Raw genomic sequence first — 57671 nt, forward strand, 5'->3', positions numbered from 1 at the left:
TTATAGAAGATTATACAGATAAACAGGAAACTTTAAATAAGTTATTAAATAAATATAGGGAAAAATACAATATAGAATAATTAGAAAATAAAAAGGATATTAATTCGAGAAAGTTATAAAAAATATAAAGTGACATTTTCGTTTGTCAATTTCTGTTTCTTTAAATATAAAGTTGAAATTAGAGATTACAATAAATCAGTGTTTTGTGTTGTGCAAATAGGTTAAAAGGATTCACGGGCTGTCTTTTCTTTGATTCATTGGTAATGTTTTAACGGAGTCGTTTATAACCCCGTAACTCATCTATGTAAAGCGGGTAGAAAAATAGGGTGGACAGTTTGCATTAGCTTGGGTGCATAAACAGGCTTTTTATATTTGTCGTAGTAACTTTATTATGCAACCTGAAAAAACAGCTTATATCAAAGATTGTGCGGTATGCAACAAATGAGTAAGTAAAAAAGAATATTGCTGCAAAAAGAAATAGATAGCTGTCAGCGATCCAGCCTGCCTTGCCGGCCCATCAGCATATGATGGGCTTTTTGTTTATCTGCTTTTTACTTGACAGTTCAAAAAACTTTAACCAAATCCGCTTTGTACCTATATACTGTAATAGAAATATTTCAGCACTTCGGTGGCGGGAGCTGTTGCAAGTTGCCATACATAGTAGAAATAAACAATATAGCCATGAACTATCAGTCACCCAATGGCGAGATACCTGCCATCACAAATGTGAGCCTTCAGGTGGAAAAGGGTGAGTTCATTTGTATCGTAGGACCCAGCGGCTGCGGGAAATCCACTCTGCTCTCAATAATCGCAGGGCTTGTAAAGCCATCCTCCGGCAGCATTCTCATACACGGGAAGGAAACCACTTCTTCCAGCCGCCAGGTTGGCTATATGCTTCAAAAGGACTACCTTTTTGAGTGGAGGACAATTGAACAGAATGTAATGCTTGGGCTGGAAATAAGCAGGGCTGGAACCGATGAAAATATCAAATACATGAACGGTTTGTTGAAAACCTATGGACTGCTGGATTTTAAAAGCAAGTACCCCTCCCAGCTTTCAGGCGGTATGAGGCAGAGAGCCGCCCTTATCAGGACTCTTGCCCTCAGGCCGGAAATCCTCCTTCTGGATGAAGCCTTCTCCGCACTGGATTATCAGACAAGGCTTGCAGTTGCAGAAGATATCTATTCCATAATAAAAAAAGAGAACAAGACCGCAGTACTTGTAACCCATGATATAGCAGAAAGCATAAGCATGGCCGACAGGGTCGTGGTTTTAACCGGCAGGCCCGCAACTATTAAGAGTATCCACCATATAAAGCTTACCTGTCCGGAAAGAACACCTTTTTTAAGCCGTGAAGCTCCCGAATTCAGGTATTATTTCAATAAAATATGGAAGGAGCTGGATGTCCATGTCTAAAGCGGTTGATATAAAGCCCTCCAAAGAAAGGCTGGAGTACTTGAGAGGCCGCAGGAGAAAAAAGCTTCTGATAAGCCTTGCACAGGTAATGATACTGATTATCTTTGTGGCCCAATGGGAAATCACAGCCAGGCTTGGGATTATCGACCCCTTTATAACCAGCCAGCCCACCAGAATCATAAATACAATTATACGACTATATAATGAAGGCCAGCTTTTCCACCATGTGGGAGTCACCTGCCTTGAAACGGTAACAGGCTTTGTATCGGGTACTATACTGGGAACCTTTATAGCGGTAATACTCTGGTGGTCGGAATTTTTGACAAAGGTGCTTGAGCCCTACCTGGTTGTCTTAAACAGCCTTCCCAAAATAGCGCTTGGACCCATCTTTATTGTGTGGTTCGGGGCAGGAATAACTTCCATTATCGTCATCGCTCTTGCCATATCACTGGTGGTTTCAATTCTGGAGGTTCTGCACGGCTTCGCCTCTACCGACCAGGAGCAGATTAAGCTGGTAAAAACCCTCGGAGCAGGCAAGCTTCAAATATTCACAAAGGTTGTACTGCCGGCAAATCTTCCGGTGATAATGAATTCCCTGAAAATCAATGTGGGACTATCCTGGGTGGGGGTTATTGTTGGAGAATTTCTGGTTTCCAGAGCGGGACTGGGCTATCTGATAGTATACGGCGGGCAGGTTTTTCAGCTTGATCTGGTAATGTCCAGCGTGATAATACTCTGTATGGCGGCAGGCATTATGTATAAGGCTGTGGTACTGGTTCAGCAGCTTTTTTTAAAGAGCCGCATTTAAGCTTCCCGGCAATTGCAAGGGATAAATTCTCGCTGCCGGCAACTGTTTCGGCGGTGTAAAAAATAAAGCATTGTGTAAAAGCGTGCAGACGCACGCAGATAGGAGGTGGCTGTGAAAAGGATATGCCTCGTACTAGCAGTTCTATTGTGCGTAGCTGTGGCTATTTGCGCATGTGGAACCGACTCGCGGAAGACAAAAGTGATTTTAAGCGAAGTAACACACTCGGTATTTTACGCACCCCAGTATGTGGCCATGGAAAAAGGCTTTTTCAAGGAGGAGGGGCTTCTAGTGGAGCTGCAGAACGGTCAGGGTGCAGACAAGGTAATGACCGCAGTTTTGTCCGGCCAGTGCCATATAGGTCTGGCAGGCCCGGAGGCAAGTATATACGTCTATAACGAAGGCAAGGAGGACTATTCCGTCGTCTTTGCACAATTAACCAAGCGGGACGGCTCTTTTCTGGTGGGCAGAAAACCTGAAGCCGGCTTCAAATGGAGCAATCTCAAGGGAAAGAACATAATAGGAGGCCGCAAGGGCGGAGTACCCGAAATGACTGTTGAATACGTGCTCAACAAAAACGGGCTGGTGCCCGGCAGGGATGTAGAGGTAGACACCAGCATCCAGTTTGCTTTGATGGCAGGAGCCTTTACAGGGGGCAAGGGTGACTATGTCACACTGTTTGAACCTACAGCCTCACTTTTGGAAAAAGAGGGAAAGGGCTATATTCTGGCCTCGGTAGGTCAGGAAAGCGGTGAGATTCCTTATACCGCCTATTTTGCAAAGAAAAGCTACATAGAGAAAAACAAGGACATCATCCGGAAGTTTACAAGAGCTGTCTACAAGGGCCAGCAATGGGTGGATACACATTCTCCGAAGGAGATCGCTGAAGCCGTAAAAGCTTCTTTTCCGGACACCGATGCGGAGGTTCTGACAACCGTTGCCCAAAGATATCAGGCCATTGATGCCTGGTGCAAGGACCCGGTGATGAAGGAAGCCTCCTTCCAGCTTCTCCAGACCGTTATGGATAAGGCCGGGCAGTTGAAGCAAAAGGCCCCCTACTCCAAGGTGGTGGACAATACCTATTCTGCCGAAGCAATGAAATGATTGCTGCTTATAAGTATTCCGGCGGGCGCATTCCAGAAGGAGCAGCCGGAATACTTATATTTTTGTCCTCCTGTCCGGCTGCCTGCATTAAAAACAGCTTATTTCCGGCTAATCACCGTATAGCTTGTCTGAAAGATACCTTTCTCCCGTATCCGGAAGCACTGCAACTATTGTTTTGCCCCTGCTGTCGGGTCTTTTTGCTATTTCCGTGGCCGCATGAACCGCCGCCCCGGAGGAAATGCCAACCACCAGTCCCTCCAACCTTGCCAGTCTCCTGCAGGTTTTGACAGCCTCCTCATTGGTCACCTTGAAAATTTCGTCCACCACATCTGCATTAAATACCCCGGGAACAAAGCCTGCTCCAATCCCCTGAATTTTGTGGGGGCCCTTTTTACCGCCCGACAGAACAGGTGAAGAATAAGGTTCTACTGCAACAACCTTCAGTTGGGGCCTCTTTTCCTTCAAGGCCTCTCCGGCACCGGTAACAGTTCCTCCCGTGCCAACTCCTCCAACTAATATGTCAACTTCTCCGCTGGTGTCCTTCCATATTTCCTCTGCAGTTGTTCTTCTGTGAATCTCAGGGTTTGCAGGATTATCGAACTGCTGGGGCATAAAGGCACCGGGTATTTCCGCAGCCAGCCTGCGGGCCTTTTCTATTGCACCCGGCATCCCATCCGCACCGGGTGTCAGAACAATTTCAGCACCCAGAGCCTTGAGCAGACTCCTCCGTTCCAGGCTGAAATTTTCCGGAAGTGTGATAATCAACCTGTAGCCTTTGGCTGCCGCCACAAATGCCAGCCCGATTCCTGTATTGCCGCTGGTGGGCTCGATTATCACCGTATCCTTACTTATAATGCCTTGCTCCTCGGCAGCCCGTATCATTGAATATGCAGTTCTGTCCTTCACACTGCCCAGGGGATTATAATACTCAAGTTTTCCAAGAATTCTGGCATGGATGGAATTTTCCAGGTTATATCTGCTCAGTTCCAGTAAGGGAGTATTTCCAATAAGCTCAATCAGGCTCTTATATAGCATATGCCTACCTGCCTCCTGCACTATTTTATTTATAATTCAAGAACTAATATAATTCATATAAGTTTAGTATGTTATATTTTAATATTATATCCTTTTCCTGCCCGGAAGTCAATTATTTTTAAAATACCTTAAGGCCGGTTCAGACTGCCTTTTCAAACGGGAAAGCAAAAGGCTCCTGACCCCGGGGGAGAGCTTTCACCCGGGCAGAAGCCTTTTTTTATAAGCCTTTTATTATTATCTTAGAATAATGGGACAACAGAACCCTTATATTTCTCTTCAATGAACTTCTTCACCTTTTCACTCTTGAGAGCTTCTATCAGGGCCTTGATATCCTCTCTGCCCTCATCGCCCCTGCGCACGGCTATTATATTGGCATAGGTCTTTGCCGAATCGGAATCAAGTTCTTCCTTTGCCAGGGCATCAGTATTGACATTAAAGCCGGCTTCTAACACATAGTTTCCATTTATTACTGCCAGGTCAACATCCGGAAGAGCCCTGGTAAGCTGTGCCGACTCAAGCTCCTTTATCTGTAGCTTTTTGGGATTTTCTGCAATATCCTTGACTGTGGCGTTAAAGCCTGCCTTGGGATCAAGCTTTATCAGACCGGCGGTTTCCAGCAGGATGAGTGCTCTGGCTTCATTTGTGGTATCATTGGGAACAGCAACTGTTGCACCGTCCTTTAAGCCGTCAAGGGATTTTACCTTGCCCGGATAAACTCCCAGGGGCTCATAGTGTATCTGTGCCACGGAAACTAAATCCGTTTTGTTTTTTACATTGAAATCGTCAAGATAAGGCTTATGCTGGAAGTAATTTGCAGCAAGGTTCTTATCCTGCAAGGACAGGTTTGGCTGTACATAATCCGTAAATTCCTTTATTTCAAGCTCTATACCCTTCTCCTTAAGTATGCCCTGCACCTCTTTGAGTATTTCTGCGTGCGGTGAAGGACTAGCTCCCACAACCAGCTTCTCTGATTTTGAACCGCAGCCTGTCAGAGCTCCTGCCACAACAAAGGTTAATGTAAGTACTAATGCTAATAATCTTCTTTTCATTGACTCGTCCCCCTAATTATATATTTTTATTTTTATATTTATGGCTATGGCTGACTGGAGTAAAAGCGGCAAAGCCACTTGTTCCGATGCTTCAGGCTTGCCACAGCTTTATTTCCTCTTATCCTGCCTTCGGGCTATTTTCATACCTGCCTCCTGTACAACCTGGACAACTACCACCAGCAGGGCCACTGTTACAACCATGATATCCTTCTGATACCTGTAATATCCATATCGGATGGCTGTATCGCCCAGTCCCCCGCCTCCGACTATGCCGGCCATGGCGCTGTAACCCAGAATTGTGGTTGTGGCTATGGCAGCTCCCACTATCAGAGAGGGTACAGCCTCAGGTATCATTACCTTGCATATTATCTGAAAAGGACTGCAGCCCATAGAGATTGCAGCTTCGATAACGCCCTTATCCACTTCCTTTATGGAGGATTCCACCAGCCTGGCTATAAACGGTGCGGCTCCAATTACCAGAGGCACCACCGTAGCAGTTGAGCCGATGGTTGTTCCGATTACAAAGCGGGTAAAGGGTATGACTGCTATCAGCAGAATGAGAAATGGAACGGAGCGGACAACATTTACTACCAGATTCAGCAGCTTATTCAATTTCGGAAGAGGCAATATGCCGTTCTTTTCACTTATTACCAGCAAAACTCCCAGAGGAAGTCCCAGGACATAAGCCAGGGAGGTTGACAGCACAGTCATGTAAAGTGTCTCAAGGAGGCTTTTTGCTATCATTGCCACGGTTGAACCATCCCACATATTATCTCACCTCCTCAACTGACAGATTCTGAGTTTTCAGGTAACGTATTATCCTGTCGGATACCTCATCATCCTGGGGAAGCTGCAGGACCAACTGTCCAAAAGCCTTCCCGTCAATATCCTTCATATCTGCAAACATAATATTGACCTGGGCCCTGCATTCAAGAATCATCCTTGATATGACGGGGTCAAAGGAGGAACTGCCTTCAAAAACTATTCTGCACAGGCGTTTCCCCAGATACTGCCCTATCCTCTTTCCATCTGGAAATACCAGTCTCTGAGCGGCTGCAGTCTTTGGGTGTGAGAATACTTCGGCAACCGTACCCGTTTCAGCTATGCCGCTTTCATCTATAATCGCCACATGCGTACAAATCTGCTCTATGACGCTCATTTCATGTGTAATTATTACTATGGTGATTCCCAATCTCTTATTTATGTCCCTTAAAAGTTCAAGTATTGACTTTGTTGTGGCAGGATCAAGGGCTGAAGTTGCTTCGTCGCACAAAAGCACCTTGGGATTTGTAGCCAGAGCCCTTGCAATTGCTACTCTCTGCTTCTGTCCTCCCGAAAGCTGCGCAGGGTATGCCGCAGCCTTATCCGACAGACCCACTGTTTCCAGCAGCTCTCTGGCCCTCTGCCTGGCCTCCCTCTTCTTCATACCTGAAATTTCAAGAGGAAAAGTTATGTTCTCCTCAGCAGTTCTCTGCATAAGCAGGTTAAACTGCTGAAAAATCATTCCCATTGACCGCCTTACATCCCTCAACTGGCTTTCATTCAATCTGGAAAGATCTTTACCGTCAACTATTATAGTTCCGCCGGTAGGCCTCTCAATATAGTTTATACAGCGCACCAGGGTGCTTTTACCGGCGCCGCTCATCCCAATAATACCGAATACCGCCCCCTCCTCAATGGAAAGGTCTATATTCTCCAATGCCCGTACTTCCTTGTCCTTGAGAGAAAATATTTTGGTCAGTGCCTTGATCTCAATTATCTGCTTCCTTGTATGCATACAACCTCCAGTACTCCCTTGTACATCAATAAACTCACAGGTATGCGCCATACCCTATTGACGTACCGGATCAGCCAACATAATAAATTAGTTACCATAATAAACACAAGTATTCATATAATTCATATATGTCTTCTGTCGGTTTTTTATAGTATAGATTACCAAAAACCATTTGTCAATATATTTTTTATAAATCATATATGAATACTATGGATTGTCTCGTTACCCCAAATAAAAGTATATTTGGCAGGTGGCACTTTGTCAATGTAAACAGCGGTTTACCAGCATTTGTCTGGAATTTCTGAAAATAACCCTAAAATAAAGTATTCTCGCCTGTTCAAATAAGTTGACACGCTCAATTATATGTGTTTTAATAAAACATATATAATTACTATGACATATTATTTGTATTATTGCACATAATTGGCAGCATACAATCGGTGATGCGTGAAAACGCAGTGGAGGAATATATGAGAATATCTTCAAAAGGCAGATACGGCCTGGCAGCAATGATTAGTGTTGCCCAACTTGGCAGTACCGGCGATTTTGTTACGGTTATAAGCATTGCAGAAAAGCTGGGAATATCCAAAATATATCTTGAACAGGTTTTTTCCCTTTTAAAAAGATCCAAGCTGGTTACTTCCATCAAGGGCTCCCAGGGAGGCTACCAGCTTTCCAAGTCTGCTGATAAAATTACCATATTGGAAATTTTGCAGGCTGTGGAAATAAGCCTGTTTGAAAAAACAGAGCGCTCAGTTTCAGATTCGGCAATGGAAATAGAAAACGTACTTAAAAATCTGGTTTGGGGCGGTCTTGACAATGCTGTCATATCCTCTTTGCAAAAAGTAACCCTGGGGGACCTTGTCTCAGAGGCTGACAAGGTAAAAAACAGCGAGGATTTCATGTTTTATATATAGTGTGACATCTGAATTCATACATGCTGCGGTTAAATATCCAGGGCGGCGTTGTAATTGTCCATGCTGGATATACGTTTTGAAGTCCGCCAAAAGCCCGGCTTATGCCGGGCTTTTTCAGCAGTATTTTCTATGCTTCAAGTGCCTGCTCCAAATCCGCAATAAGATCCTCCACATTTTCAATTCCCACAGAAAGCCTCAAAAGCCTGTCATTGACACCCAGCCTGTTGCGGATTTCCTCAGGCACCGCGGCATGTGTCTGCAGCATGGGGTATGTTATCAGGCTTTCCACTCCTCCCAGACTTTCTGCAAACAGTATGACCTTTATTCTGCCCAGTACTTTTTCCACCAGCTCTGCCGAAGCCACCTCGAAGGAAATCATTGCCCCGAAGCCGGTTGCCTGCTTAAGAGAAATATTGTAGCCTGCATGTTCAGGCAAACCTGCATAATAAACCTTTTTTACATTTTTGTGCCCCTTAAGCCATCCGGCCAGTTCCAAAGCATTTTTTTGCTGCTTGTCCAGCCTTACACTCAAGGTCTTTATGCCTCTGAGCAGCAGCCAGCTATCGAAGGGGGAAAGTACGGCTCCCTCGGATTTTTGAATGAGCTTGAGCCTTTCAGCCTGCTCCTGGTCTTTTAAAACCACAAAACCTGCCAGGGTATCGTTGTGCCCTCCCAGATACTTTGTTCCGCTGTGCACCACAATGTCTGCTCCCAATTCCAGCGGTCTCTGGCAATACGGAGTGAGGAAGGTATTGTCAACAATAAATACTGAATTTCTGGCTTTTGCAATCCCGGCAATCCGACCGATATCCGCAACCTTCATAATGGGATTGGTGGGCGTCTCAATAAAAACAGCGGCGGTATTGGCTCTGTATTCCCTTTCAATTGCCTCTGCATCGCTGGTATCAACATAGCTGAATTCCAGGCCGTAATTTTTGTATACCTCTTCAAATATCCTGTAGGTACCTCCGTACAGGTCGTCGGAAACAATTATGTGCTGTCCGGGTGAAAACATTTTCAGCACCGAGGATATTGCAGCCATACCGCTGGAAAATGCAAAACCGTATTTGCCGTTCTCAAGAATGGCCATGGTATTTTCCAGTTCTTCCCTGGTGGGGTTTTGAAGGCGGGAATAGTCATAGCCTGTGGACTGGTTCAACCCCGGGTGCCTGAAGGTCGCGCTCTGATATATGGGAAAGCTTATAGCCCCTGTGTTTGAGTCATAGCCCTTGCAGCCATGAACCACTTTGGTTTCAATATGAGTTTTTCCGCTGTAGCTGTCATGTGTTTCCATATTAACCTCCCAAGCTATGAAATAGCTTCCTGCGTTTCTTATCAGGCCTTGTCCGCCTGGCTGAGTCCTTCGTTCATGCTTCCTGCTCTATAGCCCTTCAAGTCCAGAGCCGTGTACATAAAGCCGATTTTTTTGAATTCCGTATATATCTTTTCTCTGATTTCAGGTTCAATTATTTTCTCAAAGCTCTCCCGGGTTACCTCGATTCTTGCTATATCCTTATGAAATCTCACTCTGACCTGCCTGAAGCCCAAATCCAGCAGAAACTGCTCTGCCAGGTCTATCATGCGAAGCCTTTCCCTGGTTATCTTTTCACCATAGGGAAATCTTGAAGAAAGACAGGCAAAAGCCTGCTTGTCCCAGGTTTTAAGTCCCATCTCCCTTGAGAGCGCGCGTATTTCTTCCTTTGTAAGTCCGGCTTCCCTTAAGGGGCTGACTACGCCATGCTCCCTTACAGCCTGCATACCCGGTCTGAAGTCTCCCAGGTCATCTACATTTGACCCTTCAAAAATGCACTCCATTCCCTCTTCGTCGGCTACAGCCTTTATTTTTTCATAAAGCTCATTTTTACAAAGGTAGCACCTGTTTACAGGATTATCCGAAAAGCCTTCCACCTCAAGTTCCTCCGAGGTAATAACCCTGTGCTTTATACCGTTGTTTTCCGCAAACTCAATTGCCTCTTTCAATTCCCTCTCAGGATAGGTGGAGGAATGTGCGGTAACTGCCACCACTCCGGTTCCCAGCACCTCTGCCGACACCTTCAGCAGAAAGGTGGAATCCACACCTCCTGAAAAGGCCACTACTGCGCTTTTCTGATTTTTAATGATGGTTTTGAGATTATCCAGTTTATCGTATATGCCCATGTATTATTCCTTCTCTCTGTTAAAATCTCTAGTACAGCATTCGGTAAATCCTGGCACATAATTCGGGTATATTTTTTCGAACTACATCGTTGTCAAAAAGAATAACATAGTTATTCTTGATTGAAATAAAGCAATTATTCCGCACTCCTCCGCCTTGTATTTCCAAAAAATCTCCTCCAAATTTATGCGCCCTATTTATCGAATGTTGTACTAGTGGTCTGTAACATCTAAAACGTATATTGCCGGCGTGGAAAATTTTTGCAGGGTAAGGCGGAGGACGAAGGCAATACTGTATGTATTGGCAAGAACGGCAACGAAAACCCGCGCAGGAATTTAACCGTCGGCAATATGTGACTTCCAGGTGTTACAGATTCCTAGTATTCCTATATAAATTATTAAGATAATACTATATCTTATTTAACCTGTCAATTGCATAAGCAACCAAAGAATAAAAATAAACTCCTGTATTGACGGACCCGGCTGACCAGGTCCCTGCTGCTATCCCTTCCATTTTGCCAAGGCATCTGCAAGTGCGGAATTGATATTTTCCTCCGACTCCTGCTGCTTCATGTACTTAGCCACTTCTTTCTTGTCCACCTGCTCACCCCTGCGCTTTTTAAAGGCTTCAAGCTTTTCTCTGTACCCGCAGGCACAGTAGAAGGACTTGTTGTCGCCCTCACCCCTGATTTCCATCTTTTTATGACATTCAGGGCATCTGGCGTTGGATATCAGAGTTACATTTTTTCTGAAGCCGCATTCCCTGTCGGGGCATACCAGCATTTTGCCCTTTTTGCCATTGACCTCCAGCAGGAACTTACCGCATTCGGCACATTTCTCCCTTGTGACATTGTCGTGCCTGAACTGTTCGGAGTTTGCGATAACCGCCCCAACCAGCCGTGCGGCATAGCCTTTCATATCACCCACAAAGGAGCCCGGACTTACCTTGCCCTTGCTTATGAGTGACAACTGCTGTTCCCATTTTGCTGTGAGCTCAGGAGACTTTAAATCCTCAGGCACAAGACCTATGAGCTGAACCCCCTTTGAGGTGGGGTGGATTTCCTTGCCCCTGCGCTCAATGTAAAAGGTATTGAACAGCTTTTCGATTATATCGGCCCTTGTAGCAGGAGTTCCCAGCCCGCTGGTGCTTTCCAGCGTCTCCTTCAGGGCTTTGTTCTCAACAAATTTTCCCGGGTGCTCCATAGCGGACAAAAGCGTTGCTTCTGTATACCTGGAAGGCGGCTTGGTTTTGCCGCTTACGGCCTTGGGTGCAAGTACCTTTGCCTTCTGCCCTCTGACTACCTCGGGCAGCGCCTGGTCCTCGTCCTCCTCCTCACCGTCTTCCAGATGCCCAAAGCCCTCATAGACAGCTTTCCACCCCCATGCCCTGACTATCCTGCCTCTGGCGGTAAAATTTTCTCCGCCTATATCCAGCCTTACAATTGTCTGCTCATACTCAAAGGGGCTGCTGAGAACTGCTATAAAGCGCTTTACAATCAAATCGTATATGTTTCTCTCCTCAATATTAAGAGCAGAAAGGTTTACATACTGCTCGGTGGGTATGATTGCGTGGTGGTCTGACACCTTGCTGTTGTCCACAAAACGCTTTGTAACGCTGAGCCTGTTTCTCAGAATACCCTGTACCGGCTTTGCATACTGTCCTACGGCTATGCTTTTCAACCGCTCGTTAAGCGTTGGGACAATGTCCTCGGTAATATATCTGGAATCTGTTCTGGGGTAGGTAACCAGCTTGTATGTCTCATACAGTCTCTGCATTATATTCAGTGTCTGTTTTGCAGAATAGGAGTATTTCCGGTTTGCGTCCCTTTGAAGTTCCGTAAGGTCGTAGGCCAGCGGCGGAAGCTCCTTTTTCAGATCCCTTGCCACCTCCCGTACTTCGCCGGTCTTCCCCGTTATGTTTCCGACTATGCTGTCCGCCTGCTCCTTGCTGAAGGTGCGGGTCTGGTTTGTATCCCGGTCCTGCCACTGGACCGAAAAGCCGTTAAACTGCGCCGTTATGGTCCAGTACTCCCTGGGAACAAATTTCCGTATTTCCTCCTCACGGGCTACAATCATTGCCAGTGTGGGAGTCTGTACTCTTCCGGCAGACAACTGGGCATTGTATTTGCAGGTAAGCGCCCTGGTTACGTTCAGGCCTATCAGCCAGTCTGCCTCCGATCTGCTCTGTGCGGAATAGAACAGGTTGTCATATTCTCTGGCGGGTTTTAAATTTGCAAAGCCTTCCTTTATGGCCTTATCTGTCTGGGAGGATATCCAGAGTCTCTTTATGGGTTTTTTAAAGCCCGCCTTCAGGATTATCCATCTGGCCACAAGCTCTCCCTCCCTGCCTGAGTCTGTAGCAATGACCAGTTCGCCCACATCCTCCCTGCGGAGAAGCGCTTTAACCGCTGCGAACTGCTTGGCGGTCTGCTTTATGACCACCAGCTCCATCTTGTCCGGGAGCATGGGCAAATCCTCAAGATTCCATGATTTATACTTATTTCCATAAGCCTCGGGATCTGCAAGTGTTACCAGGTGTCCCAGAGCCCAGGTTACAATATATTTCGAACCTGAAATAAAACCGTTTCCGTTCTGGCCGCAGCCCAGGACCTTTGCAAGGTCTCTTGCCACAGATGGCTTTTCCGCCAGTACCAAAGTTTTTGACATAATTCAGTCAGTCCCCCTTCTATGCTGTTATTTATTAGCTCTATCTTTCAGCTATTTTACGCAATCAGGAAAATATTAATTTACCACACTACAATAATATATTACTGAATATTCCAGCTTTTCGCAAACCCAAATAACGCTATCCATTGTACCTCATAAACCTGAATGATATAAGCCTAAAATAAAAAATTATATTTGACACAAATATAGACAAAAAATTTATTTACTTTATGTTAAAATAAACCAGGTTTTAGACAATGTAATTTGAAAATACTCATAAATCTAAATGCAAAAAACTTTTGAGAAGGAGCTAAAAATGAAAAAATTAGTAGAATCACATTAGTGGATGGGTTGATAATTATATATACATACGGATTGCTGATGGATGGACTAATCTACCAACAAGATTTGTGTATGGTGATTGTCATGGTTCTTGGGCGTATACGACAGTAGTCCCAAGCTAGTAGAGGTGTTTATATGAAAAAGTCAAAGTTTTATATCGCACTACCTGCCTTAATTATCACAATAATTGCACTTTGCTTAATTTATTTCGTTAACGAGAACAGCAACAAAACGTTTACAAACTTTTACGGCAACGATATGCATAAAATAGACAAAATTGATATTATAAATGGAAGCAATGGAAACATTGTGACTATTACCGATAAAAAAATGATTAGCGACATACGTAATTATTTCTCAAGTCTAGAGTTTGAAAAAGCACCTGATGACAAAAAAGATGGATGGACATATTCTTTTGCAGTTTATGAAGGTTATAAGAATTCCTTTAATATAACTTTTATGGGTGAAAACGATTGTGGAATTAATGGTAAAAAATACAAAATAACAAAATCTAATGGAGACACGGTTGAATCATTATATGTCACAGCTAAAAATTTTAAAAAATAATACTGTCATAGTATTTTAAAAATTATTAATTTTTTTAGGAGGAAGTAGAGCCAATATTGTATATGTTGACTCTACTTCTCTTCTATTTCCTCCGAAACGGCCAAGGGCAAATCACCGGTTTTTCCTGTAAAGGTAGACAAACCAATATGCCATACCTGTAAATACCACACCGCCCACAATGTTTCCCAGTGTTACAGGAAGCAGATTGTTGGCAAAAAAGCTTCCCCAGGTCAGGTGATCAATCTTTTCCGCTGTGGCACCCAGGGTAATGGCCTGTTCAACCCATTGGGGATTTGATTTTGCCAGTATCCCCGCGGGAATATAGTACATATTTGCCACACAGTGCTCAAAGCCCGAGGTTATAAACAGCCAGATGGGGAAAAATATGGCCAGCAGCCTTCCCGTCATGTCCTTTGCACCATAGGCCATCCACACGGCCAGGGATACCAGCCAGTTGCAGAGTATTCCCAGGATGAACGCCTTTGTGAAGCCCAGGGATATTTTATATGCGGCAGTCTTTATGGTGAAGCCTCCCAGCAGGCCGCTGGAGAAATCAAGCTGTCCCGACAGGAAAATAAGCCACGCAATGAATATTGCCCCCGCAAAATTGCCTGCATAAACTATTATCCAGTTTTTCAGCATTCCCGGCAACGTTATTCTTTTCTGGGCAAGTGCCGCCACCATCAATGTATTTCCTGTAAAAAGCTCACTTCCCGCCACAATGACCAGCATAAGGCCGGTGGTAAAAATTGCCCCTGCCAGGGCTTTTCCCACACCCGCCCAGGGAATGTTGTAGATTGCGGCATTAGAGCCTTCTGACGCAAATGCGATGAAGGCTCCCGCAAGTATGCCAAGTACAAAGAGTCTCGACACCCTGGTATTTGCTTTCTTATATCCGTTTTGCACCGTCTGTTCTGCTATCTGCTCCGGTGCCAGAAGATTTTGAGTTGCATATGTATTATCCGGCATAATATTCCTCTGTCAAATTATTTCGTGGTAATAATGCAGCCTTGCTTTCATAACTTTTAAGCTTTGCCCTATTATTATACCAAACAATATAGAATGTAAACTCAAAATATTTATTTTGTCAACATATTTTTTACATAAGGTATGAGTTTGACTCCCACCAAAGCTGCAATGTAGCTTTTTATTATATCCCCGGGAACTGTGAGGAGAAAGCCGCCGTAAATGACTTTGGACAGCGGTGCTTCCGCTCCCAGGTACAGATTTTTTATCAGATACAGGTAGGGAACTCCAACTGCATAGATTATAAGAATCCCGATAAGGTTGATAAGGAACAGCCTGGTTATGGTAATTTTCGTCAGTCTCTCAGCTAATTTTCCTACTGCAAATGCACATATGATCAAGCCGGCCAGATAGCCAAAGGTAGGGTTCAAAACATAGCCCGGACCGCCGCCGCTGGTAAAGACAGGCAGCCCCACAAGCCCCACGGCAATATAGGTCAACTGGGAAAGGAAACCGGCTCTGGCTCCGAGCACAAGCCCTGCCAGCAGGCAGAAGAAGACCTGCAGTGTAATGGGAACGTATGGCAAGGGTATCTTGATAAATGCCCCAACCGCAGTCAAAGCTGCAAAGAGTCCGGCCAGGATAAGGTGTATCGGATTAATTTTTTTCATGGGTTACTCCTCCAATATGTAATAATATTGGTATTGTAAACTAAATCTCAGGCTATTGTCAACCTCATTTATGATTTTGGTTGACAATATGGGGCAGCATCACTACTGAACCCGTACTCCAAAGCGCTCTTTGTAATGCCCCAGCTCCCTTAAAGGGTCCAATTCCTCATCGGTTTTCATATATTCCTCCAGCTCACGGCTCATGTCGGCGGCGCAAATCAAGTCCTTCAAGGCAAGCTCGTATTCGTTGAGATTGACATAGAAGCACGCTCTGTTGTACCGAAGAAATGAGGCTTCCGGTGCAAATTTTATTCCCTTTGATATGACCTCCACTGCTTTTTGGTAATCCTTGTCCTCAGTATAAATCAGGGAAAGGTTCAGATAAGTATACGGATATCTGGGGTTTCTTTCCATGGATTGCCGGTAATAATCTATGGCCTTATTCCTGTAGCCCAGCCTGTTCATAATGACTCCCGCATTAAATAATGCCTTGAAATGCTCGGGCTCCAGTTCAAGACCTTTTCTTATTGCAGCCAAAGCCTTGTCGTATTGTCCTATCTCCTCATAAACCGCCGCCAGATTGTTAAAGGCCCAAAAGTGCATTGGGTCCAGTTCCGCAGCCTGTTCATAGTACTTTGCGGCTTCCGGCTTTTTACCGCTTTCATCATATGCATTTGCCATGAAGAAATAGGCCTTTGAATAATAAGGGTCCAATTCCACGGACTTTTTATAATACTCGATGGCCTTTTCAAATTCCCTGCTATCGTCATAAATAATGGCCAGTCCGTAATACGCCCTAGCCTCATTAGGATTGATCTCCAACACTCTTTTATAGGATTGCACCGCTTTCCGGGTTTCCCCCAGAATGTCCAGATTGACTGCCAGATCAAGCAGTATTTCAACAAAATTATAGTTCAGGCCTTTTTTCAGATAAATATTCAGGGCCCTGTTATATAGAGTCAATGACAGCCTTGGAAACATATTTACAAAAGTTCCCGCCAAAAAATAAAACGACCTGAAAATACCAAAATACAAATTCATCACTGTCCCGCGCATTAGTTAGTCTATATTCTCCAGTATTATTCTATGTTCCACCAGTTCCATGAGTTTTATCCTTGCTCTCAGAGTTTTTCTTTCACTGTAGATATTTTCCAGAGTTATTCCGTCTTCACCGGGGATAACCTTGTCTACAGAATCCAAAATCAATACTTCACTGCCTGCTTCATCCAGAAGGTATACATTTGCTTCACACATATTATCCCCCACGTCCCTTTCCCGTCCGTCAGCCATTGAGAGCCTTCACAGCTTTAGTTGCGTCCTCCCAAAGCCTTCCCACTATTTCCACCGCATCATCGATATAATGAGGAAGCGGCTCTTCCTTCGTGCCGGCCACCATAATATTGCACCGGTTAAGCGGTATCAGTACCTTTACGGCATCGCTGTCCGAAACTGCCCGCGCCATTGCGGGAGTCAGTTCTCCCAGCATGGAATTCGAGCTTATTATGCCTATTGATCCAATAATCACATCTACCCTTGGAGCATTATATACAATAGCATTTTCTCCGGAAGCTCCTTCATTTGCTCCGGCCTTAAGCATCAGCGACGCAGCCAGGGCATTGGTGCCCAGTGCTATAATGCCCACATCATTTCCAAAGGCGGTTCTGAGTTTCTCCACAATGAGCTTGCCGATTCCCCCGCCCTGCCCGTCAACAACTGCTATTCTCATCTTTTCTCCATTTCTTATACTTCCTGATATATTTTAAATTATTTATCATCAAGGTTTTTTTCTTTTGCCGACCTGCACACAGGGCAATTCTGAAGAGCCAGGGGAATTTCAAGACCGCATTCCTCCATCAGCCTTTCATCGCTCAATATTTGCCTTGTGTCACCGTCTGCCGCTACAGCACCCTTTTTTAAAACAATTGTCCTGGCACACATATCCATTATCATATCAAGGTCATGGCTGGTAATTATCTTAGTGTGGCTGAAGCCGTTGAGAATATTCATTATTTTTCTTCTGGCCCTGGGATCAAGAGATGCCGTAGGCTCATCCATAATCAGAATATCAGGCTTCATGGATATGACTGCCGCTATGGCCGCCAGCCTTTTTTCCCCGCCTGACAGCTTATAGGGGGGCCTGTCCTTCAAATGGGAAATCCCCACCTGTTCCAAAGCCTCCATAACCCTGATGCCTACCTCTTCTTCCTCCAGCTTGTAATTCCTCGGACCAAATGCCACATCGTCATACACCGTAGTCATGAACAACTGGTCGTCCGGTTCCTGGAATACCAGTCCCACACTTCTTCTGATATGGGGCAAAGTCTTTTTATTGACCGGCATGTCTCCTATCCTGACTGTGCCCTGCTGAGGAAACTGTATTCCTGTCAGCACAGACAAAAGCGTTGATTTGCCTGCCCCGTTGGCACCGACAATACCCACAGACTCTCCATGCCCCAGAAGAAAAGTTACTTTGTCCAGGGCCTGATGTCCGTCTGCATATGAAAAACTCACGTCCTTAAGTTCAACCTTGTGATGGCTCATTGTCTTTCCTTTCAACAATAATAATCCAAATCAAGCTGCATTGGAATACCATATACGATGATAATACCGTCTAAAGCTATTTAACACTAAACTAATTCTAATAAATCATCAGGCACTTATCAATATTAATAAAAAATATATTTAGTCCGGCTTAGCAGCAGGCCACAGCTTCCTGTCTTCTCAATATCCCTTCGCAGCCCGTTTCCCGCCGCTTGCCGGGCCATCCCTCCATGCCGCCCTGCATATAAAAAAATCCATGGCAGCCTTATAGTTATTGTGCTATACTATCCCAGGTGAAACATCAAAATTTATAATCTCAAAGTACATGCAGAGGAATATAACTTATGAGCACTCCCATTTTAAATAATGAATGTGTACCCAAACCTGAAATTGCTTCAAATTACAGTGTGGCCATACGGGATTACCGGCTGTCAAAATACAATTCCATAGACATCCTGCGGCTGCTGTGTGCCATAATGGTAGTGGCAATACATACTACACCCTTTACCGAATTTGAAGGCCAGGCGGGCTATTATGCCGCATATGTGTTTCCAAGGCTGGGAGTGCCCTTCTTTTTTGCCGTTTCGGGGTATTTTTACATAAGAAGCCTGCTGCAGGGCAAAAAAATATTTGTTAAATATCTCAAGCGTCTGGCAGCAATTTATGTACTCTGGAGTTTTATTTACTTTCTCGTGGATTTTATCCAGGCAGTCAGATATGACTATTCTCTGGTTCAATTTGCAAAAGGGAGCCTGTTTGATTTCTTTATTACAGGCTCCCATTACCAGCTTTGGTTTTTTCCCACCCTGGTATTTTGTGTTATCACAGTCACAATGTTAAAAAATCATATGAAGCTGCTGTGTGCCATATCAATATTACTCTATCTTGCAGGCTGCCTGGCAGGGGCCTACTACGGGCTGGGCTCCAGCCTTCCGCCGGTAAAAGCCGTTTACGACAGCCCCCATCTGGAACTAATCCGGCGAAATCTATTTATGGGACTTCCCTTTTTCCTTCTGGGCTATTTGCTGTACATTATTTATCCAAAGCTTGAAAAATTAAAGGGCAAAGTATTCATCTTTGCCCTTGGAGCTTCATCAGTGCTTTATATTTCAGAAATTGTTGTAGTGAGAAACCTGAAACTTAATGCCAATATTATAACTTCAGTATTTTTGTATCCGCTTTTGGCGGCAGTCCTGACAGTATGCCTGAGATATCCTCTGCCCAATAGCGGCAGGGCCGCCCGTTTCTGCAAGACCAGCGCCAATTTCATATATTATTCACATCCGCTGTACATGTTCATAGCCGCAAGGCTATTGTCAAGGCTGTTTAACCTCTCGCTTCCGCCTACTCCCGAGTTCCTGCTCACCTGTTCCATAACTCTGTTGAGCTCGTATATCATATTCAGACTGGACAACAGGTATTTAAACAAGCTGGTTCAATAGACCTGAGAGTAAAAGAGGTATGTTGAACCGCCGGGCAGCCGCCATGAACAAAAGCCAGAGGGCAGGGTAAATTATGTCAAGGGTATTTACACCGCTTCCCTCCCCGGAATTATACCTTCCCGTATAGCCCTTAAGTATCATTGACTGGTATATGGTCTGGGCACGGTTATAAGTCCGTATAAGAAGCTGTCCCACCATTGAACCCCAGACTTTTATCCTGACGCCGGACTGCTTTGGAGCCCGCATGTGATAGGCTTTCAAAAGCCTGCCTGCCTCATCCGTCAGCACAAAAATATACCGGTAGGTCAATAGGAATAAAAGCACAAAAACCGTTGGAATTCTGAGCAGGGTTAAAGCCCTTGCTATATTTTCTATACCTGTGGTGGCTACGAGGAGAAACCCTGCGGTTATCATCAGGGTGCTTCTGAGCAGCAGTGAGAAGAAGGTCAGCCAGCCCCCGGAAATTTCGACACCGCCTATTTCCACAATACTTTTGTCAAATACGGGATTCAATATACCGGTTATTATTATGAAAGGCTCCAACAAAACTACTCTTTTAAATATGTTTTTTACAGGTATGTCACATATAATTATAACAACCACGGGGTAGAGTATAAACGGCAGCAGACCGGCAACCTCATACCTGTCAAAGGATGCAAGCACAAAAATATAAACCAGCGTCAAAAGCAGCTTCGCCAGGGGATGAACAGCATTAATGAGGTTTTTTTGCTTGGAAAGCTCGTCTATATGTTTTACTTCCATAACCGAGCTGATTATATCTGCCATTTAAACTCTCCGATTAAAATTATTCCTGTAAAGCCGGTGTGCAAGTTCGTACAGAACTAATTTCCCGGCCTTGTCTTTTGCCTTTTAAACACTCTCACTGCAAAGCCGATGAGCACAATAACCCCCAGGGTTACTGCCGAGCCGGCTATTCCCGAAACCACAGTTCCGGCAGCCTCCCCTCCATTTTCTCCGTCTGACTTGAAACCATAGTCCGGAAGCAGGGCAATCTTTTCCTGAGCCTTTTCAAGAGCGGCATGGATACCGGAATTTCCGGTGAGCTCCTGACCTGTGACCTTGCCTATGGACCATTCCAATCCATCGGGATTGGCTGAGGCAAACAGTGAGACTATACCTCCCAGAGCCAGAGCTGCCGCCACAAAAACTGCAATAACGGTTCCATTTCCTTTTTTACTGACGTTTCCGGCATCTTCGGCTATGATTTCCGGCCTTACCTTCCACACAAATGAAACAACGGCTGCAGTGACGATTCCCTCAACAAGTCCTATGGCCAGATGTATTCCCAGCATAATCCATACAAATTGTGAAAAAGGAAGTTCGGTTTTCCCTGACAACTGGGTCTGCAGAACCACACTGAAAGCACCCAGTTGCAAACCCACTGCGCTGGCAACAATGCTTCCTATGACAATTCTCGTTCTGGACAGTTTGTTTTTGGTTATTAATTTATATATTAGCGGATATGCAATAAAACATGCATAAAAGCCCATATTAATCAGATTACAGCCATAGGCCAGATATCCGCCGTCAGCGAAAAACAATGCCTGTATCAGCAGTATGGCCGCCATTGACAAAAAGCCTCCCGAGGGTCCTAGAAGTACTGCCAGCAGCAGGCCTCCTCCAAGATGACCGCTGGAGCCGGTGCCGGGTATGGTGAAATTTATCATTTGGGCGGCAAAAACAAATGCTGCCATTACCCCCATTAACGGAAGCTTCTTTTCATCCATCTCCCTCACCTTTTTTATTGAAAAAGCTGCAGTTCCAACTGCCGCAGCCAGCATTACCCCTCCAACCTGCGGAGATATAAGCACGTCTCCCATGTGCATAACAATAACTCTCCTTTACATAATAATAGACCCAAAAGGGTTAATTCATAGCCCTTCATGGGTCTAATTAATTTTATGTGAATATCAGATAAAACAAATAAATTAAAGTTTGTTAAAACCTCGGAGACCTTCCTGATCCCATTTTCACTGTTATTTTATAATACATTTTTCCACGTGTCAATAACAGCTATTCAGGCTTTTGTGTCATGACATAAGCTCGCTCTTTTCAAAGATACCCTTGCTGAGGAAGGCAAGCAGTGCACTTGATAAAAGATTTACGCCAAACAGGCTTAAGGCAAGCAGAAGCAAATCCGGAGTGCCGTACAGCACCATGATTACAAGCAGCACAATAAGAGCAGGTATACATGTGGCTATTACAAAAAGCATCCGCATAAAGGTGACAGCCACCGCATTTGCTCCTATTCCTATAATCCTGTAGGTAAAAACCTCTGCAAATATGAACAGGATGGAAAAACTTGCATATATGATTACATATGATAATATCAAAGACGGATGGATTTTAAACGCCAGAGCTCCTATGGTTATGGTAATGCCTCCGCTGATGATGTTCTTCAGCAGGCCGGGCAGCACGGAAAAAATCACCTTCTGGAAGGAGCTTGCCGGTATCAGATACACATAGGGCTTTTTAAAATCCCTGTGCCAGGCATCCCCCATGGACATGGACAAGGCGCCGAAGCTCAGCATTACAAATACAAAGCTGAATTCAAGCCCAAATACCTTTCCAACGACAACATAGATAACACCCAAAAATATTTCCCTCATATTTGCAGTAATACTTACTTTCTTATTCTCCAGCATCTGCCTGGAAAATATGGCGGCAGCACCTTCATAATACCTTACCGAGGACGCCTTGTTCTTCAATTTTGCAACTGAACGGGCATCTGCGCTGCCGTTGGCCTTCACATCCTCAAGCATTTTCTGGAGATTGACCGAATCCTCAAGTGCCTTTTCATAGAAATCCGCCTTCACATTGTACAAGGCAATACTAAAAGCAACATTTGCAAACACCAGCAGGGAGGTTGCCGGAAGGAAGCCTGAAAGCAGGTTTCCAGACAGCAGTGAACTGATTGCCCATTTGGTCCAGCCGAAAAGAGGCACATAGTTATACCACCAATGTGTAAAAAACATCTCTCCGGCACTTTTCACACTGAGTCCGTTAGCCAGCATCATGATAACAAAAGCCAGAACCAGCAAACCGGCAAAGGCAAAAAATACATACTTGGCCTTTTTCTTGAAGCCGGTTTTCTCAGTATCCACAATATATATGTAATAATATGAAAGATAAATACAACCAAACAACAGACTAATAATCAATAAAATAATCAGAAATCTGGAAAATGTCAGGGCAGGGCCTAAAAGATACGGCAGGTAGAAGCTCATGAAAAACCCGGTCAGCGCCGCTCCCGGAGCCGTGGAAATCAAAATATAGGCCAGTACCGTTCTTCTCTCAAAAGGTCCGGTAAACAAATAGGTGGCATCCGCCATTGTCAGGATTCCCGTATCCCTTGACAGAAAGGTATTATAGAGCAGAAGCCCTATCATCAGCACTATTCCCGCCAGTATCATTTCCACATTTGTACCTTGCATCAGAGGTCTCTGGGTTCTGAAAGCCATAAAGATGGTCAGGCCTATGCCGCCCACACCAAGTATGGTAATTACAGAGGACAATACGCTGGAGAAGGCCCGTTTCAATTTGTGGGAATATGCTTTGCCCAGTAAAAACATTATTGCCTGCATTCTTCAGCATCTCCTTCCGTCAGTTCAAAGAACATGGCTTTGAGATCCCTGCCTTCAAGCTGTTCCCTGGTAATGTCACATATGATTTTTCCCTTGTCCATTATATAGGCCCGGTCCCATACCTCGTTGATGGTATCAATTATGTGGGTACTTACCAGAACACTTTTCCCCTGGGACTTGAGCTCTTCGAATATTTTCAGCACTTCGTTTATGGCCTTGGGGTCCAGGCCCACTAAAGGCTCGTCAAACAGAGCCGCCTGGGGATCTATGAGAAGTGCCACTGCTATGCTGAGTTTCTGAGTCATACCTTTTGACATTTCCCGGACATATTTGTCCTTCCTGTCGTATATTTCCAAACGTTCGAATATGTCCTTTATTTTCTGCTTCCAGGTGTCTTCCAGCTTGTAGGCCTTTGCAATGAATTGCGCATGCTCCCATGGGGTAAGGAAATCATACAGTGCAGGTGTTTCCGGAATATAACCGAATATTTTTTTAGCCTCCACTGTTTTATTCCGATGTCCGCAGATGGTGATCTCACCGTCAAAATTCAGCAGGCCGGCTATGCTTTTAATGGTGGTGGATTTTCCGGCGCCGTTGGGCCCCAGCAGTATGGTAATCTCACCCGGCTTGGCAGTTAATGAGATATCATCTACCGCCTTAAATTTTTTATAGGATTTAGTCAGCTTGTTAATCGTTATCATATTTTCCTCCGTACTACATTATTATCATATATTATACTATAAAAGGGCAGTATTTGTTGTACTAGTGGTCTGTAACATCTAAAACGTATATTGCCGGCGTGGGAAATTTTTGCAGGGTAAGGCGGAGGACGAAGGCAATACTGTATGTATTGGCAAGAACGACAACGAAATTCTGCGGGAATTTAACCGGCGGCAATATGTGACTTTTAGGTGTTACAGACCACTAGCTGTTCAGTACCCTGAATATTTCCTCATCGGTGCAGCCGGCATTCCTCATAGGCTCCACTATGTCCTTCCTGAAATCCGGTATATATGCCTTAAGGCAGGCAAACTCACCCGCAAGGGTATACCGGCCCATAGCTGCGGGTATCAATACAGTCTCTCCCTGTCTGATATCCTCTTTGACAGTCCCCGTCCTTATGGTTCCCTGCCCCTGGAGACATATGAGAATGTAAAATTTGCTTCCGTCGGCTTCTTCCGTTATACTTCCGTCAATATCATATCTCTCGCAGGCAAAATACCTGTTGGCCAGAAATATGGTCTTGGTGCAGTCCTTGTTCAGTTGCAGCTTAACACCCGGCGCTTTTGCTTCTTTGCCGCAGATGTTAAAATCCGTTACGCCAAGTGCCTTTTCAATATGCAGGGGACGGCTCTCTCCCTTGCTGTCCACCCTGTTGTAGTCAAAGACCCTGTATGTTATATCAGAGGTCTGCTGTATTTCAGCTATTACTATACCTGGGCCTATTGCGTGAATAAGACCGGCAGGTATGTTTATCACGTCGCCCGGACTGACAGCAATCTCCAGCAGACATTGCTCAAGCCTGTTATTTTCAGCGGCCTGGGCCAATACCTCCCTGGTGACGCCGGGTTTAAGGCCTGCAACTATCCTGGCACCGGGTTGCGCATCCAATATGTACCACATTTCGTTTTTGCCCAGGCCGCCCTCATATACCGCAGCGTACCTGTCGTCCGGGTGCACCTGTACAGAAAGCCTGTCATTTGCATCTATAAATTTCACAAGAAGTGGTATTTCTCCGCAATCGGGCGGAAACTTACTCCCAAGAATATTGCCGGGGTCCTCTTTGATAATCTCAGGCAGGGTTTTTCCCGCCTGTTCTCCATTGGCCGCCACACTTACGCCATTTCTGTGACAGGAAAGCTCCCAGCTTTCTGCAAGTATTCCTTCAGGAAGTTCTCTGGAGAACTTTTCAAAATAGCGGCCGCCCCATATGTAGTCTTTATAAACAGGCTTGAATTTAATCGGATAATACATCGTATAAAAACCTCCAGACTTGATTTCCAGGCTTCCTGGCACTTCAAGCACAAGACAGCCTATATGCAAGAATGCCAGAAGAGTATTCCCTCCCCGGCATCCCTGCTGTGTTAAAGCATTCAATTATAATAATATTCTATTTTTCAGAACGAGACAATATGCATATTCAAAATACCTGTCCGCACAGCCCGGTCTTTTTGAGACTTTCGCCCCTCTATGCACCTGTTTTTTCAGCCTTTGACATTTCAAACAGCTTGCTTATTTTCAGCCTGTCTCCATAGTGCAGTACGGCAAAGGAGTACAATTTGATCGACAAGGTGCCGATAAGCAATATGGTGCCTATAAGAATCAATAGCGATAAACCGATTTCCCAGGTGGGCACATCTGTGGACATAAGTCTTGAAGGCACTGAAAATGGAGAACAGAAGGGTATCAGCGATGCAACTCTTGCAAGAGTGCTGTCAGGTATTGCAAAGGTTCCGTAGGAGAAATAGAAGGCTATGATTGCCAGGAAAGACATTGGCATCATTGCCGACTGGACATCCTCGGCCTTGCTCACCGTTGCTCCCACAACTGCGTTCATCAAGGCATACAGGGTATAGCCCAGTATGAAGTATATAATAATCAGAACCACCGCCATGGGTGTGAAGCCTGAAAACTCAATAGGCATGCCTTCTATGGTAAATTTGTCCGGGAAAACCAGCTTGTAGGTAACAGCTCCCACCGTAATGAGAATAGCCAGTTGCAGAAGTCCAAGCAAGCCCATTCCCGCCGTTTTCCCCAGTATTATCCTGGACGGCTTTACAGAGGTAACGAGAATTTCCATGACACGGGAGGTCTTTTCAGAGGCCACCGACATTGACACACCATAGCCGTAAAAATACACTGCAAAGAAAAGTATCAGCACGATAACTATACTTGAAATGTAGCCTCCCAGCTTGCTTTTGCCCAAGGCGTTGACATTCATGTCCAGTTCGCCCAGTGCCTTTTCAATGGTATCTCCGGGTACATTTGCAGTCTTCAGAAGATTTTCCGCATAAATATTTTTGAACACCTTGTTTATTGTATCGGGATTTGGACCTTCCATGTACTGCTGCGTAAAATAGTCCAGCTTCAGTATATTGTTGTCCTCCCGGACAACTACCAAATAGTCCTTGCCCTCCTTGCGGATGGCTTCCTTCACATTTTCAGCACTGCCTTCCTCCAAGGGCTTGACCTGATACAGCGGGAACTGCTTTTGAAGCACCTCCAGCTTGTCAGAGTACTGGCTGCTTTTATCCAGAATGTAAAGCACACCTTTTGTTTTTTTGGTTTGGGTCTGAGAACCGCCCCCGGAAGTACTGACCGCAGCATCATTGTTCCTGCTGCTGGTTATAATCGCGGGAACCACCATTGCCCCTACTATGATAATCAGTATAACCACGGTAGATATTATAAAGGATTTCTTTCTTAAATTTTCTGAAAAGGTATGTTTAAAAACCTCTAAAAAATCTCTCATTTCGCTTCCCCCATCTTTTCAATGAATATTTCATGCAGTGAAGGCTCTCTTATTTCAAACTTGTCAAGGGAAAGCCTCCTGCTCAATATCTTTTCCAGCAGTTTGTACGCCTGCTCTTCACTTTTTATTTTAAATTCAAAGCCTGTGGCACTTTGATTGTAGGTTGCCATATCCTCTTCTGCCGCAAGTTCTGCAATATTTCCGTCACAATTTATGATAAGATTGTTTCTTCCATACCCGCGCTTGATTTCCTTCAGATTTCCCTTCAGCACCGTCACACCGTTTTTCAGCAGGACTATGTCCTTGCAGAATTCTTCAACCGTGGCCATCTGATGGCTTGACATGATTATTATCTTGTTTCTTTTGATAAGCTCATAAATTACCCCTTTGAAAAGATCTGTGTTGACCGGGTCAAGGCCGCTGAAGGGCTCGTCCATGAAAATCAGCTCAGGGTCATGTATTATGGAGGCAATAAATTGGATTTTTTGCTGGTTGCCCTTTGAAAGCTTCTCTGCAGGCATGTTTATATACTGTGTGGCCTCCAGCCTTTCCAACCAGTTTTCAATGTCCTTTTTGGCCTTCTGTGAACTGACTCCCCTGAGCTTTGCGAAGTACAGGAGCTGCTCGGATACCTTGACCTTGGGATAAAGGCCTCTCTCCTCCGGAAGATACCCGAAACTTTTTATCTGCCCGGTTACCGGTTTGTTGTCCCACTTGATAGTACCGCTGTCCTTTTTTACAATATTCAGTATCATCCTGATGGTGGTGGTCTTTCCCGCACCGTTTGTGCCCAGCAAACCAAAAACTCCAGGTTCTCTGGCCTCAAAACTGATATTGTCCACTACCTGCTTTTCTCCAAATTTTTTGGAGACATTTTCAACTATTAAACTCAAATATCTCACCTCTTAATAATTTTTTATATTTTTTTATATATTTTATATGTTTTTATATACTTATGGTGCCTGCTGTCAGTTCTGCCGACTTCTTGATTCCCAAACATTTCCACATTGCCCTGTCAGTTCTTTTTTCCCGTAAACTTCCTGATTTGCAGTGTCAGGCTGGTAATAATGAAGGAAAATAAAGCAATAGCTGCCGCCCCCAGGATGCATGTGGTGGCTATGGAGCTTCCGTTGGGATCTTTGTAAGTACTGTAAATCAGATTTCCCAGGGAAGCCAGTTCAATTCCAAGGAGTATCAGGCATATGGAGAGCAGGGATTTGTTTCGCGCAATAAGTGCTTCAAAATCCGTATACAGTTCCGGTCTGTCCTCCTCATATTGTTTTCTCAGTATGTACCAGCCCATGCCTACCTGATAAAGCTTCCAGCCGTCGTCACTGATTATGGTCAGATAATCAGGGGTAAGTTTATTCTGATAATCTATACAATACCTGGCTTTACCGGGCTGGCACTTCTCAAAGTAGAAAAAAACACCTTTGAACCTTGTTTCCACCAGTTTGAGGCCTGCCGCCTCCATTTGTTCAAGCCAGTTTTCAATTTTTTCATACTCCCAGGCCCACCACCATCTAAATATCCTGATCATAGTCAACGTCCTCCAATATAATATGCCCATTCCGGTGCAGCTCATCTATTCTCTCAAGCTCCTGCCCCAGCAGCCACAGTCCGTCTTCTGTAAGTTTGTACAGCTTACGTCTGTCTTCCTCCCCGGCAGTCTCAATCAGGCTGTCCTTTTCAAATCTGGTCAAAGTTCCATATATGGTGCCTGCACCAAGATTTATACGCTCATGTGTAATTTCTTTGACATAGAGAATAATACCATAGCCGTGTCTGGGCTTCATAAGTGAAAGCAATATATAATATGCCGATTCTGTCATAGGCATATAAGACTTTTTTAGTTTTTCCCGCATATTTATCTCCTCTGACAGGCCAATTGTTTTTAACCCCTGGTATCACCGGTGTTCGCACGGTTAATATATCGTGCCGTGATATATCATGAATGAATTATATCACGGCGCGATATATCATGTCAAGATATATCTGCTAATAATTTAACCTGTAGTGCAAGTTAAGAAAGTCTTTAGCAGACAAGTTTGCAAATCCCGGAAGGACAACTTTAAAGAAATTCGCAGCATGATTAAAAGCTTAAGGCACAGTCCGGACTTATTGTTCCTTGAGACACCAGCGCAGGCATTCAACCAGCAAATCCAGCATTATCTCATTTTCCATTCCTTCGCTCCTGTGGGTAGGCGTCAGGCAGCATACCCTTCCCCGTCCATATTCATGGGCCCAACCTGCTACAGATTTACCCTCTGCGGATTCCGCAGCAAGAAAAACACTGTTCTCAAGCGGATTGACATTTACGAGGTAATGTTCATCCATAACTGTAAAGCTGCTTGCAGGGGCTATCCCTGTATTGCTGTCCGCAGCGGAGTATCTTACCTCCCTTTCAATGGGGTGGGATAAGAAATATCCCCGGAGCATGTCATTGAACCGCTGGTTCTTTTCATAGCTTACAATACCGGAGTGCCAGGCAAATATGCTGCCGCCGCCACTTACATATTGAGTTATCTGTTCTTCAAGTTCAGGAGTCATCCAGTAAGCTATGTTCTCATCGTCCGGATTTATACGGTTTTCCTTATAAAGCACTATCAGGTCAATCTCCGGTGTAAGCCGGGCTTTCAAATCCTCCACACCTGTATCTGCCAATTCCGCTTGGATACCAAAATTTTTCTCCAGCTTTCCAACTGTCTCCTGCATTGCTGTCAAGGCTAAATCATGGCTGTGATAGAAATCTCCCAATACTGCCAGTATTTTTTTCTTCATAAACAGTCCTCCATTTCCATGTACGAAAAGTGTCCATTGCATACCGTAAAATTTAATGTTATTTTATGAATAATATTATGTCAAGATTATGATATGTTGAAAGGAGTAAAATTATGGAGGAGTTGGACAGCAACACTGAATTTTGTGGGAAAACCGTAATTGTCACCGGGGGAGGACAGGGAATCGGCCGGGCTGTGGCAAGAGCTTTTGCCGCAGAAGGTGCCCGGGTGGTAATCGCAGATATAGACGAAGAGGCAGGCTGTGAGAACGAAAAACATATCAGGGCTTCAGGATATGAGGCACTGTATATCCGTAGGATGTATCGGATGCCGCCTCTGTCAGGGCCATGACGGAACAAGCAGCCGGCAGATACCAGTCAATTCATATACTTGTAAACAATGCAGCCGTTTCAGGCTTCGGAAATATTTTCGAGCTTTCTGTGGAGGAGTGGGATAAGGCCATAGCGGTGAACCTTTCAGGCATGTATTACTGTGCAAAGTTTTGCGCCCCATATATGCGGGATCAGCAATACGGAAACATAATAAATATAGCCTCCACCAGAGCCTTCATGTCAGAGCCTGACACAGAGCCCTACTCCGCATCAAAGGGAGGCATATTTGCATTGACACACGCATTGTCCATATCTTTGGGCCAGCATGGTATCAGAGTCAATTCCATCAGTCCCGGCTGGATAGATGTGTCCTCCTGGCAAAAAAGCTCAAAAGCCAAGCAGGATATTCTTTCGGAAGCAGATCACAAGCAGCACCCTGCTGGGAGAGTAGGGCTTCCCGGGGATATAGCCCAGGCCTGCCTGTTTCTGGCCTCCCATAAGGCAGGTTTTATTACAGGAGAAAACCTGACGGTGGACGGAGGCATGACCAGGAAAATGATTTACGACTGAGTCAGCCTTCCACCCGGAATAAGCTGTCTTTTGACTGTAGCGCGGCCTTGTAATACTTTTTGGGCGGACTGCCATACAGCTTGGAAAACGCCCTCACAAAGCTGGAATAATCATTAAACCCGCACTTGACAGACACTTCTGAGGGAGGCATACCGGTCCTGATTAATTCCGCTCCCTTTTGAAGCCTTTTGCTGTTTACATAGCTGTGAATGGAGTAGCCGGTGTTGTCCTTGAACTTGTGCATAAGGTAGTACTTATTCATGAAAAACAACCCGGCAAGTGTATTTATGCTCAAATCTCCGTCAAGGTTTTTATTTATATGCCGGATAACCTTCTGTATTTGCTCATCATACTCCACCTCTATGCTTTCGGTATGTTTTTCAGGCTTTTGCTGAAGCCTGTTTACATAGACCATAAACTGGACAAACAGGGCGTTTCCCATTACAACAGACCCGAAAAGCCTGTTTTTTATCTCGGTCTCTATTCTGGTAAGTATTGATTTTACCGAATTCAGCGAACTCTCTCCAAGCCTGACCAGATGTTTGTTTTCCCGCGCAATATTAAAGCAGGTCAATAAATCATTTTCGGCATTGCCGTGTTCCTCAAGAAAGGTATTGTTTATCCATATGACTATTCGTTCATACTCTTCCTCCGAACCGATTATGGGCCTGTGCACCTGGTTCTGGGGTACGAACAGTACATCCCAGGGCCTTAGCCGGTATGCTTTGCCCTCAATGTTGTAAATTACGTCTCCATCAATAAATATTATTATTTTATTGAAATCATGGTAGTGATGTTCAAACTGCAAGTTTTGTTTATCTCTCAGATGAAAAAATTTAAAATCCTTGTACAGGTATCCCCGTTTGATTCCCTCTTCCATTTCGCCCTCCATTTAATGTCTGACACAACCAGGCAGGTTAACATGAATTAACCCTTACGCGTTTAAGCTTCTTTAATTCTATTATATGTCCAAGAAAAAATAAATGGTAAAAAAACAGCTTTTGCAAATTTTAAGACATAATATGCAATAAACTTTGCGAAAGTTTAGAATATAATGATTATGTAAAGTAATTATTCAGGAGGCAGACATGAAAATCATAACAAGAAATAACGCTCAGTTCTTTTTACTATTAAACGCAATTTTTTGGGGCTCCTCATACATATGGTCTAAAATGCTGCTTAACTTTCTGCCGGCATTCTCAATACTTTTTATCTGTGCTGCTCTGGGGTTGGCTGCAACCTTTCTGCTTTTCAGAAGGCAGCTGGGTAATTTCAGCAGAAAAATCATCCTCATAAGCACCTTGATTTCTTTTGTGTCGGTTATCAGCAATACCTTCTGCATGCTGGCCCTTAAAAGGACCTCCGGTTCAAATACTGCCTTTATAGTCCAGTTGTCCATAGTGATAACCCCTGTAATAATGGCCATACTTGAAAAAAAGCGTCCCTCCTTGAGAACCGTGCTGCTTGCTCTTTCCGCACTGCTGGGCATTTACCTCATTACCTGTGCGGGGAAGGGCTTCAATATAAATTTGGGGGATATTTTCGCCCTCTGCAACGCCGTATTTTTTTCCCTGTTTATAGCCTTGCAGAATAAATTCTCCCAGGTGGTAAACCCCGTTCAATTTACATTTATACAGCACCTGACCAACCTTGGTGCATTTTTTGTGCTGTCACTGATTTTCGAATCGGGAGGCATAGTCTATTCCAACATGCTGAGCCCTGTGTTTGTACTGCTTATCTGCTTGAATGCCATGGTTACAATATTCACCGCACTTTTCCAGAGTTCAGCCATCAAATATGTCCGGCCTGAAAGCGCAACTGTGCTTTATGCCTTTGAACCGGTTACTACCGCCATATTGGGAGCAACACTTCTGGGAGAACATTTTTCGGGCATAGCCTCAGTTGCAGGCTGCATATTGATATTTTTGACCGTAATAGTTTCTTCAGTCAGGCTCTCCAGGTTCAGTTCCAGAAGGTTAAGGCTCAATACCTCCTCGAATATCAAGGGCCTGTAATTATTAACATTTTTATACAAGGCACATAATATAAAATATAGATTATATTTATTGGAGGCTGCGTGGGTACTGACGGCAATAAAGACTTTTTTTCTCTTAGTCCCATTGAATATACCAGCCTGGCCTTTGCTATCTCCCTGCTTCTGGCAGAAAATCTGGACAAAACACAAAGAGGGACACTGGGTAACTTTTTTACAGCTATTGGGATCAATTTGATAAATCTGACACCCGACCAGTGGCAGATATGACTGCTGCACTGGCTAAGTGGTCTGTAACATCTGAAGCTTATATTGCCAGGCGAGGAAAATTTTTTGAAATGAAAATGTCAAAAACATATGAGAGCTAAAAAAGCACGTATAATACACAACGTAGCATACGTGCCTTTTTATGCAGGTTATTGAGACTATTCCTTATCGCTCTTGTGTTTACTCTTGAGCTTAAAATGAGAGAACTCCTTACCGTCCCAGCTTTCAAGCTGTTTGTTGAAATCAGCCTGCAGCTTTTCCCCCTCTTCCTTGGTAAGCTTTCCTTCCAGAATCTTCTTTTCCAGACTGGAGTTGAAATTTTTTGAGAGCCGCTGCTTTTTCTCAGGTAGTGGAAGACTGTTGAACTCATTTATTTGTTTAATGCGTTCATCAATTTTTTTTGTTAATTCGTCAGCCTTTTCCTTGGTTATCTTGCCTTCCTTTAAATCCTTTCCGATATTTTCCTTTTTCTCCTCAAGCTTTTTCAAGGGATCTTTGTGGTGCTTGTGGTGCTTGTGGCACTTACCCTTTTCAGCTTTTCCCTCATTGCTTTTGCTATTGCTTTTCGGAGCACTGCTGTTTGGGTTGTTGCTATTGGGCGTATTGCCGTTCTGAATGTTGCCATTGGGAGTGTTGCTTTTCGGATTACTCCCGTTGGGGTTTCCACCGTTCTGGATGTTGCCATTGGGAGTGTTGCTTTTCGGATCACTCCCGCTGGGGTTTCCACCATTCTGGATATTTCCGTTTGGAGTGTTCCCGTTCTGAATATTGCTGTTTGGTTCAGGTCCTGCCTGGGGCAATGCAAATGCATTCAAGGACATTATTGAAATTATAAAAGCGATAGTAACAAGGATTTGAAGTTTTTTCAATACTATCACCTCCTTTCAACAATATCATTCTCATCTATTGTGTAAATATTGTGTACAATTTGTAAATTTCGTTTTCCAATTTCAACCTTATAGCAAATCGCATTCAAACCAGAAAAGCACACCGCCGGGCTTGTTTTTTACTCCATAACCATTGCCATGAGCCTTTTGTATGGCTTTTACAATGGAAAGGCCCAGTCCTGTGCCGCCATATGCTCTTGTTCTGGCCTTATCCACCTTGTAAAAGCTCAGCCAGATGTTTTCCAGCGCTTCTTCCGGTATGTTTTCCCCTGAATTGAAGACCTCCACCCGGACCTTCCTGCCTGCAACTCTTGTGCTTATGGCAATCACGCCGCCTTCTTCCAGGTGATTCAGGCCGTTGCTTACATAATTCATAAGCACCTGCTCAGTAAGATAATAGTCGGCATTTATCCTTATGCTGTCGTTTCCGCCCGTATCAAAGGTTACTTCCGCTCCTTTTTCAGCAAGCAGAAGGGAATTTTTTTTCAATAAGTTCCTTATCAGCTCGCATATGCAGAACTCTTCCCTGTCCAGCACCACATCATTAAACTCCAGCTCGGACAGTTCAAGGAGCTTTCTTACCATATTGTTCATTTTATTTGCTTCGTCAATAATAACTTCACAATAATAGTTCTTGTTCTCCTCGTCATCATTCACGTTCAGCTTAAGCCCCTCGGCATACCCCTGGACCAGGGCAATTGGAGTCTTAAGCTCATGGGAGATATTGCTTATAAAGCCCTTCCTCATTTCATCAATCTGTCTTTCCTTTTCAATATCCTGCATCAATTTATAGTTGGCGGCTTTAAGCTCCCCAATAGAACATTCCAATTGATTTGAAAGTGAATTTATACTCTCTCCCAGGGTTCCGATTTCATCATTTCTTTTTTCATCATATTTTTCCTCAAAATCCAATACTGCCATTTTTTTAGCTATTCCGTTCAACTTTACTATGGGCTTTGTGAGTCTGAGGGACAAAAGATATATGATGATACCGCCCACGATAATCATGAAAATACCTGTAAAAATATAAAACCTTACCGCTATCTTGGCACTTTCCTGAATGGCGGCAACGGGTGTTCCCAGGTAAACGTACACCTCATCGTCTATCTTTCCATACAGCGAAACAAAGCTGGACTCCATTCTCATATCAAAGCGTTTCTCTATAAACGGCTTGTCCACAGTTACCTTTTTAAATTTTGCCTCAATATTCTTCCAGTCCATTACAGGGTCCTTGGTATTAATCCTGAAATTACGCACTCCAAGGCCGATAGCTCTCTGTCTGGATTGGTACAATACGTTGAAATGCTGGTCAAAGAATATGATTCCCATTCCTCTGAGGTTTTCTATTTTCTCCACATACAGCATAATGTTATCAGGGTCGTCGCTGTATGCATCGCGAATGGTATTGAAAGTCTGCTGCATTGCATCTTCCTTTTTGCTGTAGTAATATTTTTCCAGCAAAGTACTGCTTAGAATTATTGAAAGCAATACAAAAAATACTATCATGCCGAAAAAGGCAGCAAACAACTGGGTTTTTAATGATATTTTCATTTATCTACCTCAAACTTATAGCCCAGGCCTCTTATAGTCTGTATGTAATCACCCTTTTTGCCCAGCTTCAGCCTCAACTTCTTTATATGCGTATCTACAGTCCTGGCATCCCCGAAATACTCATAATCCCAAACGGAGTTCAGTATTTTGTCCCTGGATAAGGCTATTCCCACATTATCACACAAATATACCAGCAGTTCGAATTCCTTGGGGGTCAGCTCCACTTCTTGTCCGTCGGAAAACACAGTATGGGCAGACTGGTCTATCTGCAGGCCGTTATAGACCCTTTTCTCATTTGTTGCCACATTGTATCTCTTAAGAAGCGCCTGAACCCTTGCTATAAGGATCATTGGACTGAAGGGCTTCGTAATGTATTCATCCGCCCCAAGGCCAAATCCGAACAGCTCATCGGCCTCTGTGCTTTTTGCCGTAAGCATGATGACCGGAAGACCCGAATGGAGCCGGATGTGTCTCAACACCTCCCAGCCGTCCACTCCCGGCATCATGACATCCAATATTATCAAGGACATTGTATCGCCCACAGTATTGAATAGCTCAATGGCCTGTTTTCCATCCCCCGCCTCTACCACGCTATAGCCCTGCCTTTTCAAAAAATCCGAAACCAGCCTTCTCATTCTCTCTTCATCATCAGCAATCAATATTTTTATCACCAGTACAGCCCCCTTCAAGTAATTGACTTTATGATTGTCAATGTAATGCTGCTTAAATTATACTAACTATTTGTGAACATTAAGTGAACTTTTTTGTACCATTATTCTGACCTGTATTGTGACACTGCCGCTTCACCACAAACATAAAACAAACCGGTTCGGCAGCCTGTGAAAAGGCTGCCAAACCGGTTGTGTCCCTGTGGCAAACAAATTTGTACATTACTTTTGTACATTATTTGGCGGCTGAGGTTTTTTTCTCTTTTATGTAGGTTATTATACCTGGTAGAATGGATATGAATATGATTGCTATTATTACAAGACTGAAATTATTTTCTACTATGGGCATGTTTCCGAAGAAGAAGCCTCCGAAGGAAAACAAGGCCACCCAGGTCATGCCTCCGATTACGTTGTAGCTGATAAACTTAGGATAGCTCATAGAGCCCATCCCGGCTACAAAAGGAGCAAAGGTGCGTATGATAGGAATAAATCTTGCTATGATTATTGTTTTTCCCCCGTGTTTTTCATAAAAATTATGGGTCTTGATAAGGTATTCCTTTTTGAGAAATTTTACATTGTCCTTTTTGAAAACTACAGGTCCCAGGAATTTGCCTATGTGATAGTTGCAGGTATCTCCCAGTATGGCGGCTGCCATAAGTACTGCTATAATTACGGGAAAATTCAGATCTCCGCTGGCGGCAAGCGCTCCTATGACAAATATCATGGAATCTCCGGGCAGAAACGGAGTTATAACCAGTCCGGTTTCACAAAAAACCACCAGGAATAAGATGAGATAGGTCCATACACCAAAGTCATTTGCCAGTTGGGTCAGATTCTTGTCCAGGTGCATCACAAAGTCAATAAATTGCACTATAATATTCATATTCAGCCTCTTTTTTGTATTTTTATTGCACTGCTATGCATATGCGGATTTTAGTACCTGATAAATTTGCCAGGGTCTATTGTATCAGGTAATCATTTCTTATATACATACAATTTAACCTAAAAGTCTGAATATGTACACACTTTCATTGCAATTTTAATAATTTCCCGGCTATAAGAAAGGCCATTGGAAAAGAGCTTACATAAAGCTGCAGCATTTGTTAAAGTGCATTTCAAGTAAGCTCCCTGTGTGATTTCATGGGCTATTAAGCTTTCTGCCGGATGCAAAGTCAATATTTACACTCATTGTTGTGAATTAACAAGTTATATAATGTCGCATGTCTTATTTCATCAGTTATGATTTCAGTGAGAGTATTTATATGGCTTCTTTCCTTCATGGCAAACAGAATTTTGCGATATTTTTTAACGGCATTCTGTTCACCCATCAGTGCCTTTATGAGACCGTCACAATATGAATCGGGCTTATCAAAGGAAACATGCTTGTCTGGCCCTATTATTTTCCCGGTATGTTCATAGTACAACTGTCTGAATAATTTTGCATGTTTTATTTCATCGTCCCTGATACCCTTTATTATTTCCTTGTCTTTCCTTGATGGTGCATTGTTCATAAGGAACTCGTAAAACATCCTGTCCTCGGCTTCACCCTCAACGGCCTCTTTTATGAGGTTCAGTGCTTCCGAAAGAGTCACCTGTATATCTGCGTCATCATGCAGGTTTTGGCCTTTTTCCTGCTTCCCGGTCATATGTCCTGCCATAGCATTGGAGTTATCCATCTGCTGACCCATTGTGTTTGCGTTGTTCACCTGCTGACCCATTGTGTTTGCATTGCCCATCTGCTGGCCCATTACATTTGCGTTGCTCATCTGCTGGCCCATTGTGTTTGCGTTGCTCATCTGCTGGCCCATTGTGTTTGCGTTGCTCATCTGCTGGCCCATTGTGTTTGCGTTGCTCATCTGCTGGCCCATTACATTTGCGTTGCTCATCTGCTGGCCCATTGTGTTTGCGTTGCTCATCTGCTGGCCCATTACATTTGCGTTGCTCATCTGCTGGCCCATTGTGTTTGCGTTGCTCATCTGCTGGCCCATTGTGTTTGCGTTGCTCATCTGCTGGCCTGCTGTGTTGGATTTATGATAGTCCTTTTGTTTATTCTTCATGGAAACCATAAACATTGAATCATCCTTAGGAGCAAGAACAGTGGGCAAAGTCATCTGCGCGGGCATTTCCTTGGAAGCAGGCATCGACATATTTGCTGTTCCCGCGTTTGACACTCCCTGCTGGTTGGGCTTCTGCTGGCTTGCAGGCATGGTCATGTTGGGCATTCCTGTATTTGCCATTCCCGCATTCGCTGTCCCGGCATTTGACACTCCCTGCTGGTTGGGCTTCTGCTGGGCGGCAGGCATGGTCATGTTGGGCATTCCTGTATTTGCCATTCCCGTATTTGCTGTTCCCGCATTTGACATGCCCTGCTGGTTGGGCTTCTGCTGGCTTGCAGGCATGGTCATGTTGGGCTTTCCCGTATTTGCCATTCCCGCATTCGATGTTCCCGCATTTGACACTCCCTGCTGGTTGGGCTTCTGCTGGCTTGCAGGCATGGTCATGTTGGGCATTCCTGTATTTGCCATTCCCGCATTTGCTGTCCCCGAGTTTGACACTCCCTGCTGGTTGGGCTTCTGCTGGGCTGCGGGCATGGTCATGTTGGGCTTTCCCGTATTTGCCATTCCCGTATTCGCTGTTCCCGCATTTGACACTCCCTGCTGGTTGGGCTTCTGCTGGGCTGCGGGCATGGTCATGTTGGGCTTTCCCGTATTTGCCATTCCCGTATTCGATGTTCCCGCATTTGACACTCCCTGCTGGTTGGGCTTCTGCTGGGCTGCGGGCATGGTCATGTTAGGCTTTCCCGTATTTGCCTTTCCCGTATTTGCCACTCCTGCATTCGCTGTTCCCGCGTTTGACACTCCCTGCTGGTTGGGCTTCTGCTGGCTTGCGGGCATGGTCATATTGGGCTTTCCCGTATTTGCCATTCCCGCATTCGCTGTTCCCGCATTTGACACTCCCTGCTGGCTGGGCTTCTGCTGGCTTGCGGGCATGGTCATGTTGGGCTTTCCCGTATTTGCCATTCCTGTATTCGCTGTTCCCGCGTTTGACACTCCCTGCTGGCTGGGCTTCTGCTGGCTTGCGGGCATGACATTATTCGGTTTTGACTGCTGAGCAGGAGCTATTTGCTGTGGTGCTTCCGGCTTGGGTTTTTCCATATTTTGCTGTTCAGGCTGAACCTTTGGTTTATTATTAAAAAACGGCCATTTTTGCACTTGAAAATGCCTCCTCTGATTAACATAATATTATAATACATACTATGTGGGTATGAGGATAAAGTTACAGGTCAAGGGCACCACTTTTACAATTTTGTTTATATGCCAACTGAAACCTGATTGGCTCGACTGTCCTTCAATCAGGCTTCTTCTTTATCACCTCAAAGACCAGCTCATGTGTCCCGAACTTTTCAGATATAAACCTGACTACGCCTTTTCCGGACCTTCCCATAGTCCTGATCCATAACGCTCTGGCTCCTCCTATGAGTGCTATGGTCTTCGGGCCGATAACTTCAACAGGTCCTTCTGTTTTAATGTTGACAGCATCGCTGGCATAGTTCAGCAAATTGCCGTTCTGATCCAGTGCCTTCAATACTATTCTTGCAGCATCATAGGTATCGGCTTCCTTTAATACGAACGTATCCGGCAAAACTTCAAGCCGTGCACTTTCCAAGGTGGATTTAACCACACTTTTAACCAATTTGCCATCCTTGTAGCCTTCAAATCTGAAATTTATACGTTTGCCGCCCCAATTGCTTACATAAGTGCCAAACAGTCTTATGCCGTCATCCATGGACAGCTTGTATTTCAGCATCAGCCTTGCCATTGCAAGCTTTGAACCAAGGGGCAGATTCATTCCATACTTGGAGGCGGCCTGCAGGACATTTTTCATTCTAAGTGAATCCTTTCCCGGTATATTTTCATACTTTGCAAGGAGATCTCCAATGAAATCATCAATTTTAACCGGGGGATGCTTCAGATTTGGAAATTGCCTGCGGTCAGGATAAAAGGTCTTGATGAACTCATTATCCTTGTATAGCTTTATACAGTCACAGTTTGTAAAAGCATATACCGTTCCCATATTTCCACCTGAATGCTCTCCGATATCCATAGACGAGGAAAGCTCCAGCACCGGTGTACGGTCCTGCTGAGACGAGTATACCGCCCAAGCCAGTTTTGGTATCCTGAACATATCACTGACACCGTGATAGCAGATTCTGTCCCCGCTGCCGAAATCCTTATGCGTGTTATAATCAAACATACACCAGCCTATAGCACCACTTATCCTGTCACTCCCCAGCATGGCGTCCAGCACACGCATATGCCTCAAGGCGTGCTCCAGTCTCCTGGCCTCATTGTCAAAACGCTTTGTGGGAAACATATGCCCGTTGTGCTCGGTAACAAGATAGGGGGCATTTGATTTCGTAACCCTTGAGGGCAGCTCCAGCGCGGCATTAGAGCCATTATGCAAAAAGTCGTTGTAGGTATACACGTCCTCCAGTAGTAGGCTGTCCTTAAAATTCCTGACACCTCCCGTCTGGCGCGTATTATCCAGTTCATGGGCTATCCGGTTTGTGTTCATGTAGAATTCATTGCAGTCGGCGGATTCGTTGATTCTCACACCCCATAATACAATGCTGGGATGGTTTCTGTCCCTGAGTATCATGGACCTTACATTCCCATAAGACAATTCCTTCCACTTTTCATTGCCGATGTGCTGCCAGCCTGGTATTTCTTCAAACACCAACAGCCCGATTTCATCGCACCTGTCGAGGAAATGCCTGGATTGAGGGTAGTGGGAGGTTCTCACCATATTAACTCCCAACTCGAATTTCAGCAGATCGGCATCCTTCTTCTGTGCCGATTCAGGCATTGCATAGCCGGCATATGGATAGGACTGGTGCCGGTTCAAGCCCACCAGCTTTATCTTTTTCCCGTTGAGGTAGAACCCGTCGGCTTTAAATTCCGCATGCCGGAAGCCCACTTTTGCCAGACTGCTGTCCACAACCTCCCCGCCCTCCTTTAATAAAACCTCCAGAGTGTATAAAACCGGGTTTTCAAGCTCCCACAGCAGGATATCTGAAAGCCTGTGCCTGATGCAGGTTTTAGCCGAATCCCCCGCAGCATGTATGAATTTGCTTACCAGCCGGCTTTTATGGTCCAGCAGCCGGAGCTCAAGAGTCATTCCTCTGCAAGGCTGTGAAAGTTCTATGTCAATATCCAGCGTTTTTGCGGCAGACAGCACCTCCGGAGTTTTTACAAATATGTCCCTGATATGTTTTTTATCCCTGGCCTCAAGCCATACTTCACGGTAAATCCCTCCATAGGCAAGGTAATCCATAACCTTTCCGAAGGGCGGAATTTCCTCCCTTTCCGTTGAGTCACAAACGACTGCAAAAAGGTTTTCCTGTCCAAAAACAACCTTATCGGATATGTCTGTCTCAAAAGGTGTATAACCACCTGAGTGTTCGGAAACAAATCTGCCATTAATATACAGTTGTGCATAGGACGAGATTCCTTCAAACTTCAGGATCAGTGATTTTCCGCTCACTTGCCCCGGCACTTCAACAGCTTTTCTGTAGCAGGATACAAACTGGTACTCTTTTTCATCAAAATTGTTATAGTCCAGCAGCAGGTTTGCATGTGGAATATCTACCAATTGGAATCCCCCATCATTATATGCCTTATCAAGATATTTCTCATTGAAATCCCTTTTGTATTGCCAGTGGTAATTAAGGTTTATTTTTTGCATAAGGCCATCCCTCTGTGAGCATAAATGATCCTATTTTATTATATATGTATGATAGGTCCAATAGTGACTTGTTGTGCCAGTACAACATTCGGTAAATCCTGGTACATAATTTGGGTATATTTTTTGAACTACATCGTTGTCGCCGATTGAAATAAAGCAATTATTCCGCACTCCTCCGCCTTGTATTTCCAAAAAATCTTCTCCAAATTTATGCACCCTATTTACTGAATGTTGTACTAGTTAAAAATGAGGCAAACAGGCAAAAGCTTTTAAGCATACTGCGCATTTCTTTAAAGTCGTCCTCGCGTAAGCAAACATGTCACTTAAAGACTTTATTAATTAGCACAACAAGTTAATTTATGACCATTATGTTGACAGAAAATATGCAGTATAAGAATAAATTACCCTAAATATGAAATAACTAAAATTACATTCTAAAAAAAATCATATATATGGAGGTAGTTATGGGCAAAAAAGATGCACAGCTTGACGGAAGCCACAACAGACGTTTGACAGCTTTCAGACCCACAGACAACGAAGGCACCGCTGCATGGACCATGGAAAAGACCAAACAGAAGCACACCGATGTGGTCATACCTGACGAGGAGGGTGTTTCAGAAGCCAAAAATTGGGTAGATAACGGAAGTAGACTTTAAGTAAAATATTTATACAGGGGTGACTTTTTATGTCAAAAATCAAGATGACGGTGGACGGAAACACTGCTGCAGCCTATGTGGCATATGCATATACCGACGTAGCTGCAATCTATCCCATCACTCCATCGTCCAATATGGCAGAGTCGGTTGACGAATGGTCTGCCAAGGGCAGGAAAAATATTTTCGGGCAAAATGTCCGTGTTGTAGAAATGCAATCTGAGGCAGGTGCGGCCGGAACACTTCACGGTTCACTGCAGGCCGGTGCTCTTACAACAACCTTTACGGCTTCCCAGGGACTGTTATTAATGATACCCAATATGTACAAGGTTGCAGGTGAATTGCTGCCTGCGGTATTTCATGTAAGTGCCAGGGCCATAGCAACCCAGGCCTTGTCCATATTCGGAGACCATCAGGATGTTATGGCCGCCAGGCAAACCGGCGTTGTAATGCTGGCCTCGGGCTCAGTACAGGAAATTATGGACCTGGCCCCCGTGGCGCACCTGGCCGCAATAAAAGGAAGACTTCCCTTCCTGCATTTTTTTGACGGGTTCAGAACCTCTCATGAAATTCAGAAGGTGGAGGCACTGGAATATGCAGATCTTGCCGGCCTTGTAGATTACGAGGCTGTAAGACAATTCAGGAACAGGGCCTTATCCCCCAATCATCCGGTAACAAGAGGAACCGCCCAAAATCCTGATGTCTACTTCCAGAACCGGGAGGCATCAAACCCTTACTATGATAACATTGCCCATGTGGTTGAAGAATATATGCAAAAGGTCGGTGAGCTTACCGGCAGGAGCTATGGCCTTTTTGATTACTACGGTGCGCCTGACGCTGAGAATATAATAATTGCCATGGGCTCAATTACTGATGTCATAGAGGAAACCATCGATTATCTCAACAACAGCGGAGAAAAATACGGCCTTGTGAAGGTTCACCTGTTCAGACCCTTTTCAGTCAAGCACTTGCTGGAGGCCATTCCCAAAAGCGTCAAAAAGATAGCTGTTCTGGATAGGACCAAAGAACCCGGAGCCATAGGAGAACCCTTGTATCTGGATGTAAAAGCAGCCTATTACGGCATGCAGAATGCTCCTTTAGTAGTCGGAGGGCGATTCGGTCTGGCTTCAAAGGATACCACTCCTGCACATATAAAGGCTGTCTATGACAATTTGAAACAGGCCAGCCCCAAAGACCGGTTCACTATCGGAATAGTGGATGATGTGACCAATACCTCCCTTAATATTGACCATCATATTAATGCCGCACCCCCATCAACCTATAAATGCCTGTTCTGGGGGCTGGGCTCAGACGGTACTGTGGGTGCCAACAAGCAGGCCATAAAAATCCTCGGAGATCATACCGACAAGTATGTTCAAGCCTATTTTGCATATGATTCAAAAAAATCCGGCGGAGTGACCATGTCCCATCTGCGCTTTGGGGATGAGCCCATCAAATCGGCATATCTTGTCCATGAAGCCGATTATATCGCCTGTCACAACCAGTCTTACGTAAATCAGTATGACCTGCTTAAGGGCATAAAAAAGGGAGGCACCTTTGTACTGAACTGCCTCTGGGATGAGAAGGAGCTTGAAGAGCACCTCCCTGCGGAACTCAAGCGCCAGATTGCCGCCAACGAAGTGCAGTTCTATACTGTCAACGCATATACGATTGCTGAAAATATAGGTCTTGGAAACAGGATAAACATGATAATGCAGGCAGCCTTCTTCAAGCTTGCCGGCATTATTCCAATAAATGAAGCTGTCCGTTATTTGAAGGAGGGCGTTGTAAAGAGCTATGGCAAAAAAGGTGAGAATGTTGTCAGAATAAATCAGGAGGCTATTGATAAAGGTATAGATTCCGTTGTAAAAATCAACGTACCGGAAGCCTGGAAAAATGCCCAGGATACTTCCGGAACAGAAATCCAGGAACCGGATTTTATAAAAAATATGCTTCGCCCCATAAATGCCATGAAGGGTGAGGACCTGCCGGTAAGCGCCTTTGTGGAGCTGGAGGACGGAACACTTCCCAACGGCACCTCAGCCTATGAAAAGCGCGGTATCGCTGTTAATGTCCCGGAATGGAATGAAGCTACCTGTATACAGTGCAATATTTGCTCTCTGGTTTGTCCTCATGCAGTCATACGACCTGTACTTGCAACCAGGGAAGAACTGGCTGATGCTCCCGAAAGCTTTGTAACCAAGCAGGCTGTGGGCAAGGGTATGGAGGAATACCAGTTCAGGATACAGATAAGCCCTATGGATTGTACAGGCTGCGGCAACTGTGCCGATGTATGCCCTGCAAAACCCAAGGCACTGGTAATGAAAAAGCTGAGTACACAAACCGAGCGGGAGATTCCAAATTACGATTTTGCAACAGAAAAGATTTCCTGCAAAGGTGATAATTTCGGAAACAAGAGTATAAAGGACAGCCAGTTTAAAAAGCCCCTTATGGAATTCTCCGGTGCTTGTGCAGGCTGTGGCGAGACACCCTATATAAAACTGGTTACGCAGCTTTTCGGCGACAGGATGATGATAGCCAACGCCACAGGTTGTTCCTCCATATGGGGTGCCTCCTATCCAACCAGCTCCTATACCGTAAACAGTGAAGGCAAAGGACCTGCCTGGGCAAACTCGCTGTTTGAGGATAATGCAGAATTCGGTTACGGCATGTACCTTGGCATAAAGCAGCTCAGAGAGCGCATAAGAGACATAGCACTCCAGCTTGCGGGCATGGATATAGACGAAAGCTTCAAAGGCAAATTGACAGCATGGGCCGGCAGCTATGAAGAAGGAGAAGCCTCCAAGGGAGTGAGCACAGAGCTCCTTGAAGCCATAAAGGCCTATTCACCCAAAGACAGTCTTCAGACACAACTGATTGCCGAGCTTCTGGAGAAACAGGACTACCTGGTAAAACGGTCCATATGGATTGTGGGCGGTGACGGCTGGGCCTACGATATCGGCTATGGCGGACTTGACCATGTACTGGCCTCGGGTGACGATGTAAATGTTCTGGTATTTGATACCGAAATATACTCAAATACCGGAGGGCAGGCTTCAAAAGCTACTCCTACCTCAGCAATAGCCAAATTTGCTTCTTCGGGGAAAAAAGCTGCTAAAAAGGACCTGGCTGCGCAAATGATTACCTACGGCAATGTCTATGTTGCCCAGGTGGGAATCGGAGCGGACAGGAATCAGATGCTGAAGGCTATAGCAGAGGCAGAGGCCTATAAGGGCCCCTCCATCATAATCGCATATGCTCCCTGTATAAGCCACGGCATTAAGGACGGCATGGGAAGGAGCATAGCAAACTCTGCCGATGCGGTTGCATCAGGCTACTGGCATCTTTTCAGATACAATCCGGAGCTTAAATCAGAGGGAAAGGACCCGTTTATACTGGATTCCAAGGAGCCAAAATCCAGCTTCAGGGACTTCCTGATGAATCAGGTGAGATATTCCTCCCTCTCAAAGCAGTTCCCCTCCGAAGCTGAAGAATTGTTCAGCAAGGCTGAAGAACATGCAAAAGAGAAGTATGAAAAGCTGAAAAAGCTGTCGCAGGGATAAATGTCAAATAATTTCATATAAATCTTACCCGGCAAAAAAAGCTGCATCCCATCTTTCATGTGGAATGCAGCTTTTTCTTTTAATTCATGTACCTGTTTTTCAGGCGCATAGCTTGTTATTGTACCTGCTTGAAGGCTTCAACCAGCACCTTCAGATTTTCATCCATTGCCTTGATATAACTGTCGGCAGAAGCATTTTTTTCTCCTGTGGCAACGGGATCAAGCAGGTATACCTGTGCACCTGTTTCTTTTGCTATTGTCTCGGCAGCCTTTTGTGAATACTGGGGCTCTGCAAAAAGCAGCTTAACCCCGGTTTCCTTTATCTGGCCAACCAGCTCCGCAAGTTCTCCGGCACTGGGTTCTGTTCCCGGTTCTCTCTCCACCACCGATACAATATTGAGGCCGAACTCTTTTGCAAAGTACGGGAAGGCCTCATGGAAAGTGACAATATTCTTATTTTTCAAGCCGTCCAGTTCACGGTGCATCTTGTCACTCTGCTGCTGGAGCTTCCGGACGTACTTGTCCGCATTTTCCCTGTAGGCAGCGGCATTTTTGGCATCTGAGGCAGCCAGCCCTTCCGCTATGTTTTTCACCTCGGTTATCGCACCTGTAATACTTACCCATATATGAGGGTTTTCCTCACCATTTTCGTCCTTTAAAAGCTCAATACCCTTAGCTGCCTCAATAACCTTCAATTCAGGCCGCTGCTTGATGACCTTGTCCATAAAGGCTTCCATTCCCGCCCCGTTTATTACAAAGGCATCGGCCTTCTCCAGGGTCTTAAGGTCCGCCGGCATCAGTTGGTAATCATGCAGACAGCCTGTCTGTGGTTCTGTCATATTAATAAGCTCCACATTGGGCAATTCACCTATAATATTTTTTGTAAATACATACACGGGATAAAATGAGGTAACAATTGTATATGTGCTGCCCTGGGATTTGTTTTTATTTTCTCCTGCCCCGGTGCACCCGGTCAAAACGGATATGCCAAGTATAACCAACATTAGCAGCAGTGCCGAAAATCTTTTCAATACTGAAAAATTTGTTCTCTTAATCAAAACACACCTCCAAATATAAATGGGAATCATTCGCATTTATATTATACAGCAACATTACATATTTTAAAACTACTTTTTATTAATTAATTCATTTATCATATCCAATCCAGGAGGATTTAATGCCAGAGGAAACCTGCTGCACACAGTAGCTGCGGTGGCTGCGGCAAAACTGACCAGCTCCCGGTCGGGCATTTTTTTAAACACCCCGTATATTGCCCCGGCCTTAAAGCAGTCACCGGCTCCCAGAGTACTCTGAACCTTTACCTTATAAGGCTTGAAGCTTTCCACGGGCTGATTCCTTCTGCCAAACATGATTTCCCTGGCGCCAAAGGTGAATATCACCAGCCCGTCGGTATTGTCGGCATACTTTCTGAACAGTTCCTCAATATCCGTCCCGGGAAAATTGTTCTGAATGAATTCATTGGAGACCACATTCACTTCTGAGAACCTATGTAAGACCGAATCGGGTTTACAGTCAATGGTTACATACTTTTTCCCCAATTCCCTGCAATACTGTGCCACCATTTCAGACTGCTCCCCAAAAAACGGGTCAAGGCCCACGGTTTCAGCATTCATGATGTCTTCCTTCACAGGTGTGTTCCACCGCTTGACCTTGCTGTCAAAATACGCTCCGAAGGTGCCGAAACAGTTTCTTGTATTGCCCGCTATCAGTACCATATCCTGTACTCCGTCAAAGTCCGGGTCTTCAAAAACTCCCGACATATCCACCCCATACTTATCCACAAGATAATTCTTAAGTACGCCCGCGGTCCTTCTTCCCTGGTAATTGCCATCCAGCTTTACCCTGCAGCCCAGCGAGGACAGAACCACTGCACAACTGCCGGTCTCTCCCCCGGGCAGGACATAGCTCTCTTTTATTTCAGAATAGGAATCCGCCTGGGGAAATTCTTCTGCCAATAGGTGCATGGTAGAAGCCAGTGTCATACCATAAAGGTAAATATCAAAGCTTGACATATGCCACCTCCAAAAAATTAATTTATTTTCATAAGTCTCACAACAAACCTTGTCCCGCTGCCAGGCATGCTGAACGCGTACACTGCGCCCCCCTGCCCCTCCAGTATCCTCTTTGTTATATACAGGCCAATGCCTATGTTTGTAGGATTGCGACTGTTGGGTCCCTTATAGAACCTGTTGAATATTCTGCCCAGCTCCTCTTCGGGAATTCCACTTCCTCTGTCGCTTATTTCCAATTGCACATATACCTTGTTTTCCTCCAGGCTGATTTCAATCTTTTCTCCCGGACTGCTATGTTCAATGGAGTTTTTAATGATATTTGAAAAGGCTTCCGCAGTCCAGCTTACATCGTGCTTCACTGAGATATTTTCATCACCCCGGACTATTATGTCAATATTTTTCTCATCAGCCAGATATTTCAGAGGAGCTATGCTTTTACAAAGGGTATTTATTACAGCCGCCGATTCCTTGTGGAATTCTGCCACACCAGCCTCAAGCCTGGCCATTTTCAGCAGGTTTCTGATCAGCCACTCCATCCTGTCCAACTGATTCCTGCTTTCTGATATGAAGGTAAGCCGCTCCTGCTCCGGCATGTCCAGGTCATTTTTCAGTATGTCATTGAACATGATAAGAGAGGCAAGGGGCGTCTTTAACTGGTGGGAAATGTCTGTTACCAGCCTTTTTAAGAAAAGCTTTTCCTGTCTGAGTGCCTGGACATTTTCACCCAGCCTTTCGGTCATTGCATTGAACTGATATGTCAGAAAACCCATATCACCTTCATCGGTAAAGCCCCACATGGGCTGATAGTTTCCTTCTACTGCGGCTTCAGCCTTTTCTCCCACCTGCCGTATCCTTTTATATATGCTGTTAAAGCTCCGCATAAAAAGAATGATAAGAATAAAGGCAAAGCTTATGATAAGGAGCTGGAATCTTACATTGGCAAACCACAGCTCCCGGGAAACAACATTATTCTTGCGGATGCTTAAATTCTCATCATAGCCGTACTTGCTCAAAAGCGTTTTCCCATACTGGTAGTCACCCTGAAGGCTTCCTGTAAACTTTTCAACAATTCGGGTCTCAGCCTTTGGGTACTCTTTTGCCACAGCTCCTATGACAGCCACGTTCTGCTGCAATTGGGCCCTGTTCAGGGTATCCGTATAGCTGTGGAGCAGGTACATGCTCATTGTTTCAAAGACTATGAGCAGTATGGCAAGAAGTCCCAGAGCCAGCCTTGCTTCAGAATTTTTTAAAATTTTCATACAGCCTCCCTGGGATTTCCCTATCGGTCAAAGGATATCCCTCCACACATATCCCAAACCCCTCACGGTTTCTATGTGCTTTTCCCCGTTAATCTCTATTTTTTCCCTGAGCCTTTTCACATAAACATTCAAGGTATTGTAATCAACAAAATTCCCGTCTATATCCCACAGTTTTTCAATAATTGTGTTTCTGTTCAAAACCTTTTCCCTGTTTTCCAGAAGCAACAGCAGCAGCTTGTACTCAACTGCCGTCAGGCTGGCTTCCTCTCCTCCCACCGTAACCTTGCATCTCAAAGGCTCTACTGCCACACTTCCGCTTAAGATACAGCCGCCTGTACCGATAGGATTTCTTTTCCTGCGTCTCATCAGTGCATTTATCCTTGAAATCAACTCACTTAATCTGATGGGCTTGGAAATATAATCATCTCCACCTGTATCAAGTCCGAAAACTACATTTGCTTCATCGTCAAGAGCTGTAATGAATATGACCGGCACGTCGCAGGTATTTCTTACTTCCTTGCAAAAATCATAACCGCTGCCGTCAGGCAGAGTCACATCCAGCAGTATCAGATCCACACTTGCATCAAACAGACTGCGGGCTTCCTGAAGGGTTTTGCCCCACTGAATATTAAAACCCTTTTTCTTGAGAGCGTATTGGATTCCCATGGCAAGAGGCGCATCATCCTCCACAAGTAAAATGTTCATGCTCCGTTCCATTCTCCAGTTCATTAAAAGTTGGAATACTGCATTAATGATAACCTTTAAACAATATTTTATCAGAAGCAGTACTTTATTGTAATCCTACTTTAGGGTAAGCAGAATATATTTATGTCCTGTTCCTTACTCCTCTATCCTCAAAGACTCTACTATATTCATATCATTGAGCTTCCGCAGGGGTATGACCGCCGCCGCCAGTGTTATGGCTATAATGCCGATGCCTCCGTACAGATATGGCCATATGGCCATGCTGTAGCCTATGTTTCCTACAGGATTGTTCTGCAATATCCCAAAATAGGTCAGCAGGTATGCCACCGGTAAACCGGCAATACACGCAATCATTCCGAAAAGTGCGCCCTCCAGCAGCACAAGTTTTCTGAACTGTCCCTTTGTCATGCCTATTGCCTTGAAAGTTGCATATTCCCTCTTCTTTACCAGAAGATTTATGGTCACGGTATTTATAATATTAACGGTGGATATGACTATTATCAGTCCGATAAAACCATATACCAGTACTTTCATCTGACCTGCAACTGCATCCACTTTTTCCTTTTCATGTCCTATATCAGTGTAGTCTGCCTTGTTTTCATCCGCCAGGATATTGAATTTTTCATAGTTTTTGCCTGCCGCCTCAGGAGAAGTAAAGTTTGCAGCTATTATGGACAAGCCTTTTATGCCTGTAAGGCCGGTAAAGTTTTCAGAGGATACAATCATTCCATAACCGTCATAAATTACCGAACCGCTTATGCTTTCATAGTCAATAACACCTGCCACCTTAAGGGTCATTGTCTCCTTGCCCCCGGCCAGTCTCTTGAGCCGGTCATAATCCTGCCCGGTTATGAAAGCCTCGTCCAGCACAGGCACCTGTATTACATCACCTTTCTTATATGTGGTAAACCCGTCATAGAAACGCTTTTTATTTTCTGTAAGTCCTCCGGCCTTATTGACAATTATTACTCCGTGATTATTATTAAAATCGTCATAGTTGATATTTGTGCTATTCAGCTTGTTCAGCAATTCCACAGAGTTCCTGTCATATCCTATCAACTGTGTTTCGTCTATTATATACTGCCCCTGGAACTCCTGGGTGCCTTTAAGCTTCAAGGATTCCCTGAACTTGTTGCTGACCTTGTCCTTGTCAAGCAGAAATGGGATTTTACAGTAATTGAGCTCAAAGACCTCCCTGACTCCCTCTGTGCTTTCAAGCTGCTTCGCCAATTCATCTGAAAGATATGGGCTTCCGGCTTTCTGCTGTTTCATGAAGGCGGCTTCCACCCTTATCATACCTGAAGCCAGCTCGGTGCTCTCAAACAGTATGTCAATAAAGTTTGAGAAAAACACATACATCACAAGCGATATCATCAGGGACAGGCAGGTTACATAAAACCTTTTCCTGCTCCTCTTAATATTTTTGTAGGCTACCTGCCCTTCAAATCTGAAAAATAATTTTGCCAGAAAGCCTCCCCTTCTTTTAACCCGGTCACCCTTTACAACCATTGTCCCTCTTATGGCATCTATGGGAGAAACCCTTGAGGCGGTCCTGGCCGGAAAGAAGGCTGAAAAAAATACCGTTACAAGCCCAAGCAGGGCGGCAATGGCTATTACCTGGGGATAGAAGCCTATCTTGAAGACACCCAGAAAGCCGTCCATAAACACATTGAAGGTGAGCATTATGCCCGCAAAGCCGCAGATAATTCCGATGGGTATTGAGATGGCACTCATGACAAGGGCCTCCTTGAACACCAGCTTTCTGATCTGGGCTTTTGTGGCACCGATGCTTCTCAGTATTCCAAAATGCTTTATTCTCTCCATGACGGATATATTAAAGGCGTTATAGATTACAACCGCAGTACAGATAACCACAAAAGCCGCAATAATTCCGAAGACCACCTCCATCTGGTTGTTCCTTGTCTCATCCGGGCCGTCGCCTATGAGATAAAGCAGTCGTGTGTTTCCGTTTGCCTTCACCTTGTTTGCCTGTGCAATCTTAACAGCAAGTTCCGGTTTACCGGAGGCCTGCTTCAAATTTACAAAGTAGGAATAGGTTTTGGTATTGTCCGAGCTTCCAATATCCAAAAAGCTTAATGCGGTATTGGTTATTTCCTGGCTTTCATAAGAGCCTACCACCTTGTATTCCGCCCTGTCCTCCACACCCTGTTTGGATTTAAGCCGGCCTTCCAGAGCCTTGTCAAGCTTCTTATCCTTCAGTACTGCATAAAACTTTTTGTCAACCACTATTTCGCTGCTGTTTTCCGGAAATCTGCCTTCAACCAGCCTGACTCTGAAAATATCCTTGAAGGCTGCACTGTCGTATGCTTTTATATTTACCTTTCGAAGGGAATCCGTAAGCAAGCTGCTCTCAATCAGAAAAGACCCCTGCTCTTTGACAAGCCCGCCATTCTTGATCTCTGCATTTGCTGACAGGACTCTTGCCTGTTCCCTGTCAGCATCATAAAACATAATCTCATAATTTCCGGTTTCGTCCTTGACCCTTTCGATTTCACTGTTTATACCGCTGTAATAAATACTTCCAATGGCAGTAAACATGGCTATGGACACAATAATGCCAATAAGCGTCAATACGGTTCTTCCGGGATGCTTCTTCAAATATCGTACGGTTAGTGCAGAATAATTCTTCATCTGTCAGACCTCCTTGCCGCCAAAAGACTCTGAAGAGATTTTCCCGTCCACGATGCTGATCACCCTGTCCGCCATAGTGGCAATATTCATATCGTGTGAAATCAATAACAGTGTCTGGTTGTATTTTTTTGCAGAGTATTTCAGAAGCTCCAGCACTTCTCTGGAATTTTTGGTATCCAGGTTACCTGTGGGCTCATCTGCCAGGATTATTGCGGGCTTGTTAGCCAGGGCTCTGCCGATGGAAACCCGCTGCTGCTGTCCTCCAGACAGCTCGGACGGCAGATGTCTTCTTCTCTCCTTCAGGTCTAAAATGGTAAGCAGCTCATCTATATATTGCTTATCTGCCTTCCTGTTATCCAGAAGAAGGGGCATAAGTATGTTTTCCTCTGCCGTTAATACCGGAATGAGATTATAGGCCTGGAAAACAAAACCCACCTTTCTTCTTCTCAATATTGACAAATCCTTTTCCTTAAGACCGTAAATATCCATACCGTCTATGAAAACCTTTCCCGAGGTAGGTTTATCCACTCCTCCCAGCAAGTGCAGCAAAGTGCTTTTTCCCGAGCCGCTGGGACCCACTATTGCAACAAATTCACCTTTTTTTACCGAGAAGCTTATATCATCCACCGCTATGACCTCATTCTGGCCTTTGCCATATTTTTTTGTAAGCTTCTCAATTCTCAATACCTCCATTTTACTGCCTCCTATTCATAGCTTTACCAAAAGCCGGCTTTTATTTTTTAATTTATATCTGATTATACGAAGGAAAATCTGCAAATGCGTGAATTTAAAAATTACAATTCTGTAAGGAAGGCAAAATGAAGAAAAGATAGTATTTATTATATAAATCCGACAAATACTATCCTTATGGAACTTCAATGTTAACATTGGTTTATGTCCGGGAAGATGAGAAATGCTTTTAATATTTGCTATATTGAGGGTATAGCTAACAAACAGATTTTGAATGAGCTTTATGAACGCATGAAAACCATTGATATAGCTGGGATAATGTCCCTTCGGTGTTCCGTATATGCTGTCCCTGACAAACTTAAAATTTCAGGAGATAAAGGACACCGACGTCAGAATGCCCTGGTTTTATATGAAACTCCGGCCCAGGTATATGACTTCCGGCAACAGGATAAGACAGTCCTAATGTTCGAAAATGGGCTCGGAAAATATATTCATATTATGCTATCCCTTTTCAAATATTGCTCCCTGTCCTGATATTAATTTTTGCAAAAATAAGAATCAAACTGCAAGGCAGAAGGAAAAAATACATTTTATGAGCCGTCACCACCACTTTTTTCTCTTGAAATATATGAGCATGGAGATGGATATGCCTATCATTACCAGCCACAACAGAGGATACATCCAGGGCCAATCAAGTTCAGGCATATTTTTAAAATTCATTCCGTATACGCCGACAATAAAGCTGAGTGGCATAAATACCGTTGAAATAATCGTAAGCACCTTCATAATCTCGTTCATTCTGTTGCTGCTGCTGGAAAGGTACACATCAAGCATGCTTGACAATATATCCCTAAGTGTCTCGGTGGTGTCCATGACCTGTACCACATGGTCATAAAGATCCCTTATATATATTTCTGTGGTTTCCCGGACCAGCAGACTTTCTCCCCGTTCCAGAAAGGAAAGCACCTCTCTCAGAGGCCATACTGACTTATGGAGGAACAATATCTGCCTTTTAAGCTTGTGAATCGTTCTCAAAGTTTGTCTGCTGGTTCTCACAACCATCTCGTCCTCAACTATTTCAACCTCATCGCCAAAAGCCTCAAGAACAGAAAAATAATTATCCACAATTACATCCAGAAGACTATATACCAGATAATCGGAGCCTAGTTTCCGAAAACGGCTCATTCCCTGCTGAAGCCTCTTTATAATCGGTTCAAATACATCTGTATCCTTCTCGGCAATGGAAACAACATAATTCTCCCCAAGTATGAAGCTTACCTGTTCTATGTCAAATTCTCCAGGCTCCTTTTGGTAGGACAGCATTTTTGCCGAAACGTAGATATAATCATCATTAACATCTATCTTCGGTCTCTGGTCGGTGTTGAGAATATCCTCCAAAATAAGCGGATGGAGGCTGAAAAGCCTGCCTATGGCTTCAAGCACCTCCACCTGGCTCAAGCCTTCCACATGCAGCCATCTTATGCCTGTTTCCCGGGTTTCCAGCGACTCAAGCTCCTGGAAGCCCAGGTTTTTCTGGCGAAAGCTGGCCTCGTCGTATTCAACAAGAGTCATCAGCGTACTTTCACGCTTTTTTTCACCAATGTGCACTAATGTGCCGGGAGGCATCCCTATTGTATTGGAACGGGATTTAACAAGCTTCTGCATATGTACTCCTCATTTCTAGAGTGAAATCTCAAGCTTGACCAGTCTTGCAATAACCTTTATATTCTTGGGGCTGACTGTTTCGGTAATCAGGGTTCCCTTATTGCTCACAAGCAAAAGCCTGTCTGCCTGAAGTTTTTTAACCTGCCTTACAGCCCTTGTGCCATTGTATTCGACAAAATAAATACCGTCGGCGTCTATATCCCCCACCAATACAGAAAGTGCCCTGTCACCCTTAAATATCCTGAAACCGGACATATCGGCATCTTCTATATCAAGGTAAAAAACCTTTTCCTTCTGGAAACCTTCAACCTTGTTTTTTTCAATGGGCAAAAGCTTTTTGTCAAGCAATCTGTCCATCCTGTAGTCGTAAACAGGTACAGTTTTGAGTATATTGCCGAAGGCGTCGTCCCAGACCTCCTGAACCGGTTGGCTTTGTACCGGCTGCTTCGGAACTGCTTTCATCTGTACAGCAGTTCTTCCCGCTGCAAAAGCAGGGGCCGTATTTCTCTGGGTATTATCCGCCCTGTCGGCCTGTCTGTCCTCCGAGGCAAACAAGCCAATAGGGCCCAGTTCGAAATCCAGAGCCTTTGATACCCTTCCAATCATATCATCGCTGATGATTTTCCTTCCAGACTCGATATCAAGTATAAAACCCTCCGAAACACCCAACGTTCTTGCCAGTTGCTTTGGAGTCAAGCCTTTTTGCAGTCTGAGTTTATTTATTTCCTGACCAATTCTGCTCATAAGCTAATCCTTCTCTTTCTATCACCATTTATGCCAATCCGCGCTGTCTGTCTACTTGGCCCAAAGCACCAGCATAAATGAATTGTATTTATCAAATTCATTTCCGTTAAAATCTCCGAAAAGCTTGAGTTTTTTAAAGCCTGCCTCATACAAGGCCTCGGTAAGCTCGTCCTGACGAAGGGGATAAAGGCTCACCTGGTTTTCAAGACTCTTGCCTTCCACATTGAGCTTTGTATTGAACAGTATTGTGTTGTCCTGCTTGTGGTAATCGTAAATTCTTTCAAAGGAAAGTCCCACGGATTTATTTTCTATAGTCGGCAGGCTTTTTATCTCTCTGAGAATTATTCTATCAAAATTAATTATCTGAAGCACCAGGCTGCTGTCGTTTTCCAGCATATTTCTGGCGTTCTTCAGAAATTCTTTTATCTGCTGCATATTCTCAAGGTGAACCAGAGAATTCCCTATGCAAAAAACCATATTGAATTTTTCTGACAGCTTTTTGTCCAGGTCCGACATATCCGCTTCCAGATAATCCAGCGTACAGCCTTTAGCCCTGGCTTTTTCCCCAAGCCCGGCCAGCATTTGTGCATCACGGTCCACCGCCGTTACCTTGTAGCCCAGTCCTGCCAGTTCCACAGCGTACTCGCCGGTTCCGCAGGCAACATCCAGTATAGCTTTTGGAGGGTTTCCGGCTACCTCTCTTAAAAACCTGACCTGCTCTTCTCCCGCAGGAAAAATCAAGTCATAATATTTTGATATCTGTTGGTAAAATTCCATATGTCACAATCCTTTAAGCATATTAGTATTTGATAACGCTGACACTTCCATCTGGGCTATGAGAAATTTAATCCTGATACCCTCTTCCGAGAACATTATTTCGTGCTCTGTGGGAACATTTTCAGTAAATCCACTGGAATGCAAATCCTGTGTAATATACTTTATTATAAACCCATTTTCTTCAAAATATTTTATGGATTCTCTGAACAGTTCATCATTATCGGTTTTAAACCATATTTGTGCCCCCGCCTTTAAAAATGTCTTATACTTGACCAACTGCTTGCCATGTGTAAGTCTTTTCTTTTTGTAGGGAGATTTGGGCCAGGGATTGCAGAAGTTGATATATATTTTCTCTATGGCATCCGAGGGCGCAAGCATGTTATCTATCAGCTCAATATTCTGGGACATGAGCTTTATATTTTTGATTTCACTGTTCCCTGAAGCTGCGTATTCGGCTTCTATCTTGCGCTTCGCCAACCCCAGCACTTCACTTTTTATATCCACTGCAATATAGTTTATCTGCGGATGGGCAGCGGCAATCTTGGAAATAAATCCGCCCTTCCCGCACCCCAGCTCCAGGTGCATGGGATTGCCGTTTCCAAAAAGCTCCTGCCATCTTCCCTTCAGCTCGGGCGGATTGTCGATGTAAAACGGGCATGCTGCCAATTCAGGCCTTGCCCATGGCTTCCTTCTGAGTCTCACACAAACCTCCTGTTATTTATGTAGTGTTTTCTTCACATAAAGAGTCTAAAAAATATTTTACATTTAGTAGAGAGCTGTGTCTATACTAATTTGTACCCAAAATTCAATCAGACAAACCAAATCCGGCCCTCGTAGACTCAATAGAGGCTGTTTTGTCCAAAAACCTCAGCTTTTAAGGGTAGGGCATCTCTTTCGGACAATTAAAGTATTGCCCGTATTTACCTTTTTGTAACTTGACTTAAGGGTATGGGTTCTGTACCCTATAAATATGGCACTTGAAGTTTTTAGCGGTGCTGCTTGACCTGGTTTTTCAATTCATAAAATATTTATAGCCCCATAAAGTATAGAAGGTACTTTTTACAATTCATATAAACAAAAGCGGGATTGTATGTTTGGGAGGCATGGAGGAGAAAATGGATTTTTTACTTTTTATTCTAAAATCAATAGTACTGGGCATAGTTGAAGGAATTTCCGAGTTCCTGCCCATATCGTCAACAGGTCACCTTATTATTTTTCAAAATTTGCTGCACTTTGAGAGCAGCAATCCTCACTATGTGGAAATGTATACATATGTCATCCAGCTAGGAGCAATTATGGCGGTGGTGCTGCTGTACTGGAAAAAAATAAAGGATACTGTTGTAAATTTCTTTCCCGGGAAAGCGGGCTATGAAAAATCCGGCCTTAAATTCTGGCTGATGATTGCTTTGGCATGTGTTCCCGGTGCTGTTCTGGGAATTCTTTTTGACGATCTGGCAGACAAGTATCTTTTCAACTATGTGACAGTTGCCATTACTCTTTTCCTTGGAGCAATCTGGATGATATACGCTGAAAACAGATTCCGGAATAATAATCTGACAAAGCAGAAGCTCAGCGTTACTCCAAGACAGGCATTAATAATAGGCGCCT

General features: G+C 44.4%; 51 protein-coding genes and 2 pseudogenes (1 of these 53 running past the window's edge). 12 read left to right on the forward strand and 41 right to left on the reverse strand.

The genetic code is table 11. The annotated features are described in order from the left end of the window. Positions 1 to 648 precede the first annotated feature (648 nt). The 3 genes from CLHUN_RS08040 (at position 649) to CLHUN_RS08050 (ending at position 3325) form a co-directional block, all read left to right on the forward strand. Positions 649 to 1416 carry an ABC transporter ATP-binding protein gene (locus CLHUN_RS08040; RefSeq protein WP_080064074.1) on the forward strand — a complete coding sequence of 256 codons (768 nt, stop codon included), beginning with the start codon at positions 649 to 651 and terminating at the stop codon, positions 1414 to 1416. Next, positions 1403 to 2224 (forward strand): ABC transporter permease, encoded by an 822-nt coding sequence (locus CLHUN_RS08045; RefSeq protein WP_080064075.1) that lies wholly within the window; start codon positions 1403 to 1405, stop codon positions 2222 to 2224. Before CLHUN_RS08040 ends, CLHUN_RS08045 begins: the two co-directional genes overlap by 14 nt. A gap of 111 nt (positions 2225 to 2335) precedes the next feature. Next, positions 2336 to 3325, forward strand: a complete 990-nt coding sequence (locus CLHUN_RS08050; RefSeq protein WP_080064076.1) for an ABC transporter substrate-binding protein — start codon at positions 2336 to 2338, stop codon at positions 3323 to 3325. A 108-nt stretch (positions 3326 to 3433) separates the two neighbouring features. Here the strand turns inward: CLHUN_RS08050 and cysK are convergent, their stop codons facing one another. The 4 genes from cysK to CLHUN_RS08070 form a co-directional block, all read right to left on the reverse strand. Then, positions 3434 to 4360, reverse strand: a complete 927-nt coding sequence (cysK, locus tag CLHUN_RS08055; RefSeq protein ID WP_080064077.1) for a cysteine synthase A — start codon at positions 4358 to 4360, stop codon at positions 3434 to 3436. 239 nt (positions 4361 to 4599) lie between these two features. Next, positions 4600 to 5409, reverse strand: coding sequence for a MetQ/NlpA family ABC transporter substrate-binding protein (locus CLHUN_RS08060; RefSeq protein ID WP_080064078.1), 810 nt, complete (start codon positions 5407 to 5409; stop codon positions 4600 to 4602). Between the two features lie 108 nt (positions 5410 to 5517). Continuing rightward, on the reverse strand, positions 5518 to 6177 hold the full coding sequence (locus CLHUN_RS08065) for a methionine ABC transporter permease (RefSeq protein ID WP_080064079.1): 660 nt from the start codon (positions 6175 to 6177) through the stop codon (positions 5518 to 5520). 1 nt (position 6178) lies between these two features. Continuing rightward, positions 6179 to 7186 carry a methionine ABC transporter ATP-binding protein gene (locus tag CLHUN_RS08070; protein ID WP_080064080.1) on the reverse strand — a complete coding sequence of 336 codons (1008 nt, stop codon included), beginning with the start codon at positions 7184 to 7186 and terminating at the stop codon, positions 6179 to 6181. A gap of 470 nt (positions 7187 to 7656) precedes the next feature. On the opposite strand from CLHUN_RS08070, the gene CLHUN_RS08075 reads away from it, so the two are divergent. Then, positions 7657 to 8103: an RrF2 family transcriptional regulator gene (locus CLHUN_RS08075; RefSeq protein ID WP_080064081.1), complete on the forward strand. Its 447-nt coding sequence runs from the start codon at positions 7657 to 7659 to the stop codon at positions 8101 to 8103. A 127-nt stretch (positions 8104 to 8230) separates the two neighbouring features. Here the strand turns inward: CLHUN_RS08075 and CLHUN_RS08080 are convergent, their stop codons facing one another. The 3 genes from CLHUN_RS08080 to CLHUN_RS08090 all read right to left on the reverse strand — a co-directional run bounded on the left by CLHUN_RS08080 (position 8231) and on the right by CLHUN_RS08090 (position 12924). Continuing rightward, on the reverse strand, positions 8231 to 9397 hold the full coding sequence (locus CLHUN_RS08080; RefSeq protein ID WP_080064082.1) for a trans-sulfuration enzyme family protein: 1167 nt from the start codon (positions 9395 to 9397) through the stop codon (positions 8231 to 8233). A 41-nt stretch (positions 9398 to 9438) separates the two neighbouring features. After that, the gene (gene larE, locus CLHUN_RS08085; protein WP_080064083.1) at positions 9439 to 10260 is read right to left on the reverse strand and encodes an ATP-dependent sacrificial sulfur transferase LarE; all 822 of its coding nucleotides are present in this window, start codon (positions 10258 to 10260) and stop codon (positions 9439 to 9441) included. A 498-nt stretch (positions 10261 to 10758) separates the two neighbouring features. Next, on the reverse strand, positions 10759 to 12924 hold the full coding sequence (locus CLHUN_RS08090; protein WP_080064084.1) for a DNA topoisomerase III: 2166 nt from the start codon (positions 12922 to 12924) through the stop codon (positions 10759 to 10761). Positions 12925 to 13401: 477 nt separating this feature from the next. Between CLHUN_RS08090 and CLHUN_RS08095 the strand changes: the two genes are divergently transcribed. Next, complete coding sequence (locus CLHUN_RS08095) at positions 13402 to 13833, forward strand: hypothetical protein (protein ID WP_080064085.1); 432 nt, start codon at positions 13402 to 13404, stop codon at positions 13831 to 13833. A 111-nt stretch (positions 13834 to 13944) separates the two neighbouring features. On the opposite strand, the gene CLHUN_RS08100 is transcribed toward CLHUN_RS08095, so the two are convergent. The 6 genes from CLHUN_RS08100 to CLHUN_RS08125 form a co-directional block, all read right to left on the reverse strand. Further along, a complete protein-coding gene (locus CLHUN_RS08100; protein WP_080064086.1) occupies positions 13945 to 14802 on the reverse strand; it encodes a formate/nitrite transporter family protein in 858 nt (285 codons plus the stop codon). 110 nt (positions 14803 to 14912) lie between these two features. Beyond that, positions 14913 to 15470 (reverse strand): biotin transporter BioY, encoded by a 558-nt coding sequence (locus CLHUN_RS08105; protein WP_080064087.1) that lies wholly within the window; start codon positions 15468 to 15470, stop codon positions 14913 to 14915. Between the two features lie 102 nt (positions 15471 to 15572). Further along, positions 15573 to 16511 (reverse strand): tetratricopeptide repeat protein, encoded by a 939-nt coding sequence (locus CLHUN_RS08110; protein ID WP_080064088.1) that lies wholly within the window; start codon positions 16509 to 16511, stop codon positions 15573 to 15575. 18 nt (positions 16512 to 16529) lie between these two features. After that, complete coding sequence (locus tag CLHUN_RS08115) at positions 16530 to 16760, reverse strand: CooT family nickel-binding protein (protein WP_479692027.1); 231 nt, start codon at positions 16758 to 16760, stop codon at positions 16530 to 16532. Beyond that, positions 16753 to 17196 (reverse strand): DUF3842 family protein, encoded by a 444-nt coding sequence (locus tag CLHUN_RS08120; RefSeq protein WP_080064089.1) that lies wholly within the window; start codon positions 17194 to 17196, stop codon positions 16753 to 16755. The genes CLHUN_RS08115 and CLHUN_RS08120 overlap by 8 nt, the downstream gene beginning before the upstream one ends. A 38-nt stretch (positions 17197 to 17234) precedes the next feature. Next, the gene (locus tag CLHUN_RS08125; protein WP_080064090.1) at positions 17235 to 18011 is read right to left on the reverse strand and encodes an energy-coupling factor ABC transporter ATP-binding protein; all 777 of its coding nucleotides are present in this window, start codon (positions 18009 to 18011) and stop codon (positions 17235 to 17237) included. Between the two features lie 344 nt (positions 18012 to 18355). On the opposite strand from CLHUN_RS08125, the gene CLHUN_RS08130 reads away from it, so the two are divergent. Further along, complete coding sequence (locus tag CLHUN_RS08130; protein ID WP_080064091.1) at positions 18356 to 19453, forward strand: acyltransferase family protein; 1098 nt, start codon at positions 18356 to 18358, stop codon at positions 19451 to 19453. On the opposite strand, the gene cbiQ is transcribed toward CLHUN_RS08130, so the two are convergent. The 10 genes from cbiQ to CLHUN_RS08180 all read right to left on the reverse strand — a co-directional run bounded on the left by cbiQ (position 19433) and on the right by CLHUN_RS08180 (position 29311). Further along, on the reverse strand, positions 19433 to 20239 hold the full coding sequence (gene cbiQ, locus CLHUN_RS08135) for a cobalt ECF transporter T component CbiQ (protein ID WP_080064092.1): 807 nt from the start codon (positions 20237 to 20239) through the stop codon (positions 19433 to 19435). The genes CLHUN_RS08130 and cbiQ overlap by 21 nt on opposite strands. Positions 20240 to 20295: 56 nt before the next feature. Then, entirely contained in the window at positions 20296 to 21300 is a 1005-nt protein-coding gene (locus CLHUN_RS08140; protein WP_080064093.1) for an energy-coupling factor ABC transporter permease, read from the reverse strand. A gap of 204 nt (positions 21301 to 21504) precedes the next feature. Next, the gene (locus CLHUN_RS08145) at positions 21505 to 23058 is read right to left on the reverse strand and encodes a putative ABC exporter domain-containing protein (RefSeq protein ID WP_080064094.1); all 1554 of its coding nucleotides are present in this window, start codon (positions 23056 to 23058) and stop codon (positions 21505 to 21507) included. Next, positions 23046 to 23759, reverse strand: coding sequence for an ABC transporter ATP-binding protein (locus CLHUN_RS08150; RefSeq protein WP_080064095.1), 714 nt, complete (start codon positions 23757 to 23759; stop codon positions 23046 to 23048). Before CLHUN_RS08150 ends, CLHUN_RS08145 begins: the two co-directional genes overlap by 13 nt. A gap of 223 nt (positions 23760 to 23982) precedes the next feature. Then, a complete protein-coding gene (locus CLHUN_RS08155; RefSeq protein WP_080064096.1) occupies positions 23983 to 25032 on the reverse strand; it encodes a type I phosphomannose isomerase catalytic subunit in 1050 nt (349 codons plus the stop codon). Between the two features lie 214 nt (positions 25033 to 25246). Further along, positions 25247 to 26530, reverse strand: coding sequence for an ABC transporter permease (locus tag CLHUN_RS08160; protein ID WP_080064097.1), 1284 nt, complete (start codon positions 26528 to 26530; stop codon positions 25247 to 25249). Next, positions 26527 to 27423, reverse strand: coding sequence for an ABC transporter ATP-binding protein (locus tag CLHUN_RS08165; protein WP_080064098.1), 897 nt, complete (start codon positions 27421 to 27423; stop codon positions 26527 to 26529). The genes CLHUN_RS08160 and CLHUN_RS08165 overlap by 4 nt, the downstream gene beginning before the upstream one ends. Before the next feature lie 122 nt (positions 27424 to 27545). Next, positions 27546 to 28070 (reverse strand): DUF2812 domain-containing protein, encoded by a 525-nt coding sequence (locus CLHUN_RS08170; RefSeq protein WP_080064099.1) that lies wholly within the window; start codon positions 28068 to 28070, stop codon positions 27546 to 27548. Then, complete coding sequence (locus tag CLHUN_RS08175; RefSeq protein ID WP_080064100.1) at positions 28054 to 28395, reverse strand: PadR family transcriptional regulator; 342 nt, start codon at positions 28393 to 28395, stop codon at positions 28054 to 28056. Before CLHUN_RS08175 ends, CLHUN_RS08170 begins: the two co-directional genes overlap by 17 nt. 253 nt (positions 28396 to 28648) lie before the next feature. Beyond that, positions 28649 to 29311: a ThuA domain-containing protein gene (locus CLHUN_RS08180; protein WP_080064101.1), complete on the reverse strand. Its 663-nt coding sequence runs from the start codon at positions 29309 to 29311 to the stop codon at positions 28649 to 28651. A 113-nt stretch (positions 29312 to 29424) separates the two neighbouring features. On the opposite strand from CLHUN_RS08180, the pseudogene CLHUN_RS08185 reads away from it, so the two are divergent. Next, positions 29425 to 30212, forward strand: a pseudogene (locus tag CLHUN_RS08185) (glucose 1-dehydrogenase). Between the two features lies 1 nt (position 30213). Here the strand turns inward: CLHUN_RS08185 and CLHUN_RS08190 are convergent. After that, positions 30214 to 31092 carry an AraC family transcriptional regulator gene (locus tag CLHUN_RS08190; protein WP_117387028.1) on the reverse strand — a complete coding sequence of 293 codons (879 nt, stop codon included), beginning with the start codon at positions 31090 to 31092 and terminating at the stop codon, positions 30214 to 30216. A gap of 208 nt (positions 31093 to 31300) precedes the next feature. On the opposite strand from CLHUN_RS08190, the gene CLHUN_RS08195 reads away from it, so the two are divergent. Together CLHUN_RS08195 and CLHUN_RS08200 are read left to right on the forward strand one after the other, a co-directional pair. Next, positions 31301 to 32227 (forward strand): DMT family transporter, encoded by a 927-nt coding sequence (locus tag CLHUN_RS08195; protein ID WP_080064103.1) that lies wholly within the window; start codon positions 31301 to 31303, stop codon positions 32225 to 32227. Between the two features lie 62 nt (positions 32228 to 32289). After that, complete coding sequence (locus tag CLHUN_RS08200) at positions 32290 to 32475, forward strand: hypothetical protein (protein ID WP_080064104.1); 186 nt, start codon at positions 32290 to 32292, stop codon at positions 32473 to 32475. Between the two features lie 155 nt (positions 32476 to 32630). On the opposite strand, the gene CLHUN_RS08205 is transcribed toward CLHUN_RS08200, so the two are convergent. The 7 genes and pseudogenes from CLHUN_RS08205 to CLHUN_RS08230 all read right to left on the reverse strand — a co-directional run bounded on the left by CLHUN_RS08205 (position 32631) and on the right by CLHUN_RS08230 (position 41323). After that, a complete protein-coding gene (locus tag CLHUN_RS08205) occupies positions 32631 to 33341 on the reverse strand; it encodes a hypothetical protein (RefSeq protein ID WP_080064105.1) in 711 nt (236 codons plus the stop codon). 87 nt (positions 33342 to 33428) lie between these two features. Next, complete coding sequence (locus CLHUN_RS22870) at positions 33429 to 33734, reverse strand: sensor histidine kinase (RefSeq protein ID WP_422785049.1); 306 nt, start codon at positions 33732 to 33734, stop codon at positions 33429 to 33431. Between the two features lie 234 nt (positions 33735 to 33968). Beyond that, positions 33969 to 34910 (reverse strand): annotated as a pseudogene (locus CLHUN_RS22875) (histidine kinase dimerization/phospho-acceptor domain-containing protein); the annotation flags it as partial. Beyond that, positions 34907 to 35581, reverse strand: a complete 675-nt coding sequence (locus tag CLHUN_RS08215; protein ID WP_080064107.1) for a response regulator transcription factor — start codon at positions 35579 to 35581, stop codon at positions 34907 to 34909. The gene CLHUN_RS08215 and the pseudogene CLHUN_RS22875, both read right to left, overlap by 4 nt. A 232-nt stretch (positions 35582 to 35813) precedes the next feature. Beyond that, the gene (locus CLHUN_RS08220) at positions 35814 to 36461 is read right to left on the reverse strand and encodes a DedA family protein (protein ID WP_080064108.1); all 648 of its coding nucleotides are present in this window, start codon (positions 36459 to 36461) and stop codon (positions 35814 to 35816) included. Between the two features lie 289 nt (positions 36462 to 36750). Beyond that, positions 36751 to 38790 carry a ferritin family protein gene (locus CLHUN_RS22505; RefSeq protein ID WP_242656472.1) on the reverse strand — a complete coding sequence of 680 codons (2040 nt, stop codon included), beginning with the start codon at positions 38788 to 38790 and terminating at the stop codon, positions 36751 to 36753. A 136-nt stretch (positions 38791 to 38926) separates the two neighbouring features. Then, positions 38927 to 41323: a glycoside hydrolase family 2 protein gene (locus CLHUN_RS08230; RefSeq protein ID WP_080064109.1), complete on the reverse strand. Its 2397-nt coding sequence runs from the start codon at positions 41321 to 41323 to the stop codon at positions 38927 to 38929. A gap of 464 nt (positions 41324 to 41787) precedes the next feature. Here CLHUN_RS08230 and CLHUN_RS08235 point away from each other — a divergent pair, with 464 nt between their 5' ends. Both CLHUN_RS08235 and nifJ read left to right on the forward strand, forming a co-directional pair. Further along, positions 41788 to 41979 (forward strand): CDIF630_02480 family spore surface protein, encoded by a 192-nt coding sequence (locus CLHUN_RS08235; RefSeq protein ID WP_080064110.1) that lies wholly within the window; start codon positions 41788 to 41790, stop codon positions 41977 to 41979. A 29-nt stretch (positions 41980 to 42008) separates the two neighbouring features. Continuing rightward, positions 42009 to 45539 carry a pyruvate:ferredoxin (flavodoxin) oxidoreductase gene (nifJ, locus tag CLHUN_RS08240; RefSeq protein WP_080064111.1) on the forward strand — a complete coding sequence of 1177 codons (3531 nt, stop codon included), beginning with the start codon at positions 42009 to 42011 and terminating at the stop codon, positions 45537 to 45539. Between the two features lie 115 nt (positions 45540 to 45654). On the opposite strand, the gene CLHUN_RS08245 is transcribed toward nifJ, so the two are convergent. The 10 genes from CLHUN_RS08245 to trmB form a co-directional block, all read right to left on the reverse strand. Beyond that, on the reverse strand, positions 45655 to 46593 hold the full coding sequence (locus CLHUN_RS08245; protein WP_479692028.1) for a metal ABC transporter substrate-binding protein: 939 nt from the start codon (positions 46591 to 46593) through the stop codon (positions 45655 to 45657). A gap of 72 nt (positions 46594 to 46665) precedes the next feature. Beyond that, a complete protein-coding gene (locus CLHUN_RS08250) occupies positions 46666 to 47571 on the reverse strand; it encodes a carbohydrate kinase family protein (RefSeq protein ID WP_080064112.1) in 906 nt (301 codons plus the stop codon). Between the two features lie 17 nt (positions 47572 to 47588). Further along, a complete protein-coding gene (locus CLHUN_RS08255; RefSeq protein WP_080064113.1) occupies positions 47589 to 48830 on the reverse strand; it encodes a sensor histidine kinase in 1242 nt (413 codons plus the stop codon). A 27-nt stretch (positions 48831 to 48857) separates the two neighbouring features. Next, positions 48858 to 49535 (reverse strand): response regulator transcription factor, encoded by a 678-nt coding sequence (locus CLHUN_RS08260; protein WP_080064114.1) that lies wholly within the window; start codon positions 49533 to 49535, stop codon positions 48858 to 48860. A 135-nt stretch (positions 49536 to 49670) separates the two neighbouring features. After that, a complete protein-coding gene (locus tag CLHUN_RS08265; protein ID WP_080064115.1) occupies positions 49671 to 52187 on the reverse strand; it encodes an ABC transporter permease in 2517 nt (838 codons plus the stop codon). Between the two features lie 3 nt (positions 52188 to 52190). After that, positions 52191 to 52880: an ABC transporter ATP-binding protein gene (locus CLHUN_RS08270; RefSeq protein ID WP_080064116.1), complete on the reverse strand. Its 690-nt coding sequence runs from the start codon at positions 52878 to 52880 to the stop codon at positions 52191 to 52193. Positions 52881 to 53477: 597 nt separating this feature from the next. After that, on the reverse strand, positions 53478 to 54542 hold the full coding sequence (gene corA, locus CLHUN_RS08280) for a magnesium/cobalt transporter CorA (RefSeq protein ID WP_080064118.1): 1065 nt from the start codon (positions 54540 to 54542) through the stop codon (positions 53478 to 53480). 15 nt (positions 54543 to 54557) lie between these two features. Then, positions 54558 to 55286 (reverse strand): helix-turn-helix domain-containing protein, encoded by a 729-nt coding sequence (locus CLHUN_RS08285; RefSeq protein ID WP_080064119.1) that lies wholly within the window; start codon positions 55284 to 55286, stop codon positions 54558 to 54560. Positions 55287 to 55337: 51 nt separating this feature from the next. After that, the gene (locus CLHUN_RS08290) at positions 55338 to 56063 is read right to left on the reverse strand and encodes a class I SAM-dependent methyltransferase (protein WP_080064120.1); all 726 of its coding nucleotides are present in this window, start codon (positions 56061 to 56063) and stop codon (positions 55338 to 55340) included. 3 nt (positions 56064 to 56066) lie between these two features. Beyond that, complete coding sequence (gene trmB / locus CLHUN_RS08295) at positions 56067 to 56765, reverse strand: tRNA (guanosine(46)-N7)-methyltransferase TrmB (RefSeq protein ID WP_080064121.1); 699 nt, start codon at positions 56763 to 56765, stop codon at positions 56067 to 56069. A gap of 413 nt (positions 56766 to 57178) precedes the next feature. On the opposite strand from trmB, the gene CLHUN_RS08300 reads away from it, so the two are divergent. Continuing rightward, positions 57179 to 57671, forward strand: the 5' portion of a protein-coding gene (locus tag CLHUN_RS08300; RefSeq protein ID WP_080064122.1) for an undecaprenyl-diphosphate phosphatase. The gene runs 353 nt beyond the window's last position; the window shows 493 of its 846 coding nt (coding positions 1-493); it begins with the start codon at positions 57179 to 57181; the stop codon falls past the right edge of the window.

Source organism: Ruminiclostridium hungatei, from assembly GCF_002051585.1.
GTDB classification, from domain to species: Bacteria; Bacillota; Clostridia; order Acetivibrionales; family DSM-1351; genus Ruminiclostridium; species Ruminiclostridium hungatei.

Coding starts and splice junctions, on each gene's coding strand:
- CLHUN_RS08145 (WP_080064094.1), bottom strand. CDS start 23,058: ATGCAGGCAATAATGTTTTTACTGGGCAAAGCATATTCCCACAAATTG.
- CLHUN_RS08180 (WP_080064101.1), bottom strand. CDS start 29,311: ATGAAGAAAAAAATACTGGCAGTATTGGGAGATTTCTATCACAGCCAT.
- CLHUN_RS08115 (WP_479692027.1), bottom strand. CDS start 16,760: ATGGCTGACGGACGGGAAAGGGACGTGGGGGATAATATGTGTGAAGCA.
- CLHUN_RS08260 (WP_080064114.1), bottom strand. CDS start 49,535: ATGAACATTTTACTTGTGGAGGATGATGCGCCTCTTGCCATGGGAATC.
- CLHUN_RS08235 (WP_080064110.1), top strand. CDS start 41,788: ATGGGCAAAAAAGATGCACAGCTTGACGGAAGCCACAACAGACGTTTG.
- CLHUN_RS08220 (WP_080064108.1), bottom strand. CDS start 36,461: ATGAATATTATAGTGCAATTTATTGACTTTGTGATGCACCTGGACAAG.
- CLHUN_RS08125 (WP_080064090.1), bottom strand. CDS start 18,011: ATGAGCCATCACAAGGTTGAACTTAAGGACGTGAGTTTTTCATATGCA.
- CLHUN_RS08255 (WP_080064113.1), bottom strand. CDS start 48,830: ATGAAAATTTTAAAAAATTCTGAAGCAAGGCTGGCTCTGGGACTTCTT.
- CLHUN_RS08120 (WP_080064089.1), bottom strand. CDS start 17,196: ATGAGAATAGCAGTTGTTGACGGGCAGGGCGGGGGAATCGGCAAGCTC.
- CLHUN_RS08250 (WP_080064112.1), bottom strand. CDS start 47,571: ATGTCAAGCTTTGATATTTACCTTTATGGTATGACACTGGCTTCTACC.
- corA (WP_080064118.1), bottom strand. CDS start 54,542: ATGCAGAAGCTTGTTAAATCCCGTTCCAATACAATAGGGATGCCTCCC.
- CLHUN_RS08090 (WP_080064084.1), bottom strand. CDS start 12,924: ATGTCAAAAACTTTGGTACTGGCGGAAAAGCCATCTGTGGCAAGAGAC.
- CLHUN_RS08075 (WP_080064081.1), top strand. CDS start 7,657: ATGAGAATATCTTCAAAAGGCAGATACGGCCTGGCAGCAATGATTAGT.
- CLHUN_RS08130 (WP_080064091.1), top strand. CDS start 18,356: ATGAGCACTCCCATTTTAAATAATGAATGTGTACCCAAACCTGAAATT.
- CLHUN_RS08285 (WP_080064119.1), bottom strand. CDS start 55,286: ATGAGCAGAATTGGTCAGGAAATAAATAAACTCAGACTGCAAAAAGGC.
- CLHUN_RS08110 (WP_080064088.1), bottom strand. CDS start 16,511: ATGAATTTGTATTTTGGTATTTTCAGGTCGTTTTATTTTTTGGCGGGA.
- CLHUN_RS08045 (WP_080064075.1), top strand. CDS start 1,403: ATGTCCATGTCTAAAGCGGTTGATATAAAGCCCTCCAAAGAAAGGCTG.
- cysK (WP_080064077.1), bottom strand. CDS start 4,360: ATGCTATATAAGAGCCTGATTGAGCTTATTGGAAATACTCCCTTACTG.
- CLHUN_RS08105 (WP_080064087.1), bottom strand. CDS start 15,470: ATGAAAAAAATTAATCCGATACACCTTATCCTGGCCGGACTCTTTGCA.
- cbiQ (WP_080064092.1), bottom strand. CDS start 20,239: ATGGCAGATATAATCAGCTCGGTTATGGAAGTAAAACATATAGACGAG.
- CLHUN_RS08195 (WP_080064103.1), top strand. CDS start 31,301: ATGAAAATCATAACAAGAAATAACGCTCAGTTCTTTTTACTATTAAAC.
- CLHUN_RS08170 (WP_080064099.1), bottom strand. CDS start 28,070: ATGATCAGGATATTTAGATGGTGGTGGGCCTGGGAGTATGAAAAAATT.
- CLHUN_RS08080 (WP_080064082.1), bottom strand. CDS start 9,397: ATGGAAACACATGACAGCTACAGCGGAAAAACTCATATTGAAACCAAA.
- CLHUN_RS08175 (WP_080064100.1), bottom strand. CDS start 28,395: ATGCGGGAAAAACTAAAAAAGTCTTATATGCCTATGACAGAATCGGCA.
- larE (WP_080064083.1), bottom strand. CDS start 10,260: ATGGGCATATACGATAAACTGGATAATCTCAAAACCATCATTAAAAAT.
- CLHUN_RS08060 (WP_080064078.1), bottom strand. CDS start 5,409: ATGAAAAGAAGATTATTAGCATTAGTACTTACATTAACCTTTGTTGTG.
- CLHUN_RS08150 (WP_080064095.1), bottom strand. CDS start 23,759: ATGATAACGATTAACAAGCTGACTAAATCCTATAAAAAATTTAAGGCG.
- CLHUN_RS08190 (WP_117387028.1), bottom strand. CDS start 31,092: ATGGAAGAGGGAATCAAACGGGGATACCTGTACAAGGATTTTAAATTT.
- CLHUN_RS08070 (WP_080064080.1), bottom strand. CDS start 7,186: ATGCATACAAGGAAGCAGATAATTGAGATCAAGGCACTGACCAAAATA.
- CLHUN_RS22870 (WP_422785049.1), bottom strand. CDS start 33,734: ATGAATTATGTAAGCAACGGCCTGAATCACCTGGAAGAAGGCGGCGTG.
- CLHUN_RS08100 (WP_080064086.1), bottom strand. CDS start 14,802: ATGCCGGATAATACATATGCAACTCAAAATCTTCTGGCACCGGAGCAG.
- CLHUN_RS08265 (WP_080064115.1), bottom strand. CDS start 52,187: ATGAAGAATTATTCTGCACTAACCGTACGATATTTGAAGAAGCATCCC.
- CLHUN_RS08065 (WP_080064079.1), bottom strand. CDS start 6,177: ATGTGGGATGGTTCAACCGTGGCAATGATAGCAAAAAGCCTCCTTGAG.
- CLHUN_RS08230 (WP_080064109.1), bottom strand. CDS start 41,323: ATGCAAAAAATAAACCTTAATTACCACTGGCAATACAAAAGGGATTTC.
- CLHUN_RS08160 (WP_080064097.1), bottom strand. CDS start 26,530: ATGAGAGATTTTTTAGAGGTTTTTAAACATACCTTTTCAGAAAATTTA.
- CLHUN_RS08270 (WP_080064116.1), bottom strand. CDS start 52,880: ATGGAGGTATTGAGAATTGAGAAGCTTACAAAAAAATATGGCAAAGGC.
- CLHUN_RS08290 (WP_080064120.1), bottom strand. CDS start 56,063: ATGGAATTTTACCAACAGATATCAAAATATTATGACTTGATTTTTCCT.
- nifJ (WP_080064111.1), top strand. CDS start 42,009: ATGTCAAAAATCAAGATGACGGTGGACGGAAACACTGCTGCAGCCTAT.
- CLHUN_RS08095 (WP_080064085.1), top strand. CDS start 13,402: ATGAAAAAGTCAAAGTTTTATATCGCACTACCTGCCTTAATTATCACA.
- CLHUN_RS08155 (WP_080064096.1), bottom strand. CDS start 25,032: ATGTATTATCCGATTAAATTCAAGCCTGTTTATAAAGACTACATATGG.
- CLHUN_RS08140 (WP_080064093.1), bottom strand. CDS start 21,300: ATGCACATGGGAGACGTGCTTATATCTCCGCAGGTTGGAGGGGTAATG.